41 protein-coding genes and 1 pseudogene (1 of these 42 running past the window's edge) are annotated in these 45,472 nt (G+C 73.3%); 12 read left to right on the forward strand and 30 right to left on the reverse strand.

The genetic code is table 11. The features are described 5' to 3' along the window. On the forward strand, positions 1–170 hold the 3' end of the coding sequence (locus AB0J21_RS20610) for a helix-turn-helix domain-containing protein (RefSeq protein WP_363147469.1). 322 nt of this gene lie to the left of the window's left edge; 170 of the gene's 492 nt are visible here — the last part of the coding sequence; its start codon lies beyond the left edge, outside the window; the stop codon is at positions 168–170. 92 nt (positions 171–262) lie between these two features. On the opposite strand, the gene AB0J21_RS20615 is transcribed toward AB0J21_RS20610, so the two are convergent. Further along, the gene (locus tag AB0J21_RS20615; RefSeq protein ID WP_363147470.1) at positions 263–1,117 is read right to left on the reverse strand and encodes a MerR family transcriptional regulator; all 855 of its coding nucleotides are present in this window, start codon (positions 1,115–1,117) and stop codon (positions 263–265) included. Between the two features lie 122 nt (positions 1,118–1,239). On the opposite strand from AB0J21_RS20615, the gene AB0J21_RS20620 reads away from it, so the two are divergent. Next, positions 1,240–1,848, forward strand: a complete 609-nt coding sequence (locus AB0J21_RS20620; RefSeq protein WP_363147471.1) for a TetR/AcrR family transcriptional regulator — start codon at positions 1,240–1,242, stop codon at positions 1,846–1,848. An 86-nt stretch (positions 1,849–1,934) separates the two neighbouring features. On the opposite strand, the gene AB0J21_RS20625 is transcribed toward AB0J21_RS20620, so the two are convergent. Further along, on the reverse strand, positions 1,935–3,137 hold the full coding sequence (locus tag AB0J21_RS20625; RefSeq protein WP_363147472.1) for an aromatic acid exporter family protein: 1,203 nt from the start codon (positions 3,135–3,137) through the stop codon (positions 1,935–1,937). A gap of 144 nt (positions 3,138–3,281) precedes the next feature. Between AB0J21_RS20625 and AB0J21_RS20630 the strand changes: the two genes are divergently transcribed. Then, on the forward strand, positions 3,282–4,328 hold the full coding sequence (locus tag AB0J21_RS20630; protein ID WP_363147473.1) for a glutathione S-transferase C-terminal domain-containing protein: 1,047 nt from the start codon (positions 3,282–3,284) through the stop codon (positions 4,326–4,328). Between the two features lie 25 nt (positions 4,329–4,353). On the opposite strand, the gene AB0J21_RS20635 is transcribed toward AB0J21_RS20630, so the two are convergent. From AB0J21_RS20635 to AB0J21_RS20650, 4 genes are all read right to left on the reverse strand, one after another. Next, positions 4,354–4,515, reverse strand: a complete 162-nt coding sequence (locus AB0J21_RS20635) for a hypothetical protein (protein WP_363147474.1) — start codon at positions 4,513–4,515, stop codon at positions 4,354–4,356. Positions 4,516–4,571: 56 nt separating this feature from the next. Further along, on the reverse strand, positions 4,572–5,774 hold the full coding sequence (locus AB0J21_RS20640; RefSeq protein ID WP_363147475.1) for an MFS transporter: 1,203 nt from the start codon (positions 5,772–5,774) through the stop codon (positions 4,572–4,574). 111 nt (positions 5,775–5,885) lie between these two features. Further along, positions 5,886–6,176, reverse strand: coding sequence for a hypothetical protein (locus tag AB0J21_RS20645; RefSeq protein ID WP_363147476.1), 291 nt, complete (start codon positions 6,174–6,176; stop codon positions 5,886–5,888). Between the two features lie 96 nt (positions 6,177–6,272). Beyond that, on the reverse strand, positions 6,273–7,262 hold the full coding sequence (locus tag AB0J21_RS20650; protein ID WP_363147477.1) for a cation diffusion facilitator family transporter: 990 nt from the start codon (positions 7,260–7,262) through the stop codon (positions 6,273–6,275). Between the two features lie 419 nt (positions 7,263–7,681). Here AB0J21_RS20650 and proP point away from each other — a divergent pair, with 419 nt between their 5' ends. Then, positions 7,682–9,187 (forward strand): glycine betaine/L-proline transporter ProP, encoded by a 1,506-nt coding sequence (gene proP / locus AB0J21_RS20655; protein WP_363147635.1) that lies wholly within the window; start codon positions 7,682–7,684, stop codon positions 9,185–9,187. A gap of 5 nt (positions 9,188–9,192) precedes the next feature. Here the strand turns inward: proP and AB0J21_RS20660 are convergent, their stop codons facing one another. Further along, complete coding sequence (locus AB0J21_RS20660) at positions 9,193–10,677, reverse strand: MFS transporter (RefSeq protein WP_363147478.1); 1,485 nt, start codon at positions 10,675–10,677, stop codon at positions 9,193–9,195. 91 nt (positions 10,678–10,768) lie between these two features. Between AB0J21_RS20660 and AB0J21_RS20665 the strand changes: the two genes are divergently transcribed. Continuing rightward, positions 10,769–11,725 carry a LysR family transcriptional regulator gene (locus AB0J21_RS20665; protein WP_363147479.1) on the forward strand — a complete coding sequence of 319 codons (957 nt, stop codon included), beginning with the start codon at positions 10,769–10,771 and terminating at the stop codon, positions 11,723–11,725. Here AB0J21_RS20665 and AB0J21_RS20670 read toward each other — a convergent pair. Both AB0J21_RS20670 and AB0J21_RS20675 read right to left on the reverse strand, forming a co-directional pair. After that, the gene (locus AB0J21_RS20670; protein WP_363147480.1) at positions 11,706–12,197 is read right to left on the reverse strand and encodes a GNAT family N-acetyltransferase; all 492 of its coding nucleotides are present in this window, start codon (positions 12,195–12,197) and stop codon (positions 11,706–11,708) included. The genes AB0J21_RS20665 and AB0J21_RS20670 overlap by 20 nt on opposite strands. 64 nt (positions 12,198–12,261) lie before the next feature. Then, positions 12,262–12,858 carry a helix-turn-helix domain-containing protein gene (locus AB0J21_RS20675; RefSeq protein WP_363147481.1) on the reverse strand — a complete coding sequence of 199 codons (597 nt, stop codon included), beginning with the start codon at positions 12,856–12,858 and terminating at the stop codon, positions 12,262–12,264. Positions 12,859–12,968: 110 nt separating this feature from the next. Here AB0J21_RS20675 and AB0J21_RS20680 point away from each other — a divergent pair, with 110 nt between their 5' ends. Further along, entirely contained in the window at positions 12,969–15,179 is a 2,211-nt protein-coding gene (locus tag AB0J21_RS20680) for an MMPL family transporter (protein WP_363147482.1), read from the forward strand. 57 nt (positions 15,180–15,236) lie between these two features. On the opposite strand, the gene AB0J21_RS20685 is transcribed toward AB0J21_RS20680, so the two are convergent. The 8 genes from AB0J21_RS20685 to AB0J21_RS20720 form a co-directional block, all read right to left on the reverse strand. Continuing rightward, positions 15,237–17,126 (reverse strand): DUF2264 domain-containing protein, encoded by a 1,890-nt coding sequence (locus tag AB0J21_RS20685; RefSeq protein ID WP_363147483.1) that lies wholly within the window; start codon positions 17,124–17,126, stop codon positions 15,237–15,239. Further along, complete coding sequence (locus AB0J21_RS20690; protein WP_363147484.1) at positions 17,123–18,142, reverse strand: hydroxyacid dehydrogenase; 1,020 nt, start codon at positions 18,140–18,142, stop codon at positions 17,123–17,125. The genes AB0J21_RS20685 and AB0J21_RS20690 overlap by 4 nt, the downstream gene beginning before the upstream one ends. Beyond that, positions 18,139–19,008, reverse strand: coding sequence for a carbohydrate ABC transporter permease (locus AB0J21_RS20695; RefSeq protein WP_363147485.1), 870 nt, complete (start codon positions 19,006–19,008; stop codon positions 18,139–18,141). The genes AB0J21_RS20690 and AB0J21_RS20695 overlap by 4 nt, the downstream gene beginning before the upstream one ends. Next, entirely contained in the window at positions 19,005–19,997 is a 993-nt protein-coding gene (locus AB0J21_RS20700) for a sugar ABC transporter permease (RefSeq protein ID WP_363147486.1), read from the reverse strand. Before AB0J21_RS20700 ends, AB0J21_RS20695 begins: the two co-directional genes overlap by 4 nt. Before the next feature lie 159 nt (positions 19,998–20,156). Continuing rightward, the gene (locus tag AB0J21_RS20705) at positions 20,157–21,485 is read right to left on the reverse strand and encodes an extracellular solute-binding protein (protein WP_363147487.1); all 1,329 of its coding nucleotides are present in this window, start codon (positions 21,483–21,485) and stop codon (positions 20,157–20,159) included. 126 nt (positions 21,486–21,611) lie between these two features. Continuing rightward, a complete protein-coding gene (locus AB0J21_RS20710) occupies positions 21,612–22,721 on the reverse strand; it encodes a substrate-binding domain-containing protein (protein ID WP_363147488.1) in 1,110 nt (369 codons plus the stop codon). 160 nt (positions 22,722–22,881) lie between these two features. Next, positions 22,882–23,835: an alpha/beta hydrolase gene (locus AB0J21_RS20715; RefSeq protein ID WP_363147489.1), complete on the reverse strand. Its 954-nt coding sequence runs from the start codon at positions 23,833–23,835 to the stop codon at positions 22,882–22,884. Beyond that, the gene (locus AB0J21_RS20720; RefSeq protein ID WP_363147490.1) at positions 23,832–24,449 is read right to left on the reverse strand and encodes a TetR/AcrR family transcriptional regulator; all 618 of its coding nucleotides are present in this window, start codon (positions 24,447–24,449) and stop codon (positions 23,832–23,834) included. Before AB0J21_RS20720 ends, AB0J21_RS20715 begins: the two co-directional genes overlap by 4 nt. 172 nt (positions 24,450–24,621) lie before the next feature. Between AB0J21_RS20720 and AB0J21_RS20725 the strand changes: the two genes are divergently transcribed. Further along, a complete protein-coding gene (locus AB0J21_RS20725) occupies positions 24,622–25,341 on the forward strand; it encodes an SDR family oxidoreductase (protein WP_363147491.1) in 720 nt (239 codons plus the stop codon). A gap of 263 nt (positions 25,342–25,604) precedes the next feature. Continuing rightward, the gene (locus AB0J21_RS20730; protein WP_363147492.1) at positions 25,605–26,114 is read left to right on the forward strand and encodes a DUF664 domain-containing protein; all 510 of its coding nucleotides are present in this window, start codon (positions 25,605–25,607) and stop codon (positions 26,112–26,114) included. Positions 26,115–26,138: 24 nt separating this feature from the next. Here the strand turns inward: AB0J21_RS20730 and AB0J21_RS20735 are convergent, their stop codons facing one another. Both AB0J21_RS20735 and AB0J21_RS20740 read right to left on the reverse strand, forming a co-directional pair. Further along, positions 26,139–28,271 carry a heavy metal translocating P-type ATPase gene (locus AB0J21_RS20735; RefSeq protein WP_363147493.1) on the reverse strand — a complete coding sequence of 711 codons (2,133 nt, stop codon included), beginning with the start codon at positions 28,269–28,271 and terminating at the stop codon, positions 26,139–26,141. A gap of 104 nt (positions 28,272–28,375) precedes the next feature. Then, positions 28,376–29,572: a macrolide family glycosyltransferase gene (locus AB0J21_RS20740; protein WP_363147494.1), complete on the reverse strand. Its 1,197-nt coding sequence runs from the start codon at positions 29,570–29,572 to the stop codon at positions 28,376–28,378. Between the two features lie 394 nt (positions 29,573–29,966). Between AB0J21_RS20740 and AB0J21_RS20745 the strand changes: the two genes are divergently transcribed. Continuing rightward, positions 29,967–30,458 (forward strand): DUF6083 domain-containing protein, encoded by a 492-nt coding sequence (locus AB0J21_RS20745; RefSeq protein WP_363147495.1) that lies wholly within the window; start codon positions 29,967–29,969, stop codon positions 30,456–30,458. 78 nt (positions 30,459–30,536) lie between these two features. On the opposite strand, the gene AB0J21_RS20750 is transcribed toward AB0J21_RS20745, so the two are convergent. From AB0J21_RS20750 to AB0J21_RS20760, 3 genes are all read right to left on the reverse strand, one after another. Next, positions 30,537–30,851 carry a DUF5133 domain-containing protein gene (locus AB0J21_RS20750; RefSeq protein ID WP_363147636.1) on the reverse strand — a complete coding sequence of 105 codons (315 nt, stop codon included), beginning with the start codon at positions 30,849–30,851 and terminating at the stop codon, positions 30,537–30,539. A 31-nt stretch (positions 30,852–30,882) separates the two neighbouring features. Beyond that, on the reverse strand, positions 30,883–31,458 hold the full coding sequence (locus AB0J21_RS20755; protein WP_363147496.1) for an ATP-binding protein: 576 nt from the start codon (positions 31,456–31,458) through the stop codon (positions 30,883–30,885). Between the two features lie 207 nt (positions 31,459–31,665). Continuing rightward, on the reverse strand, positions 31,666–32,994 hold the full coding sequence (locus AB0J21_RS20760; protein ID WP_363147497.1) for an MFS transporter: 1,329 nt from the start codon (positions 32,992–32,994) through the stop codon (positions 31,666–31,668). 211 nt (positions 32,995–33,205) lie between these two features. On the opposite strand from AB0J21_RS20760, the gene AB0J21_RS20765 reads away from it, so the two are divergent. Beyond that, a complete protein-coding gene (locus tag AB0J21_RS20765) occupies positions 33,206–34,540 on the forward strand; it encodes an aromatic acid exporter family protein (RefSeq protein ID WP_363147637.1) in 1,335 nt (444 codons plus the stop codon). 30 nt (positions 34,541–34,570) lie between these two features. Here the strand turns inward: AB0J21_RS20765 and AB0J21_RS20770 are convergent, their stop codons facing one another. Continuing rightward, positions 34,571–35,170, reverse strand: a complete 600-nt coding sequence (locus AB0J21_RS20770) for a DUF1349 domain-containing protein (protein ID WP_363147498.1) — start codon at positions 35,168–35,170, stop codon at positions 34,571–34,573. 211 nt (positions 35,171–35,381) lie between these two features. On the opposite strand from AB0J21_RS20770, the pseudogene AB0J21_RS20775 reads away from it, so the two are divergent. Beyond that, positions 35,382–35,702 (forward strand): annotated as a pseudogene (locus tag AB0J21_RS20775) (PRC-barrel domain-containing protein); the annotation flags it as partial. A gap of 247 nt (positions 35,703–35,949) precedes the next feature. On the opposite strand, the gene AB0J21_RS20780 reads toward AB0J21_RS20775, so the two are convergent. Then, positions 35,950–37,761 carry an adenylyl cyclase gene (locus AB0J21_RS20780; protein ID WP_363147499.1) on the reverse strand — a complete coding sequence of 604 codons (1,812 nt, stop codon included), beginning with the start codon at positions 37,759–37,761 and terminating at the stop codon, positions 35,950–35,952. A 318-nt stretch (positions 37,762–38,079) separates the two neighbouring features. Between AB0J21_RS20780 and AB0J21_RS20785 the strand changes: the two genes are divergently transcribed. Beyond that, positions 38,080–38,343, forward strand: a complete 264-nt coding sequence (locus AB0J21_RS20785; RefSeq protein ID WP_363147500.1) for a WhiB family transcriptional regulator — start codon at positions 38,080–38,082, stop codon at positions 38,341–38,343. A gap of 28 nt (positions 38,344–38,371) precedes the next feature. Here the strand turns inward: AB0J21_RS20785 and AB0J21_RS20790 are convergent, their stop codons facing one another. From AB0J21_RS20790 to AB0J21_RS20815, 6 genes are all read right to left on the reverse strand, one after another. Further along, positions 38,372–38,626 carry a DUF5133 domain-containing protein gene (locus tag AB0J21_RS20790; RefSeq protein ID WP_363147501.1) on the reverse strand — a complete coding sequence of 85 codons (255 nt, stop codon included), beginning with the start codon at positions 38,624–38,626 and terminating at the stop codon, positions 38,372–38,374. Positions 38,627–38,777: 151 nt separating this feature from the next. After that, on the reverse strand, positions 38,778–40,619 hold the full coding sequence (asnB, locus tag AB0J21_RS20795) for an asparagine synthase (glutamine-hydrolyzing) (protein WP_363147502.1): 1,842 nt from the start codon (positions 40,617–40,619) through the stop codon (positions 38,778–38,780). A gap of 154 nt (positions 40,620–40,773) precedes the next feature. After that, the gene (locus tag AB0J21_RS20800; RefSeq protein WP_363147503.1) at positions 40,774–41,220 is read right to left on the reverse strand and encodes a response regulator; all 447 of its coding nucleotides are present in this window, start codon (positions 41,218–41,220) and stop codon (positions 40,774–40,776) included. Continuing rightward, positions 41,217–42,878: an ATP-binding protein gene (locus AB0J21_RS20805; protein ID WP_363147504.1), complete on the reverse strand. Its 1,662-nt coding sequence runs from the start codon at positions 42,876–42,878 to the stop codon at positions 41,217–41,219. Before AB0J21_RS20805 ends, AB0J21_RS20800 begins: the two co-directional genes overlap by 4 nt. Further along, positions 42,875–44,119: a SpoIIE family protein phosphatase gene (locus AB0J21_RS20810; protein WP_363147505.1), complete on the reverse strand. Its 1,245-nt coding sequence runs from the start codon at positions 44,117–44,119 to the stop codon at positions 42,875–42,877. Before AB0J21_RS20810 ends, AB0J21_RS20805 begins: the two co-directional genes overlap by 4 nt. 559 nt (positions 44,120–44,678) lie before the next feature. Further along, positions 44,679–45,071: an ATP-binding protein gene (locus AB0J21_RS20815; RefSeq protein ID WP_363147638.1), complete on the reverse strand. Its 393-nt coding sequence runs from the start codon at positions 45,069–45,071 to the stop codon at positions 44,679–44,681. Between the last annotated feature and the right edge of the window lie 401 nt (positions 45,072–45,472).

The raw sequence follows: 45,472 nt of genomic DNA on the forward strand, positions 1-45,472 counted from the left end.
GGCTCAGTTCCGCCGGCGCGGCGGGGCTGACGCAGGAGGAACTCGCCGAGCGGGCCGGCTACCAGCCGGCGACCGTGGCGAAGCACCTGAGCGGGCTCGCGGAACGCGGGCTCGCCGAGCGTCGCGGGGAGCGCTGGTTCCCGGTGACGGAGGCCGGTGTGCCCGCCTGATCCGCTCGCCCCGCCACAAGCCGGGCGCGGCGCGGCGGGCCGGTCGTGCCGCCGCCGGTGGTGGCCGCTGTGCTCGTGGCGGGGCGAAACGTTCAGCCCGCGACGGCGTTCGCCCCGGAGGGCTTCCTGGCCCCGAGGGGCTGCTGGAGTTCGGTGATCCAGTCGGCGGGGTCCTCGGGGCAGTGGAGGTACAGCTCGCGGGTGTACCCGAGCGCCTCGGCCCCTTCGGTGTCGAGCCAGTGGCCGAGGAGCTGCTCCGAGACGAGGACGTGGTCCATGGAGCCCCGGTGGACGAGGGTCGCGGCCCGCTCCACGGCGGGCAGGTCCACGAGAGTCCAGCCCCCGGCGGCGGGCGCCGTCGGGGGCAGGGGGAAGGCGGCGTGCGCGGTGACGGTCTCGCCGTCCCCTCCGGCCGGCGTGTAGTAGGCCAGCCCGGGGCCGCTCGGGCGGACCCCCGCCTCCGCCAGGAGGGCGCACAGCCGGCCGAAGAGGGGACCGAGCACCTGTCCGACCTCCTCGGGGCTGAAGTCGGCCACCGTGCCGCTCAGTTCGGCGACCCGCACCGCGGGCAGGGCTTTGACGACGATGTCCTCGACGGGCATGTGTCCCTCACTCTCGATCGAACGGAGTCTCGCCTCGATCCGGGCCAGGCCCGCGCGCCCCGCCGCGACCGCCTCGGCCAGCTCCGCCTGCCGCAGCCGCAGCATGCCGCGCAACTGGGCGGTGTCCACCTCGTCGTCGAGGACGCGGCCCACCTGTCGGAGGCTGAAGCCGAGGTCCTTGAGGGCGACGACGCGGTTAAGCCGCGAGAGCTGGGCAGCCTCGTAGGAGCGGTAGCCGCTGACCGGGTCGGTCCGGGCAGGGCGCAGCAGGCCGAGGGCGTCGTAGTGTCGCAGCATGCGGACGGACACCCGGCCGTGCCGTGCGAACTCTCCGATGGTCAACATGATGGGCTCCACTGCACAGGCTGACACGGTGTGAGGGGCAAGCATCGCCGACCGGCACCACCTCCCGGGCGGGTCCTCCGCAGCAAATGTAGTCACCGCCTACAAGGGGGTAGGGTGGGCCCATGGAGACTACGGAGCGTCCGCGTACCGCCTACCACCACGGAAACCTGCGAGCGGCTCTCCTGGAACGGGCCGAGGAGATGCTCGACGTCGTCGGTCCGCACGAGCTGTCGCTGCGCGAACTGGCCCGTTCGGTGGGGGTGAGCCACGGAGCGCCGCGGCGGCACTTCCCCGACCGGCAGGCGCTGCTCGACGCGCTGTCCGAGGCCGGTTTCGAACGCCTGGGCGCCGAGCTGGACTCGGCGACGGCGGGCCTGCCGCGGGCGCCTGTCGCCGGGGGCGTCGTGGACGAGGAGGCGTTCGTGCGGCACCTCTCGGTGTTCGCCCACGCCTGGGTGCGGTTCGCGGTGCGGCACACGGCTCTGCTGGAGCTGATGTTCGCCCCGCGCGACCGGCCCGGGGCGGCGCGGCTGCGGGTGGCGGCCGAACGCTCCGTCGGCCCTTCCGCGCGCTTCCTCGCGGCGGCGCCCGAAGGAGCGCAGACGACGGTCCTCGCCGCCCTTCAGGGGCTGGCCGCGCTCATCGGCAGCGGGATGACCGGCGAGCGCCCGGCGCGGGAGCTGATCGACGACACCGTACGGACGCTGGCGCGTGGGCTGCTGCCGCGCTGAGCAGGCAGTCACCGATGGGCGGGGGCGGGCCCCCTCCGTCCGTATGTCCGGCACCCCGGCGGCCCGCCCCGGCGCGTGAGCAGGGGTCAGGAGCGGCGCGTCCGCAGGCGGTCCAGGACGGCCTGGAGGCGCGGCCGCCGTTCGTGGGTGCGGGCGGTGAGCCGGTCGAGTTCCTCGATGAGCCGGGCGGAGCGCTTCTCGACGTCGAGTTCGTCGAGCACCCGGTCCGCCTCGGCGAGCAGCGCGCCGTGCAGCTGCCACTGGCGGGGCTGTTCCCGCACGAGGTCGAGCAGGCGGTCGGCGAGGCGGTCGCGGTCGGCCCGGCTCGCGGTGAGGGCGGCTTCCAGGCTGTCCTCGGCCGCGTCGGCTCCGGAGGCCGCCGAGGTGGTGATGAGGGTCGCGAAGCTCTCGACGGCCTCGGCGGTGTGACGCAGCAGTTGCGCGTACGCCTGGGCGGCGTCGTCCGGCAGCATGGCCTCGTCGGGTCGCGCCTTGGCGAGGTCGGTCAGCGAGCGGAACTGCACGCGCTGGACGACGGCGCAGATCTCCAGGGTGTCGAGTCCGGTGCGCAGCGCGACCCGGCTCAGCAGCCCCTCCTTGACCCGGGGGTTGAGGCGGGTGCTGTCCTCGGCCTGGCGCAGTTCGGCGTCCACCTCCGAGATGTCGTCGTCCAGGCGGCGGGCCGCGTGCAGGCGCTGGGCCGCCTCGGCGACCGGGACGTGGCCGGTGACCTCCTCGGCCATGTCGCGGTAGAGCCGGCCCATGCTGCTGGCCATCCCGGTGATGGCGTCGCCCGCGCTCTGCACCCACACCGGTGGGGCGAGCGAGTTGAAGACGAGGCCCACCACGGCTCCGATGAGGGTTTCGAAGACGCGGTCCAGGGCGGTCGCGGTGACCTGGGCGACGCCGAGGACGAGCATCGCGCTGATCGCCACTTCGGGAACGAACTCGCCGACCCGGACGACGCGGCCGATGACGAGGGCGGTGAGGATCGTGAGACCCAGGGTCCACCAGGTGAGTCCGACCAGGGCGCTGAATCCGGTGGCGATGAGCACTCCGGCGAGCACCGCGTTGACGCGCCGGATGCCCGTCTTGAGGGTCGCGTAGAGGGTCACCTGCACGACCAGCAGGGCGGTGAGGGGCGCGGTGAGCGGCGCCGGCTGCGGAAGCAGGAGGGTGGCGATCACATAGGACACGACCGCGGCTGCCGTCGAGCGGATGGTCTGGGCGACGACGGGTTCCGTGGTCCTGCGCACCAGGGCGACGACGGGGGCGGGGACTTCGGGCACGCCCCCATCTTGACCAGGCACACCCGCGCCAGGTGTGGCGCCGCGCGGGGGCCGGAAGGTGATTTCGCGGGGGTGGTGGGACGTTCGCTCCGCTCCTGGGGAAGGAGTGGAGGGACAGCGGGACCGTACGACGGAGGGACAGCCATGGCCGAGGACAGCGACGCGACGCGGGGCGGCGCGGGGAGCGACGGCAACAGCTCCTACGGCAGCAAGCCGTTCAGGCGTTCGCGCAGTCACTTCGCGGACCGGGTGACGGCGGACGGCCGGGGCGGCTGGCCGGTGGAGGCCGGCCGCTACCGGCTCGTGGTGAGCCGGGCCTGTCCGTGGGCGAGCCGGGCGGTGATCTCACGGCGGCTGCTGGGCCTGGAGGACGCGCTCTCGCTCGCGGTCACCGACCCCATCCAGGACGACCGCAGCTGGCGCTTCACGCTCGACCCGGGCGGTCGCGACCCGGTGCTGGGCATCCGCTATCTGAGTGAGGCGTACGACGCGCGGGAGACGGGCTACCCGGGCGGGGTGAGCGTCCCGGCGCTCGTGGACGTCCCGAGCGGGAAGCTCGTGACCAACGACTACCAGCAGCTCACTCTCGACCTCGCGACCGAGTGGGGCGCGCTGCACCGGCCGGGCGCCCCCGATCTGTACCCCGAGGAGCTGCGGAGCGAGATCGACGAGGTGATGGACGGGATCTACCGGGACGTCAACAACGGCGTCTACCGCGCGGGCTTCGCGGACTCGCAGGAGAGGTACGAGGAGGCGTACGGCGACGTGTTCCGGCGTCTGGAACAGGTGTCGCGGCGGCTCGCCGACCGCCGCTATCTGGTCGGGGACACCCTCACGGAGGCCGACATCCGGCTGTTCACGACGCTCGTGCGTTTCGACGCGGTGTACCACGGCCACTTCAAGTGCAACCGGTTCAAGATCGCGGAGGACCGGGTGCTGTGGGGGTACGCACGGGACCTGTTCCAGACACCCGGCTTCGGGGACACCGTGGACTTCGACCACATCAAGCGGCACTACTACATGGTGCACACGGGGCTCAACCCCACCCGGATCGTGCCCCTCGGGCCGGATCTGAGCGGCTGGCTGTCCCCGCACCACCGCGAGGAGCTGGGAGGCCGGCCCTTCGGCGACGGGACGCCGCCGGGGCCGGTGCCCGCGGGTGAGGTGGTGCCGGAGGCCGGGCGGGCCTGAGCCCCGGTCCGGGCGGCACCCCGCCTCATTCGTCGCGTTCGAAGTCCGCCTCCTTCGCCTCCACGTCGAGGTCGTGGCGCGCCGCGTCGTACAGCTCCCGCACGAAGCCCCGTGCGGACTTCTCGTCCAGCGCGGGCGCGGTTTCGCGCAGGCGCCCGGTCCAGTGGTCTATGGCCTGATCGCTCATGGTTCCAGGGGACTACGGACCCACGTGCCGCGCCACTGGGGAGGAGGTTCCGCCGCTCACCGGGGCAGGGTGGCGCCGACGCGCGGGCGCAGCACGTAGCCGCCCACGACCGCGGCCAGGACGAGTACGCAGGCGGAGAACAGCAGGCCCGCGTCCTTCAGCCCGACGGCCTGGGCGAGGGCGCCGACCGCGACGACCGGTACGGAGATGCCGACGTAGGCCACCACGAAGTAGGCGGAGAGCGTCGCGCCCCGGTGTTCCTCGGGGGCCTTCGCGCCGATCGCGGTGGTCCCGGCGCGGAAGGAGAGCCCCTGGCCGACGCCGCCGATCACCCCGCCCACGACGAGGAGCGGCAGCAGTTCGAAGGCGAGGCCGGCGGCGACCATGAGGAGCCCCGCGACCAGCAGGAAGCAGCCGGCCGGCAGGGCGCGGCGCACCCCGAGCCGGCCGAGCGCGGACTGCCCGGCGATGGAGCCGAGGAAGACGAGGAAGACCACGAGCCCGACGACGGCGAGGTTGCGCTGGCCGAGGGTCTCGGTGAGGAAGCTCGGCGAGACGGCGGTGAACAGCCCCATGAGCGAGAAACCGGCGAAGGCCGCGCAGGCGGCGGGGACGAACACCGTGCGCACCTCGGGCGGCACGGCCATCCCCTCGGGGTGCGGAGCGGACCGGGGATTGGCGCCGGGGAGCGGTTCGGGCAGCAGCTGGACGGCGAGCCCCGCGAGCAGCAGCAGCCCGAGGTGGACGAGGTAGGGCAGGCGCAGCGGCCACGGGGCGTACTGGGCGAGCAGTCCGGCGAGCAGCGGACCGCAGCCGAGGCCGCCCATGTTGGCGGCGGTCGCGGCGAGCCCGGCGCGGGTCTTGTGCGGCGGGGCCAGATCGAGGACGTAGGCGGTGGCCGCCCCGGAGAACAGCCCCGCCGCGAAACCGGACAGGAGCCGGCCGGCGAACAGGGCGGGCAGTCCGGCCTCGAACACGAAGCACAGCGCGCTGGCCACGGACAGCACGAGCCCCCAGCGCACGGTGGCGCGGCGGCCCGCCAGATCGGAGTAGTTGCCGGCCAGCAGCAGGACGGCGATGACTCCGAGGGCGTACACGGCGAAGACGACCGTCACGAGCAGCTGGGAGAAGCCGATCTCCGCGCGGTACAGACCGTAGAGCGGCGTGGGCAGGGTGGTGCCGGCCATGCCGACGGCGAAGACGCCCGCGACGACGAGGTAGGCGCGCGGCGGGGGTTGGGCGGCGGGTGCGGTCGTCATGGCACCACGTTAGTTCGCACACAGGTCCGGGACCCGTCGGTGGGTGCGGACCTGACGGTCCCGCCCGCCCCCGGCCGGAGGGCCGCGAGCAGCGGGACGCCCCGGCACGGGTCAGCGTCGCGCCGGGTACCGCGCGCGGCGCCGGGAGGCCGTGACACGCAGCGCGACCACCACCGCGCTCAGCAGCCAGGCCACCGCGCAGTAGGCCCAGGCGGTGTCGCCCCGGACCACGCCCACAGCCGTCCAGACGCCCCACAGGAGGACGACGGTGCACAGGGCCGTCCAGGCGACGTCCATCGACCTGGCCCGCAGTTCGGCGCGCTGCCGGGTGCCGGGCTCCAGTGCGCCGAGCCCCTCCTCGTGTTCCGTGCCGTACCGCTCGCGGGCGGAGTCCTGTGTCATGACCACTCCTCAGGGGGTGTGCCGGGGCGGGGACGGGGGGTGTGGATGCGGGTGCCCGCGCGGCCGCCGCTCAAGCCCGGCGGCCGCGTGGCCGGCTCACAGGGTGAGTTCCGGGTCGACACGCGCCCCGGGCACCGGCGGCGCCTCGGTGATGTCGAGGAAGACCTGGTCGGCCTCGGGCCAGCGCTCGGCGATCGCGTCCTTGACGCGTTCCATCACCAGCTCCACCTGTTCGCTGTCCCGGCCGGGTGCGAGGTCGATCCGCGCGGCGACCAGCGTCGAGTCGAGCCCCAGGCGCATCGTCAGGAGGGTGGCGACCCGGTCGATCTCGGGCTGGCGGGCGAGGAACTCGGCGATGCCGTCGCGCAGTTCCGGGTCGACCGCCTCGCCGATGAGCTGGTCGCGGGCGTCCTTGCCGAGGCGGTAGGCGACGGCCACCAGGAGCAGGCCGATACCGATGGAGGCGGCCGCCTCGTAGGCGACCTGACCGGTCGCCATGTGCAGACCCATCCCGATCATCGCGAGGGTCACGCCGAGCACGGCCGTACCGTCCTCGGCGATGACGGTGCGCAGCGCCGGGTCGGAGCCCACCCCGCCCTCCTGGCCGCGTACCTGCCACAGGGCGCGGGCCAGGGAGCTGCCCTCGGCGAGGAAGGCGACCGCGAGGACGACGAGGCCGATGATGTAGCCACTGGTGGACTCGGCGGCTCCCGAGCGCAGCGCCTCGACGCCCTGGAAGACCGAGAAGCAGCCTCCGGTGACGAAGATGCCGACGGCGGCGAGCAGCGACCAGAAGTAGCGCTCCTTGCCGTAGCCGAAGGGGTGGCGGGGGTCGGCGGGTTTGCGGCTGCGGCGCAACGCTGCCAGCAGGAAGACCTCGTTCATGCTGTCGGCGACGGAGTGCGCCGCCTCGGACAGCAGGGCGGGGGAGCCCGCGAAGAGACCGCCGACGATCTTGGCCACGGCGATGACCAGGTTGGCGGCGAGAGCCACCCAGACGGTCAGCTTGGTGTGCTGGTCCTTGGACTTCTCCTCAGGGGCTCCTTCGGGAGCCTCGTTCCGGCGGTGGGCGCTCTCGTCGCTCATCGGGCCTCACAGTCGGTGCAGGGGACACTCACGAGGACCGGATACCCCTGCCGGCACCGTCCAGACCCGGCCTCTGCGTTACAGGGGGCCGCCGGCTTCGTGGGCGCACCCCGTCGTCATCGCGGCGCGCCCGGTGGTGCCCGGCCTGTCCGCCCGCGCGACACGCGGACACTCGACACGCGGACACCGCCGGCCTCGTCCGTACGGGTCCCCTCACCCACTCCTACGGCACAGTCACGCGGCATACGTGAGCGCGGGCGGGGAAGGTGGGCCTGCCGGAAAGAGACAGGAGGCCGGCGCCGCGCGGTACGGCGGAGAGGCCGGAGCTACAGCGGAGGGCAGGACTTTTCATGCCGGGACCGAATCGACAGCCGCGCGTCCCCCGGCGCCAGGGTGGCTCTCAGGCGACGACGGACCAGATGCTGCGGACGCTGCTGCGGCGTCGCAAGAAGGCCTTGGCCGCCGCCGACGTGACGGTCACCGATCCGCCGAAGGTGCGCCGCGCCGTGACGGCGGCGGCGCTCGGCAACACCATGGAGTGGTTCGACTTCGGTGTCTACGCCTATCTCGCGGGGACCCTCGGCAAGGTGTTCTTCCCGTCGAGTTCGCCGGGCGCGCAGGTGGTGTCGACCTTCGCGACCTTCGCGGCCGCCTTCCTGGTACGGCCGCTCGGTGGTCTGGTGTTCGGTCCGCTCGGTGACCGGGTGGGGCGTCAGAAGGTGCTCGCGGTCACCATGATCATGATGGCGGCCAGCACCTTCGCCGTCGGCTTCCTGCCCACGTACGCCTCGGCCGGCTTCGCCGCTCCGTTGCTGCTGCTGCTGTGCCGTCTGGTGCAGGGCTTCTCGACCGGTGGGGAGTACGCGGGCGCCACGACGTACATCGCCGAGTACGCGCCGGACAAGCGACGCGGCTTCCTCGGCAGCTGGCTGGACTTCGGTACCTTCGTCGGCTATTCGCTGGGCTCGGGCCTGGTGACCGTGCTGACCGCGACCCTCGGCACGGACGGGCTGACGGACTGGGGCTGGCGCATCCCGTTCTTCGTCGCGGGGCCCCTGGGCCTGATCGGTCTGTACATGCGGCTGAAGCTGGAGGAGACCCCCGCCTTCCAGCGCGAGGAGGAGGCCCAGGCCGAGGCGCTGTCCGAGGGCGACCCCGTCGAGGAGGCCCGGCAGTCCGGCAAGGGCCGGCTCAAGGAGATCTTCACCGGGCACTGGGAGGCGGTGCTCGTCTGCATGGGCCTGGTACTGCTCTACAACGTCACGAACTACATGGTGACCTCCTACCTGCCGACGTACATGTCCGAGACGCTCGGCGAGCCGGAGACGAGTTCCCAGCTCCTGGTCCTCGGCACGATGCTGCTCGTGGTCCTGCTGATCACCACGGTCGGCAGGTCGTCCGACCGCTGGGGGCGGCGCCCGGTGTTCCTGCTGGGGAGCGTGGCGCTCATCGTGTTCGCGATCCCCGCCTTCCTGCTCATCCGGCAGGGCGGCATCCTGCTCCCGGCGATCGGCTGCGGGGTGCTCGGTCTGCTGCTGGTGTGCTTCGCCGGCACCTCGGCCTCGACGCTCCCGGCGCTGTTCCCGACCCGGATGCGCTACGGGGCCCTGTCGATCGCCTTCAACATCTCGGTGTCCCTGTTCGGCGGCACCACACCGCTGGTCGCCTCCGCGCTCGTGGAGGCGACGGGCAGCGACATGATCCCGGCGTACTACCTGATGGTGGCGGGGGTCGTCGGCCTGATCGCGACCTTCTTCCTGCACGAGACGGCGGGCAAGCCGCTGCGCGGTTCCGGCCCCATGGTGGAGACCCACGAACAGGCGCGCACCCTCGTCGCGCGCAGCAGGACGCGGGCGAGCCGGCAGGCGCGCGACGTGTGGATCCGGATGCGGCACCCCTGGGGCGGTGGCCACGACGGCGACTGAGTCCGTCAGTCGCGCGGCCCCCGGTCGTATCGGCTGTATCCGTGGACGACGAGGACGGTGGCGATCAGCGCGAGGACGGCGACGATCCGCAGCCCGGTGCCCATCGCGTGGGTGAAGGCGCCGGTCCCGGCCGCCGAGTGTGCGGCGCCGGAGTGTCCGGACAGGGCCGTCCCCACGACGGCGACACCGAGCGCCGCGCCGATCTCCCGGGCGGCCGTGTTGAGTCCCGAGCCCAGCCCCGCCTGGTGGGCGGGCAGTTCGGAGACGAGGGTCGTGGTGAGGGAGGGCCCGCACAGCCCGGTCCCGGCCGAGAGGACCAGCAGGTAGCAGGCGTACAGCGGGTACGGGGTGCCGGCGTCGGCCGTGGAGACGAGCAGCAGTCCGGCGCCGATGAGGGCGAGGCCGAGGGCGACGAGCGGTCGCGGCCCGCTGCGGGCGGCCCAGCGCACACCGATCCGGGGCAGGAGCGCCATGCCCACGGTGACCGGCACGATCGCGAGGCCCGTGCGCAGCACCCCGTACCCCTTGGCGTACTGGAGGTACTGGGCGTTGACGTAGAAGAGTGCGAAGAGCGCGAAGAAACTGACGGCGATGCCGAGGGCGCCGGCCCGCAGCCGCGGGTTGCGGAAGATCCGCGGGTCGAACAGCGGGCGTTCGGCACGCAGGGCGTGGGTGACGAACACGGCGAGGAGAAGGGCGCCCGCGGCGAAGGAGCCGAGGACACGTGGTGCGCTCCAGCCGTGTTCGGGCCCCGCGATCAGTGCGTGCACGAGAGCGACGAGGGCGCCGGTGAGCAGGGCGGAGCCGAGCGGGTCGACGGCCGCGTCGTGCCGGGCGGTACGCGGTACGGCCAGGGCCACCGCCAGGGCGAGCAGTGCGGCGAGCGGCACCATGGCCCAGAACAGTGCGCGCCAGGAGAAGTACTGACCGGCCACTCCCCCGCCGAGGTTGCCGGCCAGCCCTCCGAGCCCCATCGCGAGGGTCCAGGCGGCGAGGGCCTGTGGCCGGCGCGCGGGCGCGGCGAGGTGGACGATCGCGGCCATGGTCGCCGGGATGGCGAGGGCGGCGCCGCAGCCGCACACCGCGCGGCCCGCGATCAGCAGCGCCGGGGTGGTGGCCAGACCGCTCGTCGCTGCTCCCGCCCCGAAGAGCCCGAGGCCGGTGAGCAGGACCCCTTTACGGCCCAGGCGGTCGCCCACCGCGCCGGCGGGGACGAGCAGGCACGCGAAGGCGATGACGTAGGCGTCGACGGCCCACAGGAGCTGTCCTGAGGACGGGTGCAGGCTGGAGGCGGCGAGTTGCGGGATGAGCAGGTTGATCGCGGCGACCATGCTCTGCGCGACGAGGACGCAGGCGCACAGGGCGAGGAGGGCGGCACGGCTGAGGCGGTCGGGGGCGGCGGGGGCTTGCTCCGGGGCGGGCCCGCCGGGGGAGGCCGGGGCGGCGGGGGGCGCGAGAGGGAGTTTCCGTTCATGGGCAGGGCTCGTCATGGCTCCTCCTGGAGCGAGGCGGTGACGGGGTGTGCCGTCACCGTAGGCTGGGTCCAGCCCTGCTTTCCAATGCATGTTTCGCAAGGAATGAATGCGCGTGACGCACTCGTCTTCTCTCGACCTGAATCTCCTGCTGGCGCTGGACGTCCTCCTTGAGGAGTCCAGCGTGACGGGCGCCGCCGAACGCCTGCACCTGTCGGAGCCCGCGATGAGCCGGACCCTGGGGCGGATCAGGAAGGCGCTCGGCGATCCCGTGCTGGTGCGCGCCGGACGGTCGATGGTGCCCACGCCCCGGGCGCTCGCGATGCGCGGTGAGGTGCGGGCGGTGGTGGAGCGGGCGCGGGGCATCTTCCTGGCACGCGAGGGTGTGGACCCGTCCTCTCTGGAGCGGACGTTCACGGTGATCGCGGCGGACGCGCTGACGGCCGTGCTGGGCGGCCCCCTGCTGCGCCGGCTGGCCGGTGAGGCGCCGGGGGTGCGGCTGCGTTTCCTGGCGGAGACGCACTCCGACGCGCCGGTGCTGCGGGAGGGCCGTGCGGACCTGGAGGTGGGGGTGATCGACTCCCGCTCACCCGAGGTGCGGGTGGAGCCGCTGTACCGGGACCGGATGGTGGGCGTGGTCCGGGAGGGCCATCCGCTGCTGGACGGGCGGGTCACCGCGCGGCGGTTCGCGGCGGCCGACCACCTCATCTCCTCGCGGCGCGGCCGGCTGCACGGCCCCGTGGACGCGGCGCTCGCCGAACTCGGCCTGTCGCGGCGGGTGGTGGGTTCGGTAGGGACTTTTCCGGCCTCGCTGCACCTGCTGGCGGACAGCGATCTGGTGGGGCTCGCGACGGCGGGCGCGGCGCGACTGCCGCACCGGCTCGGCCTGCGGATCTTCGAGGTGCCCCTGGACCTCCCGCCGCTCGACATGGCGCTGGCCTGGCATCCGCGCCACGAGGCCGACCCCGCGCACCGCTGGCTGCGGGAGCTGGTGCGTCAGGAGGCGCTTCTCCAGGCGGGCGAGGAGGCCGGCGGCCCGGCCGGGGTCACAGCGCCCGGTGCATGACGTGCAGGCCCACGTAGCCGTGCCGGGGGTGGCGGAAACCCTCGGGCAGGGTGCCGAGGATCTCGAAGCCGAGGGAGCGGTAGAGCCCGACGGCCCGGGTGTTGGTCTCCACGACCGCGTTGAACTGCATCCGCCGGAACCCCGCCGTACGCGCCCAGTCGAGGGTGTGCGCGCACAGCGCGCGGCCCACGCCTCGGCCTTCGTGGGCCGGGTCGACCAGGTAGCTGGCGCTCGCGACGTGCGCGCCGTTGCCGCGCTGGTTGGCGTTCGTCTTCGCGGTGCCGAGGATCGTGCCGGTGCTCTCGTCGACGGCGACGACCGTGCGGTCCGGCGCGTCGAGCAGCCACCAGGAGCGTGCCTGTTCTTCGGGGAGGTCGGTGGGGTAGGTGAAGGTCTCGCCGGCCGCGACGACGGTGTGGAAGAACGGCCAGATGGCGGGCCAGTCCTCGGCGGTCGCTTCCCTGATCTGCATGGGGCCATGATCGGGAACCGGGCACGGGTGGGGCAAGGGGTTTCGGGCGGGGACGCCGGCCGGCTCAGGGGGTACGCCGAAGCGCCCTGACGCCCGCTTCGAGGAAGGCCATGGCCGCGCCGATGGCCTCCTCGCGGTCGTCTCCCGTGGGGCGTTCCACGATCTCCGTCACGACGGCCGCCGCGGCGGCTGCGGCCAGCCGGGGGCCGATGCCGTCGGGCGGCTCGCCGGTGTCCTCGGCGATGATGCGGGCGCCCTCCTCGATGGCGTGGGCCATCCGCGCGGTGCGCACCGCGCGCAGCTCCGGGTTGGCCTCGAACATGCGCAGGCCCAGTTCGTCGAGCTCGTCGTGGCAGGCCGTCTCCTCGCGCAGCCAGCTCTCCAGGGCGCGCACCGCGCTGGTCCCGGGGGCCCGGCCGCGCAACGCCCGGGTGAGCTCCTCCACCGAGGCGTCGAAGGTCGCGAAGGCGATGTCCTGTTTGGAACGGAAATACAGGGTGACCGTACGAGGGGACACCTCGGCCCGAGCGGCGATCTCGGCGATCGTGGTGCTGCCGTAGCCCTGCTCGGCGAAGAGCTCGAACGCCGCCCGTGTGATCGCGGCACGGCGTCGCGCCTTTCCGCGTTCGCGCAGGCCGCCCTCGGCCGCACTGCTGTCCATGGCACGCAGCATAACGGCCCCGAGGATCTTTACCACCCAGGGTAAAAATGCATTACAGTGCAAAAACTCTGCTGGAGCTTTGTGGTCACCGGGGACGGGAGAGACCTGCCGTGGCGAAACGCTTGTACGCGCTGGGACGTTGGGCGGCACGCCGCCGGGGCCGGGTGGTCGCCGTGTGGGTGCTGCTGCTCGCCGTGGCGGTCGGGCTCGGGACGACGCTGAGCGGGAAGCTCACGACCGAGTTCACCGTGCCCGGCATCGAGTCGCAACAGGCCCAGGACCTGCTGAAGAAGGAGTTCCCCCAGGCGGCTGGCGGAACGGCACGCGTCGTGTTCGCCGCCCCGGACGGGAAGCGGCTGACGGGCAGGACAGAGCAGCGGGCCGTCAGCGCCACGCTCCGGGAGGTCGCCGAGGTGCCCGGCGTCATCGACGTCACGGACCCGGCGAAGACGGGCACCGTCTCGAAGGACCGCGCGATCGGCTACGCGGACGCCGTGTTCGCCACCCCCGCCGACAGCGTGCCGCAGTCCGCGAAGGACCGGCTGGAGCGTGCTCTCGCCCCGGCCCGGGACGCCGGTCTGACCGTCGAACTGGGCGGTACGGTGTCCACTCCCCCGGTCGAGGTCGGCGGCCCCGCCGAGATCGTGGGCGTGGTGGTCGCCTTCGTGGTCCTGGCGGTGGCGCTCGGCTCCCTGCTCGCGGCCGGGCTTCCCCTGGTCACCGCGCTGGTGGGGGTCGGCACCGGTGTGCTGACCGTGCAGTTCCTGTCCCGGTTCGTGGAGATGACCAACACCGCGACCGTGCTCGCCCTGATGATCGGCCTCGCGGTCGGCATCGACTACGCGCTGTTCATCGTGTCCCGGCACCGCGAGCAACTCGCCGACCCGGAACAGGATCTGGAGGACTCGATCGCCCGGGCCACCGCGACGGCCGGCAGTGCGGTGACCTTCGCGGGGGTCACGGTGATGGTCGCGCTCGCCGCGCTGTCCGCCGCCGGCATCCCCTTCCTCACCGTCATGGGGCTGGCCGCGGCCGGCACGGTGCTCATCGCGGTCCTGATCGCGCTCACCCTCGTACCGGCGCTGCTGGCCTTCCTCGGTGAACGGCTGCGCCCGAAGACCCGCGCGACCGGGGCGGGGCGGGAGCGCCGGGCGGGTGCGTGGGGGCTGGCCTGGGGCCGGCTGATGACGCGTTTCCCGATTCCCGTCCTGGTGGCGAGCGTGGTGGGGCTGCTGGCCCTCGCGGTGCCCGCGAAGGACCTGCGTCTCGGCCTGCCGAGCAACGAGACCCAGCCGGCCGCCAGCACCCAGCACAAGAGCTACGACCTGCTGGCGAAAGGCTTCGGGCCCGGGTTCAACGCGACACTCACCGTGGTCGTGGACAACGCGAAGGTGCCCCGGGAGCGGCGGGAGACCCTCGTCAAGGAGGTCGGCGGCGTCCTGGAGAAGGACCGGAACGTGGCCACCGTGATCCCGCCGCGCGCGACGAAGGACGGCCGGATCACGGTCCTCGGCGTCGTTCCGAAGACCGGTCCGGACGACCGGGCCACCACCGACATGGTGCACCGGCTGCGCGACGAGGCCGCCCGCCCCGTCGACCGGGCGGGCGGCACGGCGTACGTCGCGGGCCAGACGGCGGCCGGGATCGACGTGTCCGCGAAGCTGTCCGCCGCGCTCCCGCTGTTCATCGCGATCATCGTGGTCCTCGCGCTGCTCCTGCTGCTGACCGCCTTCCGGTCGCTCCTCGTCCCCCTCAAGGCCGTCCTGGGCTTCCTGCTGTCGATCGCGGCCAGCCTGGGCGCGGTGGTGTGGGTCTTCCAGGAGGGGCGTCTGTCGGGGCTGTTCCAGCTCGGCGCGGCGGCCCCGGTCGTGAGCTTCCTGCCGGTGCTGCTGATCGGGGTGCTGTTCGGCCTGGCGATGGACTACGAGGTGTTCGTCGTCAGCCGGATGCGGGAGCACTTCCACCACCACCGGGACGCGCGGGCCGCCGTCGAGCACGGTGTGGAGCGCAGCGGACGCGTCGTCACGGCCGCCGCGCTCATCATGGCGGCCGTGTTCGGCGGCTTCATCTTCAACCACGACCCGATCATCAAGTCGATCGGTTTCGCGCTCACCGTCGGCGTGCTCATCGACGCGTTCGTGGTGCGGCTGACGGTGGTGCCCGCCGTCCTGGCGCTCCTGGGCCGGTACGCCTGGGCGCTGCCGCGGTGGCTGGAGCGCGCCGTGCCGAACGTGGATGTCGAGGGGGACGCACTGCCGCCGCGCGCGAGCCGGGTGACGGCGCCCGCCGCCGCCTCCGACACCAGGGGCGAGGTGAGCTGAGGGGCGTCGGTACCTGCTTCGGGGCGGGCACTCCCACACGGAGCGCCCGCCCCTCACTCATGCCCGGTGCGCCACCCCGCACGGCCCGAAGGAGATCGCGGTCTCGGCGCCGTCCGCCCAGCGCACGCGTACGGTGCGGTCCCCCTCGGCGTGGGCCTGCGGCAGTTCGCGGTCCGGGGCCTGTTCGCCCAGGCGGGCCAGGGAGGCGAACAGGGCGGTGCCCGAGGCCGGTGCGGTGAGCCGGGGGACCTGGGCCCAGCGCGTCATGGCCGTTCCCTGCGGGGCCCGGGCGGTGTCGTGCGCGCTCCAGCCCAGCAGGGGGTGGAGCGTGGCGGCCGGGGACGCGTCGGGGGCGGTGGCCCAGCCCGTCTCGCGTACGGCCGCACCGGGCGGGGCGCCCAGTACGCGGTGCACGCGCAGTTCGTCGCGGCCGCGGGCCACGGTCACCGACTCGACGCGCAGGCCGGGGTGGGCCACGGGCCCTGCCGGGAAGACCGGGCCGTGCCAGGAACCGGCCCAGCCCCAGTCCCCGCCTCCACCGGCGCCGAGCGGGTGGACCCGGCGCCGTACGCTCGCCGCACCGTCCACGACCACGGCGAAGTGGTTGTCGGGGACGTTGTGCACGGCGGTCGGGCCGGTGCTGGTGGAGTACGCGAGGCGGCCGTACAGGGGATCGTCCGCCGCCGGGTCCTCGCCCTCGGGCGGACGCAGCTTGTGGCTGCCGTGGTTGTGCAGCCGTACGATCCCGTCGCCGCCGGTGGACTGGACGAGGAACCCGGGGGCGGGCACGGCGAGGACGCGGTCCGGCCCCTCGCTGGGCGCCGCCTCCTCGGTCGCCGTCCAGAGGGGGTGGCCGGCCGGGGCGAGCAGCGCCGCGAACGCCTTCGAGGCCCAGTACGGGGAGCCGGGGCCCGAGTAGGGCTGGAGGGTCGCGGGGTGCGGGCCGTGCCAGCCGAGGCTCAGCAGGCCGTCGTCCCCGGTGGCCCCGCGCTGAAGGAAGTGGCGCAGGGTGCCGCTCAGCAGACGGCGGGAGGTGCCGGGGCTCAGCGGGGTGTGCCCGGTGACCGCGCCGAGGGCCACGGCGGCCCCGGCGGCGAACCGGTAGGTGAGGGAGCGCCCGAAGTGGATCGGCGCGCCGTCGGCCCCGAACAGCAGGGAGAGGCTTTCGAGGTGTGCGCTCAGGCGGGGCCCGAGGTGTGCGGACAGCCCGGTGTCCTTCGCGAGGTGGGCGTGCAGCAGCGGGTAGAGGTGCAGCGCCCATCCGTTGTAGTGGTCAAAGGCCCGGCCGTCGCCGTCGGTGTACCAGCCGTCGCCGACGTACCAGCCCTCCAGCAGGTCGAGGGCGCGGGTGCGGGCGGCCGCGGTCCGCGCGTCGCCCCGGCCGACCTCCTCCAGGAAGCTCGCGACGGTGAACGGGAAGAGGTACCAGTTGTTGGGGGCGGGGACGGAGTGCAGCGCGCCGCGCAGCCACTGCTCGGCCCGGTCCTGGGTGCCCGCGTCGAGCCGGTCCCACAGCCAGGGCCGCGTCAGGCGCAGGCCGAGGGCGACGGAGGCGGACTCGACCATGGGCTGGCCGAACACCGTGTGGTCGCGGATGACGGGCCAGGACTCGGTGTCCTCGCGGCCGGGGGTGCGGGTGCCCGCGTCCAGGCCGAGCGCGTACCGCTCCAGCCAGCCGTGCGGGTCGGCGCCGCCCGCGCCCGCGACGCGGAAGGCGGCGGCGAGGAAGGTACGCGCATAGCCTTCGAGCCCGTCGGAGCGCACCCCCGAGCGGGAGGGCGGTCCCGGCAGGTCGAGGAGGGCCTGTCCGGGCGTGGCCCACTTCCAGGCGGCGGTCAGCAGTCCGTCGGCTGCGGCCTCCCAGTGGTCGCGGGTGTACCCGGTGTACGGACTGAGCTCGCGGTCCTCGGGCAGGTACGCGGGGCCGCTCGGGTGGGGGGCGTTCATGCGAGGAAGGCCAGCCTTTCGCGTCGTACGGGGTGGGCGAATCCGTGACCCGCGGCCCAGCGGGTCACCTCCTCGGCGGTGAGGTCGGCGAGGCGGCGCCACTCGTTGCCCTGGGAGCCGGCGAGGTGCGGGGTGATGACGGCGTCGGGGCAGTCCCACAACGGGTGCCCGGCCGGGAGTTCCTCGGGGACGGTGACGTCGAGGACGGCGCGGACCCGGCCGGCCAGGACCAGTCCGGTCAGGGCGTCCTGGTCGATCACGGCGCCGCGCGAGGTGTTGATCAGGGTCGCTCTTTCCCGCATGAGGCCGAGGAGTGCGCGGTCGACCAGCCCCCGGGTCTCGGGCAGCAGCGGGGTGTGCACGCTCACCACGTCGCTGCGGCCGAAGAGTTCGGGCAGCTCCACCCGCCGCGCGCCGAGCGCGGCGGCCTCCTCGTCGGTGACGTACGGGTCGTGGAGAAGGACCGTGAAGTCGTGCGGGCGCAGGAGTTCGGCGACCCGCCGGCCGACCAGGGAGGCGGACAACAGCCCTACGGTGCGGCGGTAGTTGCCGACTCGCTGCGGGGTGCTCAGCCAGTTCCCGCGGCGGCGGGTGTCGTGGTAGGCGCGGGCCCGTTCCCGTATCTCCTTGTTGGCCAGCAGGATCATCGCGAGGGTGTACTCGGCGACGGGCACGGCGTTGGCCGCGGCGGCGGAGGACACCTCGACGCCGCGCTCCCAGCAGGCTTCGGTGACGTGTCCGCGCACGGAGCCCGCGGTGTGCGCGACGGCCCGCAGCCGGGGGGCGGCGGCCAGGACGGCGGCGTCCAGCGGCGGGCAGCCCCAGCCGGTCACGAGGAGTTCGGCGTTGGCGAGCACCCCGCGGGCGTACGGGGTGGTGAGATCGTCGAGGACGGGGCCCTCGGCGAGGTCCACGACGGCGCGCAGCCGGGTCAGGGTGTCCTGGTCGAGTACGGCGGTCGCGGCGTCACGGCTCATGGCGAGCGCGGCGCGGGGGCGCCGGGGGGCGGGGCTCATTTGACGGCTCCGGCGGTCAGGCCCGACTTCCAGAAGCGCTGGAGCAGGGAGAAGGCGAGGATCAGCGGGAGGATGGCGAGCAGCGATCCCATGATCACGACGGGATAGTAGTCGGGCGCGACGTTGGCGGAGCTGTTCCAGGTGTAGAGCCCGAGGCTCACGGGATACAGCTTCTGGTCGGAGAGCATGACCATCGGCAGGAAGAAGTTGTTCCAGATCGCGGTGAGCTGGAACAGGAAGACGGTGACCAGTCCGGGGCCGAGCATGCGCAGGGCGACGCGGAACCAGGTCGCCAGTTCTCCCGCTCCGTCGACGCGCGCCGCCTCCAGCACCTCGTCGGGGACGTAGCCCTGGCTGAAGATGCGGCCGAGGTAGACGCCGAAGGGGTTGAACAGGAGAGGGATGAACACGGCCCAGAAGGTGTTGACGACGCCGGTCTTGGAGGCGATCAGGTAGAGCGGCAGGGCGAGGACGGTCTGCGGGACCATGACGGCGGCGAGGACCAGAGCGAACAGCTTCTCCTTGTGCCGGAAGCGGTACTTGTCGAAGGCGTAGCCGCAGGCAACGCTCAGCAGGGCTCCGAGAGCGGCGCCGAGCACGGCGTACAGCAGGCTGTTGCCGTACCAGCGGGCGTAGATCCCGTCGTCCATGGAGAACAGGTCGCGGAGGTTGGCGAGGAACGAGAAGTCGCTCAGCGACAGGATGTCGCTGCTGAAGAGGGCGTCGCGGTTCTTGGTCGAGGCGAGCAGCAGCCACAGCACGGGCAGCAGCGTGTAGAGGACCGAGACCCCGACGACGAGGTTGACGGTGGCCCGGCCGACCGCGCGCGGGCGCGTTCCGGCGGGACCGTGGGTGGCGACGCTCATCGGGTGGCCTCCTCGCGGCCGGCGCGGTTGGTCCAGCGGGTGACCGCGAAGGACAGGGCGATGGTGACGACGAGGAGCACGACGGAGGCGGCGGCCGCGAGGCCGTAGTTGTTGCGGGCGAAGGCCGCGTCGTAGATGTACATGCTCGGCGAGAACCGGTCGCTGATCGTCGGGGTGGACTGGCCGAGCAGCATCGGTTCGGTGAACAGCTGGAGCGCGCCGATCATGGTGAACATCGCGACCATGACGACGGAGGAGCGCACCATCGGTGTCTTGACGCGCAGGGCGGTGCGCACCGGCCCCGCCCCGTCGACCACGGCGGCCTCGACGACCTCGCGGGGCACGGCCTGGAGCGCGGCGTAGAAGACGATCATGTTGTAGCCGAGGTTGCTCCACACCGCGATGTTGACCATCGACGGGATGACGGCGTGCACACCCAGGAAGTTGACGTGCCAGTCGGCCTGGCCGAGGGCCTCGATGACCGGGCTGAGGCCGGGGGTGTAGAGGTACAGCCAGATGACGGCGGCGATGATGCCGGGCACCGCGTGCGGCAGGAACAGGGCGAGTTGGGCGAAGGACCTGAGGCGGGCGACGCCGGAGTCGAGCAGCAGCGCGAGGGCGAGCGAGGCGATGACCAGCAGCGGCAGGTAGAAGACGGCGTAGAGGGCCACCCTGCCGAGTCCGGCGAGGAAGGTGGGGTCGGTCAGGACGGCCGTGTAGCCGCGCAGCCCGGTGAACACGGTGCGTTCGGGCCCGAAGCCGAGTCCCGGCTGGTCGGCGCCGAAGAAGCTGAAGTAGACGGCGGTGCCCAGGGGCACGAGGAACACGGCGACGAGCAGGAGGAAGAAGGGCGCCATCAGGAAACTCGCGGCGCCGAGTTCTCTGCGGCGCGCGGACTTGCGGCCGGGGCGCCGTGGCGGGGCGGGGTGCCGGTCGCTCGCCGCGGTGGGCGGCGGGGGCGTGCTCGCGGTGGCGGTCGTGGTCGTCATGGCGGTTCACCTGCCTCTCTGAAGGTGAGGGGTGCCGGCTGCCGGGGCGCGGCGGGAGGAACGGGAAGGAGGGTGGTGCCGAGCGGCTGTTCAGGGGCGGTTTCGTGCGCGTCGCGGGGGTCGAGGTGCGGGCGACGCGGAAACCGGCGGCGCGCGACGTCAGTTGTCGTGGGCGACGGCGGACAGGCCCATCGCGCGCAGGTCCGGCATGGTGCCGTCCTGGGCGTCGCGCAGCGCGTCGATCAGGGTGCCGCCCGCGCCGTCCACCCGGGCGAAGCCGTCCTGGAGGAGGTTGGTGGTGGAGGTCATGCGGGGCCCCCAAGCCCAGCCGTCGTCGATCTTCTCGGCCTCCTGGCGGAAGAGGGAGTAGATGTCCTGGCCGCCGTAGTAGGAGCGGTCGAAGGCCTTCCGGGCGACGGGCACCAGCGCGGGCACGGCCGGGTACTGGCTGCTGGCTCCGCTGGAGAGCCGGGCGCGCAGCGACGCGGGATTGCTGACCTGCCACTCGACGAACTCCATGGCGGCCTCACGGTTGCGGCAGTCCTTGGTGAGGGCGAAGGTCGAGCCGCCGTTGGTGCTGACGCGGGGCCGGTTCTCGTCCCACTGCGGCATCGGCGCGATGCGCCAGCGGCCCTTCTGGCCGGGCCGCGCGCTCATCTGCGCGCCGGCGTCCCAGGCCCCGTTGAGACGGGTGAGGACCCGGCCGGCGGCGATCTGGGCGTCGCCCTCCTTGCTCTGGCCCGGGTTGACGAAGACGAGGTCCTCGTCGATGAGGTGCTGCCAGAGGGCGGCGACCCGCCGGGTGGGCGCGTCGGTCATCGATATGTGCCAGGTGTCGCCCTCGATCCTGAACCAGCGTGCTCCTCCGGCCCAGTTGTAGGCGGCGAACTCGTTGGCGCCGTCCGACCAGAAGGGGCCCAGGCGCCGGTCGCGGTCGGCCTTGCGCACGGCCCGGGCGGCGTGCTCGTAGGCGTCCCAGGTGCGCGGCACCTCGATGCCGTACTGGTCGAAGAGGTCCTTGCGGTAGTGCAGCACCATGGGTTCGACGTCCAGCGGCACCGCGAAGACCTTGCGGTCGAAGGTCGTCAGTCCGAGGGACTGCGGGAGCAGTTTGCGGCGCAGCCGGTCGCTGAGGAGGTCCGTGATGTCGGTGGCCACCCCGTCGATCGCGAACCCCGGCAGCTGCGGGTACTCGATGGTCGCGATGTCGGGGGCGTTCCCGGCGCGGGCGGCGTTGCTGAGTTTGAGATAGCCGCCCTGCTGCCCTCCCGGGATGAGCTGGAAGTCGACGTGGATGGTGCGGCTGGTCCTGTTGAACGCGTCCACCACCTCCTGGCTGCCCCTGAGGGCCGACCAGAACGTGACGGTCGTCTTTCCCGCGCTGCGCGCTCTGCCCGACTGCTGTCCGCCGCAGGCGCTCAGAGCGCCCGCGAGCGGCAGTGCGGCCATCGCGGCGAGCACGGACCGACGGCTCTGTCGATCCGGCATGTACGCCTCCTGCGGCTCCTGCGGCTCGTCTCCCGGCGCTCGGCGCGTCCGGGACATCGGCATCCTGCTCGATCGAACAAGAGCGGTCAATAGAACGATCAGAAGAAACCGCAAGCGGTCATTCGCTCATTCCGCCGGGGGCAGTTCGCCCACCGATCCGCGTACCTTCAGTTCGGGCAGGAGTTCCGTCCTGCGCACCGGGGCGAGCGTTCCCGCGGCGGCTTCTTCCAGCCGGTCCAGGAGGAGTTGGGCCGCGGCGGCGCCGATCCGCGCCTTGGGCGGGGCGACCGCGGTCAGCGGGGTGCTGCCGAGCCCGGCGACGACGTCGTCGTAGGCGATCACCGAGCAGTCCTCGGGCACCCGCACGCCCGCCTCCGCGAGTCGCTGGACGTGGATCAGCGCGTCCTCGTCCCCGTGCAGGACGGCGGCGGTGGCCCGGTGCGCGCGCAGGAGCGCGGCGAGGTCCAGTTCGCCGGCGTCCGGCTCGTCCGCCGGATCGGGCACCGCCAGCGGGGAGCTGAGCGCCACCACCGCGTGCTCGACCTCCGGACGGGCGGTGGTGATCTCGGCGAAGGCGGCCCGTACGGCGCGCGCGGTGGGGCTGTCGTCGCGCGCGGCGAGCACGATACGGCGGTGCCCGCGGGAGACGAGGTGCTCGACCGCGAGGTGCACCCCGTACCAGTGGTCGGAGCAGACCGAGTCGCGCGCGTGCAGGGGGCTGCCGGGTGCCGGGCGGCGCTCCATCAGGACGGTGGGCACGGGGAGTTCGGCGAGCCACGCGTAGTCGGCGCGCTCGGCGGCCAGACTGCGCCAGCGCGGGGCGATGAGCACTCCACGGGCGCCGCCGGCGAGCGCGGACTCGGTCATCGCCCGTTCGGTGTCCGGGCCCTGCGGCGCGATGTGCAGGGCGATCCGGGTACCGGACGCCTCCAGGACCTGGCGGGCCCCGTTCAGCGTCTCGAACAGGTAGGAGTGCCGCTGGGGGACGACGACGGCGACCGCGCGCCCCTCGTCCGGCGCTTCCCCCGCGCCCCGCGCCTCGGCCACCGGGGCCAGGGACCGCGCGACGCCGTGGCCCCGGGCGAGCCGGCCCGCCCGGGCCAGCTCCTCGACGTCCCTGCGTACGGTCACGACGGACACGTCGAGTTCGGCGGCGAGGTCGGCGACCCTGGCCCGGCCGCGCGCCTCGACGGCCGCGAGGATTCGCTGGCGTCTGACCTCTACCGGCTCACGCATGGTGCCCCTCCCGCCCGGACCGGCCGGCCTCGCGGCGCGCACCCGGGGACGTGATGTTCGTTTGAACGCTTTTCCCGGAAGCATAACGATCAAGTTGAGGGCGCGGAGATCTCGGGGGCGGGGCCGAGGGCCGGTTCCCGGGCCGGAGGCCGCGCGGCGGTCACCCGGCCCCGGGAGGCAGGGCGCGCAGGAACGGGGCGAGCGCCGCGTGCAGGGCCTCCGGTTGTTCGAGGTGGACGTCGTGCCCGGCGCCCGGCACGCCCGCGGACCAGGTCGAGGGACGGGCGTCGAACATGTTCCGCACCGAAGGTGCCGTACCGCCTTCGAGGAAGCCGTGCTGGGCCGTCACCAGCAGCGCGGGGCGGTCGAGCCGCGTCCACGCCTCCCACGCGGGGGCCGTGTCGGCGGCCGCGAGAACCGCCGCCATGACGTCGAGGTCGAAACGCGGCCACCAGCCGTCCGCCCGCCGCTCCAGTCCGTCGGCCCAGCCCTCGCCGAGCCGTCCGCCCCCGAGACGGGTCACCGCCTCGGTGCGGGAGGCGAACGGGACGGGCCAGGACCGCAGCCACGCGAGGGCGGGAGGCTCGGCGGCGGGAGCGCTCGCGGGCGCATCGCGGGCTTCCGCATCGTCCTCCCGGTCCGGCCCGGCATCGGCATCCCGGCCCGGCTGCGCACCGGCCCCGGTCCCGGTCTCCTCGCGCGGCCGCTCACCTGCGTCGCACTCCACCAGGACGACGGCGCGGACGAGTTCGGGGTGGGCGGCGCCGGTCAGCAGCGCCGTCCTGCCACCCAGCGACTGCCCCACGAGCACGACCGGCGCCAGCCGCAGCGCACGGATCACGGCGACCGTGTCGGCCACCTGGGCGGCGTGTCCCACCTCTGCGGGACGCCGTTCGCTGCCGCCGTGGCCCCGCTGGTCGAAGGCGGCCGCCCGCCAGCCCTCCGCGCGCGACGACCGCGCCGTCGCCTCCCACTCCCCCACGTGCCCGGCGAGCCCGTGCAGGAAGAGGACGCCGGGTCCCGTACCGCCCCAGTCACGGCACCGCAGCCGGACGTCGCCGTGTCCGCGCACCGCGAGATCGGCCGCCGGGGCCGCCCGCCCGGCCGGTGTCACCGCCCCGCCCCGGGCACGAGGGTGCGCAGCAGGTCCTCCGTCAGTCCGGGCGGCGGCACCGGGTCCTCAGCGGCCAGGACGCGGTACCAGATGACGCCGAACACGAGGTCGGGAACGAGCGCGGGCGCGGGCTGCGGGGGCAGGTCACCGCGCCGGGCGGCGCGTTCGAGGAGCAGGCCGAGGGCCGCGCGGCGGCGCTGGAGGAACTCCTCCCGGAACACCGGGGCGAAGTCCGGGTCGATCTGCGCCTGCGCCATCAACGCCCGCAGGATGAGGACGACTTCGGGTCGGGAGCCCAGCCTGAAGGAGGCGTCGAGGAAGGCCCGCAGATCCTTCTCCCAGCTCCCGAGGTCCTCGGTGGGGATCTGCAGGTCCGCCTTGTGGCCGAGCCCGTCCAGCAGGACGTGCGCCCGGGAGGGCCACCACCGGTAGATCGTCTGCTTGCCGACGCCCGCCCGCCGCGCGATGCCCTCCACCGTGAGCGCGGCGAAGCCGCCTTCCGCGGCGAGGTGGTACGCGGAGAGGAGGATCGCCTCCCTGCTGGAGGCGCTGCGTTTGCGGCCACGCCGCTCGAACGCGGCTTCCCCGGAGGGGGGTTGAGTGCTCGACGTCATGGGACTACCTTAATACGAGACGCCACGGTTCGGAAAAGCGGGCAGCGTGCGCACCCCTCGTGCGGCGCTGCCCGCCACGCGCGGACGGGCGACGGACGGGGAGGACGTCACGGCTTCGCGGCGCTCCGGTTCCCCTCGGTTCCAGGTAGTACACCTAAGGAGAAGTGTCGGCATGACTCGACCCATCGCCCTCGTCGTCGGGGGCACTTCGGGCATCGGACTGGCCACCGCGCGACTGCTGCTGGCCCACGGCGAGGCGGTGCACGCCACCGGCCGGCGTGCGGAGGTGATCGAGGATCTGGCGGCGCGGGAGCCGGACATCACCTGGCACCGTGCGGACGCCGGTGAGACCGGGGCGATGCGCTCGCTCGGGGAGCGGCTGGGCACCGTCGACCACCTGGTGCTGGCCGCGAGCGGCGGCGCGGGCGCGGGGCGCATCGCCGAGTTGTCCCTCGACGATCTGCGCACCGCCTTCGAGGGGAAGTTCTGGCCGCATCTGGTGACGCTCCAGGCGCTCCTCCCGCACCTCGCCCGGGACGGTTCCGTGACCTTCCTGAGCGCGGTCTCGGCGCGGGCGGCGCTGCCGGGCACCGCCGGGCTCGCCGCGGTCAACGGCGCGCTGGAGGCGATGGTCCGCCCCCTCGCGAACGAACTGGCCCCGGTGCGGGTCAACGCCGTCTCGCCGGGCGTCGTGGACACGCCGTGGTGGTCCGGCATGGAGACCGGGGCACGCGAGTCCTACTTCGCGCAGCTCGGCAAGACGCTGCCCGTCCAGCACGTGGCGCGCCCCGAGGAGATCGCCGAACTCGTCGTCCTCGCGGCCCGCAACGGCAATGTCACGGGCAGCGTGTTCGAGTCGGACGGCGGTGCGCGGCTGGTCACTCTCGGCTGACCGGCGTGGACGTGTCCTGCGTACGGCACGCGCTGCCGGGCACAGGCACGTCCTGCGTACGGCAGGCACTGCCGGCCACGGACACGTTCTGCGTACGGGCACGTCCGCGCACCGGCGCGTCCGGGCGGCACGCGTGGGGGTCCGTGTGCTCCCGGGCGATCCGGCCCGTGTCGGTTCCCGCTCCAGGGGCAGGTGAGCGGTCAAGGTGGGGGGTCCGGCCGTCCTGGCCGGACGAGGAACGGTGGACGGAGACGAGGAACCCCATGAAGAGCGTGGAACTGCTGACGGACGCCTTCGAGCGGATCAACGAGGAGGTGCACGGGACGGTCGAGGACCTCTCGGCGCAGGACCTCAACGCGCGGCTCGACCCCAGGGCCAACTCGGTCACCTGGCTGGTCTGGCATCTGACGCGGGTGCAGGACGACCACCTCGCGGATGCGGCGGGCCAGGAGCAGGTGTGGATCTCGGAGGGCTGGGCGGATCGTTTCTCCCTGCCGCTGCCCCCGGAGGCCACCGGTTTCGGTCAGAGCGCCCACGAGGCCGGCCAGGTGGAGGTGGACTCGGGGGAGCTGCTGCTCGGCTACTTCGACGCGGTCCACGCCCGCACCCAGGCGTACGTGGCGGGCCTGGACGATGCGGCGCTCGACCGGATCGTGGACGAGAACTGGTCCCCTCCGGTGACGCTCGGGGTGCGGCTGGTGAGCGTCGTCTCCGACTGTCTCCAGCACATCGGCCAGGCCGCGTTCGTCCGGGGGGTGCTGGAACGACGCTGACCGGGCGCGCGGGGCCGGTCCCCCTCAGGCCCGCCGCCAGGGCGTGAGGTCGAGCCGGCGCAGGAGCTGGGCGTTGAGCGCCACCACGACCGTCGACGCGGACATCAGCAGGGCGCCCGCCTCCATCGGCAGGGTGAAGCCGACGGGGGCGAGCACCCCTGCGGCGAGCGGCACCGCGAGGATGTTGTAGCCCGCGGCCCAGGCCAGGTTCTGGCGCATCGTGCGGTACGTGGCCACCGACAGGTCGATGACGGACAGCACGGTGCGCGGATCGTCCCCGGCCAGCACGATGCCGGCCGAGGCGATGGCCACGTCGGTGCCCGCGCCGATCGCCAGGCCCACGTCGGCGCGGGCCAGGGCGGGGGCGTCGTTCACCCCGTCCCCCACCATGGCCACGGTGCGGCCCCGCTCCTGGAGCCGCGCGACCTGGGCGCCCTTGCCGTCCGGGCGTACCCCGGCGACGACCTCGTCGACGTCCAGCGCGGTCCCGACGGCGCGGGCCACCGGTTCGGCGTCGCCGGTGAGCATGCCGACACTCAGTCCGCGCCGGTGCAGGGCCCCGACGGCCTCCCGCGACTCGGGGCGCACCTCGTCGGCGAGGGCGAGCGCGCCGCGTACCGTGCCGTCCGCCACGAGGTGCAGGACGGTCGCGCCCCGCTCCTCCCAGCCGCGTGCCTCCGCGAGGGGGCGCAGATGGCGGCGGGCCAGGAGGGCGGGGCCGCCGACCTCGACGGTGCGGCCGTCGACGCGGCCGCTCACCCCCGTGCCGCCGGCGGAGTCGAGGCCGGTGGCGGTCGGCGGGCGCAGTCCGCGTGCCCGGGCCGCCGCGACCACGGCCCTGGCCAGCGGGTGCTGGCTCTCGCTCTCGACGGCCGCCGCCAGGGCGAGCAGGTGCTCCTCCCCCGCCGTTCTCCCGGCTGCCGCGCCGGCCCCCGCGGTCGCGATGCCGGTGACGGCGGGCTCGCCCTTGGTGAGGGTGCCGGTCTTGTCGAAGAGGACGGTGTCGACGAGCCGCATCGCCTCCAGCGCGCGGCGGTCGGTGACGAGCACTCCGCCCCGGGCCGCCTTCTCCGTGGCGAGGGCCACCACCAGCGGGATCGCGAGGCCGAGGGCGTGCGGGCACGCGATGACGAGCACCGTGATGGTGCGGGTGAGCGCGTCCTCGGGCCTGCCGAGAGCGAGCCACACGGTCACGGTGACCGCCGCGGCGGCGAGCGCGTACCAGAACAGCCAGCCCGCCGCCCGGTCGGCGAGGACCTGGCTGCGCGAGGTCGAGTTCTGGGCCTCGGCCACGAGCCGCTGGATTCCGGCGAGCGCGGTGTCCTCGCCCACGGCGGTGACCCGTACCCGCAGCACGTCGTCGGTCGCGACGGTCCCGGCCACGACGCGTTCGCCCTCGCCCCGGTGGACCGGCACCGACTCGCCCGTGATCATCGACTCGTCCACGGCGGCCGCTCCCCCGGTGACCTCGCCGTCCGCCGGGACCCGGGCGCCCGGCCGGACCAGCACCGTGTCGCCGACGCGCAGTTCGGCCGGCGGAACGGGGCGGGGCCGGCCGTCCGCGCCGAGGCGTTCCGCCGTGTCGGGCAGGAGCGCGGCGAGGGACTGGAGGGCGCCGCGCGAGGCCGCGAGGGACTTCATCTCCAGCCAGTGGCCGAGCAGCATGATGACGACGAGCAGGGCCAGCTCCCACCAGAAGTCGAGGTCGTCACCGACGAGACCGAGGCTCGCGCACAGCGAGGACACGAAGGCCACCGTGATCGCCAGGGCGATGAGCGTCATCATGCCGGGACTGCGTCCGCGCAGCTCACTCACGGCCCCGGTCAGAAAGGGACGGCCGCCCCACAGGAACAGCACGGTGCCGAGCACCGGGGAGACCCACCCGACCCAGGCCCCGGACGGCAGGTGGTAGCCGAGCAGGTCGGCGAACATCGGGCTGAAGAGGGTGACCGGGACGGCGAGGACGAGCATCGTCCAGAACAGGCGGCGGAACATCGCGACGTGGTCGCCGTGACCCCTGTGCCCACGATGGCCGCCCTGGCCGCTGCGGTCGCCGTCTGTGCCCTGGCCCCTGCGGCCGCCGGCTCCGCCGTGCTGCGCGTGGTCGCCGTGGGCGTCGCCGTGCGGTCGCGGCCCTCGCGCGTGCTGCTCGTCCATGCCCCCATCATGCGAGCGCCGGACCGCCACCGCGTCCGGGCGGTGACGATCCGGCGCACACCCGCCTCACACAGGTGGAGGCGAGTGGGGGTCAGCCGTGCCTGTCACGGGAGGAGTTCCTCGATCAGGTCGGCGGCCCGCGGGGCTCCGCCCTCTGCCCGGGCCTGGGTGCGCAGCGCGGCGCAGCGCCGGGCCACCTCGGGGTCGCCGGTCAGGTGGTTCAGAGCCGCGCGGAGGTTCGCCGCGTCCGCCTCGTCGGTGTCGAGGCGGCGCGCCACGCCGAGTTCGACGAGCCGGTCGGCGTTGACGAACTGTTCGGCCGCCTGCGGGACGGCGATCATCGGTGTGCCGGTGAGCAGCCCCTCTCCGCAGCCGCCCATGCCCGCGTGGGTGACGAAGAGATCCGCCTGTTCCAGTACGGCGAGCTGCGGCACCCAGGAGTGCACCTCCACGTGCGGCGGCAGCGGCCCCAGTTCGGCCGGGTCGACGTCCGCGCCGATCTGGAGCACGAGGTGCAGACCGGGCAGGCCGCCGAACGCGGCGAGACACTGCCGGTAGAACTCCGGCTGCCGGGTGTAGGCGGAGCCCAGGGACACGAGGACGACGGTCTCGGCGTCCTCGGGGCGCCGCCACGTCTCCCGCCGGGCCCGCTCGCCCGAGCAGGGACCCACGAACGTGACGACGTCCGTGTTCACCCTTTCCGCGTGCGGCTGCATCGCGCGCGGCACGAGGGCCAGGGAACGGGCCGGGGGGCCGACGAAGACGTCCATGTCCAGGGTCCTCGCCCCGCTCTCGCGCAGCCACGCGGTGAAGGCCGCACGGTAGGCGTCGGCGCCGGGCAGTCGCCACACGGCGGCGGCGACCTCCTCCTCGTAGCCCTCCCATCCCACGAAGGTCGGCGAGAGCTGGAGGAGCGGCCGTCCCTGGGCCTCGGCGAGGGCGCGCGCGGCGTAGGCGCCGATGTCGTACAGGTACAGGTCCGCCGGGTCGTCCTCGTACGCGGCGCGCAGCTGGGGCAGTACCCGGCGGGCGTCGTCGAGGAACTCGGTCATACCGGCGATCGGCTCCTCGGGCCAGGCGGCTTTCCGCACGGGCGGGAGCTGCGAGGAGAAGGGCACGAACTCGGCGCCGGTGGCGGTCAGGAGGTCGGCGAGCAGCGGGTCGTTGGCGGCGGTGACCCGGTGTCCTCGGCGTACGAGTTCGCGGACGATCTCCAGGCTGGGCAGCACGTGGCTGATCGCCGGGACACCGATCACCGCGACATGGGCGCGCGGGCGTGCGGGCGTGGTGGGACGAGGCATGGGTGAGCACTCTCGATTCTCTGATCGTGACGGCGGATGGCAGCGTGATCCGGCGGCGGTGCCCCGCTGCGGGGGCGCCGCCGCTCGGTGCGTCGGGCCGTCAGCCGTAGATCTGCAAGAAGCTCATGGGGGCAGCGTAGGGGTGGTGGCGCGCGAGTCTCAACAGGTTTACGGGGGTGGTGCCCGCACGCGGGCCCGCACGTCCGGCGTCCCGGCGTGGCGCGGTGTTCACGCAGGTGGGGCCGCGTTGTCAGACCCGGGTGGAACGATGTGCGGGACGGCTTCAACAGGACGAGGTTCATCAGGACGGGGTGGGGTGGAGGTCATGGGGTTCGTCCGCTATCGGTGCGACAGCTGCGGTGGTCCTTACGGCAGGTGGCGCGGGAGCACACGCATGACGGTGTGTGACAGGTGCGAGCGGGTCGGCGGTGTCTCGCCGGGGCCCGAGCCGGTGCCCTTGGCCGAGGTACTGCCCGAGGTGCTGAGCGCTCTGCGGCCGGCGGCTTCGGTGGCGGGTCCCCCGGTCGCGCGCGGCGGCGGTGCGGTCCGGTCGCCGGTCGCCTCCGGGCAGTCCCCGTCCCGCGCCGCGCGGCGGCTCGCGGCGATACCTGATCAGGGCGGCCCGGACGCCCCGGTGTTCGGGCGGTGCGGGCTGTGCGGGGCGCCCGCGGAGTGGCGGCGGACGGCCCGGGGCCGCTGGGTGCTGCTGGAGCCCGGGGAGCGGCCCTGCGCACTGGTGCCGCCCGGCAGCCGCTGGCGGATCGCCGCCGACGGTACGGCGGTGGGGGTGACGGGCGGCCCGTCCTGGCGCCCGTGCCGCGCCGCCCACCACGAGTTGTGCCCGGCGGGCGCCGCCTCGTTGGCCGCCGGACGCAGATCGGCCTGAGGGCGCGTCGGGGCACGGGCACCTCGTCCCCGCCGCCTCACCCGGGGCGACGGGGACGGAGCGAGCCGTGCCGTGGGCCTAGCCGACCGGCACCGCGCCGTACGCCTCGGGTCGCAGGGGCCGGGCGGGCGGGGTGGGCTGCGGTGGGCGGTCCGGTTCGGGCGGGGCGACGCCGATGGCCCGGCGGCGGCGCAGGGCGACACCGAGGTAGCGCTCGGCGGCGAGGGCGGCCTCCCGGCTGGTGCGCTGCGCCATCAGGACGCACAGGGTGTACGCGGTCGCCTCGAAGCGGCGGCGCACCGTGCCGTTGGACGGGTGGTCGAGCACCAGCCGCTCCCAGGCGCGGTAGCGGTCGAGTACCCGGGCCACGGCACGGCGTTCGGGGTGCAGCATGGCCGGCACCCGGCTCTTCTCCACGGCGCGCTCACCTGCCCTGGGCGGCGGACAGCGTGGGCGTGTCCTCGGTGGCGTCCGCCGCGACGGCGGTCCGCTCCGCGGTGAGCGGTTCGCGGGCCCGCTCGGGCGGGGCGGGCACCTCGTGGGGCAGTGGGAGGGGCGGGACCGGCTGCGCGGCGGGGGCCGTGTGGGTGGGGAGGCTGCCGGGCGCGGGGATGCGCTGGGCGTCCTTGACGAGGCGGGTGAACCAGATGACCTTGCCCTCGGCCGTGGCGCAGGTGCCCCAGCTGTCGCTGAGCGCGGCGACTTTGCCGAGGCCGCCTTTGAGGGAGGTCAGCAGTCGTGGCAGCCGGTGGTCGCGGTCGGCGACCGAGACGGTGAGTTGCCGGCCGCTCCAGCGGATCTCGACGACGCTGCTCTTGTCGCCCCGGGCGTGGGCTGCGACATTGCGCAGAAGTTCGTCGACCGCGCAGCAGACGGGGGCGACCTGGAGATCGAGTCCCCAGTGGCGCAGGTGGGCCGCGGCGATGCGCCGGACCTGTGAGAGCCGCTCCTCGGTCGCTTCGACCTCGAGCGTGCAGCGGCGATTGACCACACCAGCCATGTCCTGGCTCCTTACGCGAAGCCCACTACTCCCTGCCCCGAGTACGAAGAGTGAGCGGTGTCGTTCTGAGGGTCATCGCCACCCTGGCCCGAAAGGGTGACTTCCGCAACACGCAGCCTGTCGCTGTGTCATCGCCGCAGCTCAGGGCCGTGTCCCGGAACACCCGAACGGCAGGTGTCGCCCGCGCCGGCCCTCCGGCTCCCGGGCTCAGCCGCCTGTCGTGGAGGCCCCGGCCCCGGCGGCCCCGGGCGGCGCTTCGGCGGCCGGCCCGGCGGGGGACGTGGCCGCCGTCCCGCCTGCCGTCGTGGCGCTGACGACGCGGCCTCGCGAGGGGCCGCCCAGACGCCACAGGCTCAGCGCGCTCAACAGTCCGATCGCGACCAGGACGCAGGTGTAGACGGTGAGCCCGCCCCAGTGTCCGTGGCTGTAGACGGAGCCGCCCGCCGAGCCACCGATCGCGCTGCCCGCGTAGTAGAAGAACAGGTAGACGGCGGCGCCCTGCACGCCGAGGGCCGAGGAGCGGGCCCCGACCCAGCCGCTGGCCACGGCGTGCGCCGCGAAGAACCCCACCGTGAAGATTACGAGCCCGGGGATGACCCCGCCCAGGTGCGGGATCAGCATGAGCAGGAGCCCCACGAGGGCGACGGCGAGCGCGGGGCCGAGGACGAGCCGCCTGCCGCAGCGGTCCACGAGCCGGCCGGCGAGGGCGGAGGAGAAGGACCCCGAGAGGTAGGTGATGAACAGCAGGCCCGCCGTGCCCTCCGACAGGTTGAAGGGGGCGTCGATGAGCCGGAAGCCGAGGTAGTTGTAGACGGTGACGAAGGCGGCCATGGCCATGAACCCGATGAGGTACAGCCGCAGCAGTCCACTGTCCGGCAGGGCCCGGCCCACTCCGCGCAGGAGCGCCCGCGGCGTGGCCTCCTTGGGCACGAAGCGGACGGAGGGCGGGATCGCGAGGCGGAAGACGAGGGCGCACACGGCGGCGATGACGCCGACGGCCCCGATCGACCAGCGCCAGCTGTGCGTCCACTGCAGGACGCCGTCCGCGGCGAGCCGACCGAGCATCCCGCCGATCCCGTTGCCCGCGACGTACAGGCCCATCGCCTGCCCCAGCGAGCCGGGGTGCACCTCCTCGGCGAGGTAGGACATCGCGGTGGCCTGGAGGCCGGCGAGCGAGAGCCCCTGCAGGAGGCGGAGCAGCAGCAGGACGGGGAAGTTCGGCGCGAAGGCAGAGGCGATACCGAAGACGGCCGCCGCGCCGAGCGCGAGCGACATCATCGAGGTGCGGTTCCAGGCGTCGGAGACAGCGGTCAGCGGGATGACCCCGACCGCCATGGCCAGGGTCGCGACCGAGACGCTGAGCGAGGCCCCGGCGGGCGACAGGTCGAGGTCGGAGGCCAGGGACGGCAGGAGTGCCTGGACGCAGTACAGCGTCATGAAGGTGCCGAGCCCCGCCGCGAAGAGGGCGGCACAGGCACGCCGGAAGGCGGGGGTACCGCTGACATGGGGCGGGGGTATGGACAGGCTCTCGGTCACGCGAACAAATGTATGTACGGACCATTCAATGCGTCCAATGCATGAGGGGGCTCGCGATCATCCAGAAATGGAACAATAGCCCGCGAGGCAGCCGTCGGCGGCCCTCCCTCCGACGCGAACCCCGGCCCCACACACTCGAACTGAAGGACGATCGGGATGCCTGGCCGGGCCGACGTGGGGGAAGGATCGGAGCGTGCGTGATCCACAAGACGTGAAAGCCGCCGTCCGTGCTCTCTGGGGACGCGCCAGGAACGAGCCCGGGTTCGTCCGGACGGTGCGCTCGGCCGCCGCCGCGACCCTCGCCTATGTGGTCGCCCTGCGGCTGAGTGACGAGCCCGCGCCGCTGACGGCCCCTCTGACGGCCCTGCTCGTGGTCCAGGTGACTCTCTACTCGACCCTCACCACGGGGATCCGCCGGGTGACCGCGGTCGTCGTCGGGGTGCTCATCGCGGTCGGCTTCAGCGTCCTGGTGGGGCTCACGTGGTGGAGCCTCGGCCTGATCATCCTGGCCTCGCTGGTGATCGGGCACGCGGTCAGGGTGAGCGAGTTCGTCCCGGAGGTGGCGATCAGCGCGATGCTCGTGCTCGGGGTCGGCCGGGTCACGGACACGGCCTGGGACCGGGTGCTGGAGACCGTCATCGGGGCGCTGGTCGGCCTGCTGTTCAACTTCGTCTTCGCGCCGCCCGTGTGGACGCGGACGGCGGGGGACGCGCTGGAGGACCTGGCACGGCGTATGCGCAGGCTGCTGCTGCGGATCGGTGAGGAGCTGAGCAGCGCGACCCCGGTGGAGGACGCCCGGGCCCGCCTCCAGGAGGCGAGGGACCTCGACCACGACATCGCGGACGTGGACGCGGCGCTGCGGCAGGCGGAGGAGAGCCTGCGGTTCAACCCGCGTGTGAGGGAGGGTCTGCTGAACCGGGTCGTGCTGCGCACCGGGCTGGACACCCTGGAGATCTGCACCGTCGTCCTGCGGGTCCTCGCCCGTACCTTCACCGACCTCGCCCACGGACGGGCGGCGGACGGGGCACGGGAGGGCAAGGACCTGTTCCCGCCCGAGGCCGGGCGGGCGGTGGAGAGCATGCTCGGGCACGTCGCGGACGCGCTGGTGAGTTTCGCGGTGCTCGTGACCACGCCGGTCAGTGACAGCGCCCAGGCCGCGGAGGAGCGGCTCACCGCCGAACTCCTCGCGGCGGCCCGGGGCCGCGAGACCGTGGGCCGACTGCTGCGCGAGAGCACCCGGCACGACGCGGAGCACTGGTTCCTCTACGGAGCACTGCTCACCGAGGTGGACCGCATCCTGGCCGAACTCGACCTGGAGCACCGCTCCCAGCGGCTGCTGGAGGAACTCGACCGCAACGCCAGGGAACAGCGCGAACGCAGCCCCCGTCTGACCCGGCTGCGGACGCGGGCGGCGAGTCTGCGCCGGCGTCGGCGACGCCCCTCCCCCGCCGTGCCGGCTCCCCGAACGGGGCCGGCCGGGGAGCCGGGCGCCACGGCGCGGCCGGCGCCGGGCGAGCGGGCCAGAACCCGCCGGGGTGAGAGCTGACGCCCCTGTCCGGCCCGGGCCGCGGGCCGGTCACGGCCCCTCGTGCAGCCCCCGGTCGGCGGGGCCGAGGACGAATCGGGTGAAGCGCACGGTCAGCGCGTCCCGCTGCGGGGAGCAGCAGAAGGGCCCGGCGCTCACCTCGGCGTCGGCGGGGAGGTGAGCGAGGCGGACCATGCGCCACTCCCCCTCGTCCTTGCGGGCCCGCACCGTGAGGGCGTCGCCGAAGCGGCTGACCCGGACCGTCACCGAGGCTCCCGCCCAGTCGGGTACCGGGCTCAGGGACCAGTCGGACGTGCCGTGCGTGACGACCGCTCCCAGGTGCGGGCTGCCGTCAGTGGACTCGACTCCGGCCTTGACCCAGGTCCCCTCGTCCACCCGGACCATGACGCCCGCCTGGTCGTACAGCTCGGGGAGCGTGGCCTCGAAGGTCACCTCGACGGCGCTGTCCTGCGGGAAGGGGGCGAGCAGCGCGTGTCCGCTGTCGCGGACGAACCCGTACGAGGTGGTGCGCCAGAAGTCGCTGCCCTCGGCGGTGGTGACCCGTAGGCCGCCCGCCGGGTCGGACACCGCCTCGGGGGGTTCGTTGAGCCAGCGCGCCTCGTCCCAGCGCGAGGACTGCCGTGTCCGCATCGGTCTCCTCGGTCTTCCGTCCCGCCGGTGTGCGGCGGGCACCTGCTTCACCCGTTCGGCCCTACCGGTGAAGCCTCGCACAGGGTGCCGGGCCGTGCGCGCGACGGTGTCCGGTGACACGGGCGGGACGGTGCTGCGGTTGCCGCGGGCGCGCGGACGCGGCGCCATGGAGGCAGGACCGGGTCGCGCCCGAGGCAGGGAGGTGGCGGCGATGGCGGTGGACCACGCCCTCGACAACCCCGACGAACTGGACGGCCTCGACGTGTACGACGTCGACGGCGAGAAGATCGGCGGGGTCGACGAGGTCTACCTCGACGACCGCACGGGCCGCCCGGAGTGGGTCACCGTGAAGACGGGCCTGCTCGGCATCCGGGAGCACTTCGTCCCGCTCGCCGGAGCCGAGCGGGAGGGGCGGATGCTGCACGTCCCGTACACCAAGGACCTCGTGCGCGACGCGCCCCGGCCGGACGACGCGGACGAGCACCTGGACGCCGCGCAGGAGAGCGCGCTCTACACGTACTACGGGCTCACGGTCGTACCGGAGGAGGCGGAGGGCTGGGGGGAGACGGAGCGTGAGGTGGCGCGCGAGAACGCCGCGGACGACGACTTCGGCGGGACCGGCGGCACACCTCCCTGAAGTTGACGGCGCCCGGCACCTGCTGGGCAGAGGCGGATCCCGGCGCTCGCGGCCCGCCCGCCGCCGCGCCTTCGCGAGGGCCCCGCGCGGTGCGCCACCCGTCCCGCACCGGGCCGAGTGGCGCACCGCCTCCGCCCGAGGGTCACACGCTGCCGGTGCCGTTCGCGTAGGACTTCATGCTGTACGTGCCGAAGCCGTTCTGCACGGGGTCACCGGTGTCGTTGACGCAGTGCAGGATGCCGCCGCCGCCCGCGTCGTTGAGGCAGACCGACATCAGGTCGGTGAGGACGACGCCCGGGGTGTCGGGGACCTCGTAGGCGCGGTCGGTGTAGATGTTCGCGCCGAGGTTGAAGAAGCAGTAGCTGCCCAGGCCCCACGCGTGGTGGGTGCGCACGTCGTCGGCGACCTTGTAGGCCGCGTAGCCGAGGGTCGAGCCGTGTCTCCAGGCCGACTGGGTCGGCACGTCGTAGGGGTGCTCGTTCTGGAAGAAGTAGGTGCTGCCGTGCTCGCCCTTCCACAGCACCTCGTGCTTCTGGTAGTGCTCGACGGCGAGCGCGTACGCGGTGACGTGGTCCCCGTTGACGATGACGCCGGTGTCGGCGGGGTTGACCGACCAGCCGACGGTGCCGTCGAGCCCGTGGTCGGCGCGCCAGAGCCAGAGGTTGTCGCAGATCACGTCGTTGCTGTCGATCCGGACGCTGACCTCGGCGCCGCCGGCCAGCGCGCCGCCGATCCGGGCGTAGACGTCGAACAGCGCGGTGGGGTCGGCGAGGTGCCGCCGACGGCCGCGGCCGTCGCCGACGCGCAGCAGCAGGGGGGTGTGCCGGGAGGCGGCCTCGAAGAGCACACCGGCGACGGTGACGCCGGAGACGTCGGCGACGTCCAGCACGGTGTTGCCGTGCGTGGAGCGCAGGGTGGCGAGGCCGATCCCCAGGACGACCGTGCCGGGGCGGTGCACGCGCAGCGGCGCCGAGATGTCGTAGACGCCCGGCGTGATCAGCAGGTGCTTGCCCTGGGCGAGCGCGCGGTTCAGAGCGGCGGCGGAGTCGCCGGGCCGGGCCACGTGGAACTGCGAGAGCGGGACGGCGCGGCCGCGGGCCGGGCCGTGCGCCCAGGTGGTACCCGTGCTGTTCCTGCGCAGCGAGGGCACGAACACCTGGTAGGAACCGTGGCGGTCCACCGTGAGGAACGGCTTCTCCCGGATCACCGGGGTGCGGTCGATCGTGGTGTACGGAGGGGTCGGGTAGGACTGTGCGGGCGCGCCCTGCACGCCGACGAAGACCATGTTCCAGTTGGAGCCGCTCCAGCTGCCGAACGTGTCGTTGCGCGACAGCCACTGCTGCTGCGTACCCGACTCGACCTGCCCGTCGACCACGCTGTCGGCCAGGAAGCCGCCGCTGGACCACTGGTTGCCCGGCGGGCTCGGGAACAGCGTCATGTCGCCCTTGATGTGCACGCGGCGCATCGGTCCGGCCTGGGCGACGGCCCAGCGTTCCAGGCCGTCGGGCGGCGCGATGGTCAGGTTCTCCGCGGTGCGCCAGAAGTTCTGGGTGCCGTTTCCCTCCAGCCACTGCGCGTCGACCGTGACGTGCCCGTTGATCACCACGTCCTCGGGGCTCGTGCCGAGGCCCAGGACGTGCGTGTAGAAGCCGACGTTGATGTCGACGTGGTAGGTGCCCGGCAGGAAGGCCAGGGCATAGCGCTCGTCGCCGAACTGGTTGGACTCCTGGGTGGCGAAGACGGCGTCGACCTGGGCCTGGATCGCCGCGTCGCCCATGGACGGATCGAAGACCAGGACGTTCGGTCCGAGGCCGGCGGTGGTGCCGCCCTTTCCGTGGGAGTCGGAGGTGGCGGCCGACGCGAACGCCGGGCCTGCGCCGATGCCGCCGATCAGCGGCACGGCGGCGACGGCCGCTCCGCGCAGCACGCTGCGGCGAGAGGGAATGGTGGACACGGCTCTCCCTGCGAAGTGGTGGAAATAACTGAACCGCCGGCCGGTCCCTGTCGCTGAGAGCGCTCTCTCAGCCACGAAGTGAATCACCACCGATGTGCAGCGTCAATGAGATGGCGTGATCTCGGAGTTGGGGCTGCCGACGGCACTCGTGCGCCTGTCGGGAGCCTGTGCGGGCGCACGTGCTTCGCTGTGGCCGCGGCCCCTTCGGCCGCCCGTACCACGCGCCGCCGCCCCGGCGATGTTTGGGCGTACGTCACACGGTCACCCGGGTCGGAACAGGACCGTCCGAATTCCCGAGTACCCGAGGAGTGACACGTCGTGGAATGGATTCACCACGCGGCCTGCATCGGCACCGACCCGGAGCTGTTCTTCCCGGTGAGCAGCGAGGGCCCGGGAGCCCGGCAGCGGGAGGAGGCCAAGCAGGTGTGCGCCGGCTGCCCGGTGCGGCAGCAGTGCCTCGAATGGGCCCTGGAGAGCCGTCAGCGCGCCGGGATCTGGGGCGGGCTGGACGAGCGGGAGCGGGCCACGCTGAGCCGCCGCCGGGCGAACCGGCTCCGGTCCGCGGGCGGCGTCGGGCGCTGAGCCCGAGCCGGCCGGCGACGGCGACGTGTCAGCCGCGCAGCCCGCTCACGTCCCGCCCCTCGCTGAGCAGGGAGTCGTCGGCGACCCGCGCCCCGGGCAGACCGTGCACGGCCGCGATGAGCGCGGCGTCCACATCGCTCGTTCCGGTCGCCACACACAACAGCGAGGAGACTTCGGCCAGTTCACGCCGGGCCTCGGGGCCTCCGCGCTCGGCCTCCAGCACCCTCAGGGCGTGGTGACGCTCGACGAGGTTGCGCAGGATCACGGGGTGGGCGAGCAGCACGAGGGGCCTCCGGTGTCGTGACGGTCCGCCGGTCGGGCGGAGACTTCGATCTTCGGCTGCCCTCCGTCTGCCCCTGCGCACTCCTCGCACACCCGCGCGAAGGAAGAAGATCGCCGCGGGACGACGTCCCGGCGCGGATGCCGGTGCCGTCTCAGTCGAGGATCACGTCCGGCTGGTAGAGCTCGTACCACAGGGCGAGGTCGAGGGTGCGTTCAAGTCCGCGCCGGGCGGCCTGAGTCGAGGGCAGGTCCTCGCGGCCGGCCAGGGCGCGCACCCGGTCGGCGTCGACCAGGGTGAACACCGGATGCCCTGGGCGGCTCAGCAGTTCCCTGGCCTGGTCCTGGAGGGCCGCCGCGTACTTGGGGTCCCGGGTCGAGGGGTACGGGCTCTTGACGCGGCCGTGGACGGAGCGCGGGAGCACGTCGCGGACGGCCGCGCGCAGCAGGCTCTTCTCCCGCCCGTCGAAGGACTTGAGCGCCCACGGGGTGTTGTAGACGTACTCGACCAGGTGGTGGTCGCAGAACGGGACCCGCACCTCCAGCCCGACCGCCATGCTCGCGCGGTCCTTGCGGTCGAGCAGGATGCGGACGAACCGGGTCAGGTGCAGGTGGCTGATCCGGCGCATCCGGTACTCGAAGTCGCTCTCCCCTTCGAGGCGTTCCACCTGGGCGACGGCCTCGGCGTAGCTCTGCCGCAGGAAGGCCGGGAGGTCGAGGGCGCGGACGGCCTCGGGACGCAGGACGGTGGAGTCCTCGCCGAAGTGCTCGGCGATCCGCACGAGCCAGGGGAACATCTCGGCCTCGCGCGCCTCTTGGTGGAAGAAGTGCAGGTAGCCGCCGAACACCTCGTCGGCCGACTCCCCGGACAGCGCGACGGTCGCCTGTTCGCGGACGGCGCGGAAGAGCAGCAGGAGCGAGGTGTCGAGGTCGCCCAGGCCCAGGGGCAGGTCGCGGGCGCGGACCATCGCGGCGCGCGCGTCGAGACCGGCAAGAGTGTGGGCGTCCAGGACGAGGTCGTGGTGGTCGGTGCGGTGGGTGTGCGCGACGTCGCGGACGTACGGGGAGTCGGTCGTGGCGCGCACCTGGTCGGCGACGAAGTTCTCGGCCTGTCCGGCGAAGTCTACGGAGAAGGTGCGCAGGGTCTCTTCACTCCCGGCGAGTTGGCGGGCCGCGAGACCGGTGAGCGCGGAGGAGTCGAGTCCGCCGGACAGCAGGACTCCGTGCGGGACGTCGGCGACGAGCTGACGGCGCACGGCGTCCTCCAGGGTCGCGCGGACGGTGGCGATCGTGGTGTCCCGGTCGTCGGTGTGCGGGCGGGTCCGCAGGCTCCAGTAGACGCGTCGGCGGGTGCCGCGCTCGTCGACGGTGAGGACCGTGCCGGGCTCGACCTCGTGCATCCCGTCCCAGACGCCGTGCCCGGGGGTCTTGACGAAGGCGAAGAGTTCCCGCAGCCCGCTCGTGCGGATGCGGGGGCGCACTCCCGGGTGGGCGAGGATCGCCTTGGGCTCGGAGCCGAACAGCACCCCGTCGGGGGTGGGGTGGTAGAAGAGGGGCTTGACGCCGAGGCGGTCGCGGATCAGGACCAGCCGGCGGCTGCGGCCGTCGTACACGGCGAAGGCGTACATGCCGTTGAGGCGCTCGGCGACCTGCTCGCCCCATTCCAGGTAGCCGCGCAGGACGACCTCGGTGTCGGAGGCGGTGGTGAAGCGGTGGCCGCGCGAGCGCAGTTCGGCGCGCAGCTCGGGGTGGTTGTACGTCTCCCCGGAGTACACGAGCGCGATCGGGCCGCCGGGGGTGTCGAGGGTCATCGGCTGCCGGCCGCCGGGCAGGTCGATGACGGCGAGCCTGCGGTGGCCGAGGGCCGCGGGCCCCTCGGTCCAGGTGCCCCGTTCGTCGGGGCCCCGGCAGGCCATCGTGGCCGTCATGGCGTCCAGGGTGTCCCGGGCGGTTCGCGGATCGTGGTCGAAGCCGATCCAGCCGGTGATGCCGCACATCTCTTTACCTCCGCTGACGTCTGCACCCGGCGCTGTCGGAAGGGTGCGCCGGTGCCGGTGTGGCGGGCGCGCTGTGTGCGCCCGCTCCGGGGTCAACGGGGCAGGGGTGCGGCAGGTGGCGGCCGGGGGCGGATGTCCTCGGCCGCCGCGCGCCCTACTGCGCCGTGCGCGGGAGGCGTACGACGGTCACGAAGAAGTCGTCGATCTGCCGTACGGCCGCGATGAACTGGTCGAGGTCCACGGGCTTGGTGACGTACGCGTTGGCGTGCAGCCGGTAGCTGCGCAGGATGTCCTCCTCGGCGGAGGAGGTGGTGAGCACCACGACGGGGATGTGGGCGAGGTTGTCGTCGGACTTGATCCGCTCCAGGACCTGCCGGCCGTCGTACTTCGGCAGGTTGAGGTCGAGCAGGATCAGGTCGGGGCGCGGCGCGTCGGCGTGCTCGCCCTGGTGGTAGAGGAAGTCGAGCGCCTCCTGCCCGTCGCGTACGACGTGCAGGGTGTTGCGGATCTTGTTGTCCTCGAATGCCTCGCGGGTCATCAGCTCGTCGCCGGGGTCGTCCTCGACGAGGAGGACCTCGATGGGCTCCACGGGGGTGTTCACTGGGCTGCTCCAAGCGGTGCGGAGGTGGTGTCGTGCTGGGCCGGGACCGACGGGTCGTCCTCCCCCGGCCCGGCCGGGGACTCGCTGCGCACCGGGAGAGTGAAGCACACCCGGGCGCCTTCTTCGACGGAGTGGTCGAGACCGATGTCCCCGCCGTGGTGCTCGACGATCTTCCGGCACAGGGCGAGGCCGATTCCGGTGCCGCCGTACTCCTCACGGCTGTGCAGGCGCTGGAAGATCACGAAGACCTTCTCGCCGAACTCCTCGGGGACGCCGATGCCGTTGTCGGTGACGGCGAACCGCCACAGGTCGCCGTCCCGGACGCAGGAGACGGTGATGCGGGGGGCGCGGTCGGGGTGGCGGAACTTGACGGCGTTGCCGAGGAGGTTCTGCCACAGCATGGTCAGGGTGGTGCGGTCGCCGTTGACGACGGGCAGCTCCCCCTCGCGTTCGATGACGGCCCCGGACTCCTCGATGGGCACCTGGAGGTCGCTCAGCGCGCGCTCCAGGGTCTTCTCCAGCGGCAGTTCCACGAGTTCGCCGCCGAGCCGCCCGACGCGGGAGAACGCGAGCAGGTCGTTGATGAGGACCTGCATGCGCTTGGCGCCGTCCACCGCGAAGTCGATGTACTGCTTTCCGCGGGCGTCGAGCTGGTCCCCGTAACGCTTCTCCAGGAGCTGGCAGAAGGAGGCGATCTTGCGCAGCGGTTCCTGGAGGTCGTGCGAGGCGACGTAGGCGAACTGCTCCAGCTCGGCGTTGGACCGCTGGAGTTCGGCGGTCTGCGCGTCGAGGTCGGCGGTGCGCTGCGCGAGCAGTTGCTCGCGGGCCCGGGACTCGGAGAGTTCGGAGACGATGCGCCGGCGCATCTCCTCGACTGCGAGCCCGAGGGCCTGTACGTCGGAGGGGCCCTCGATGGCGATGCCCTGCTCGAAGTCGCCCCTGCTGACCTTCTGGGCGCGGGTCTCCAGACCGCGCAGCGGCCGGCCGACGATGCGGTGCAGGAGGACGGCGAGCACACCCCCGCAGGCGAGGAAGGCGATCAGGATGGCGACGAAGGTCCAGTCGCGCAGCCCCTCGGCGTCGTCGAGTTCGCGGCCGGCCTGGTCGCGGACCGCGTCGAGGTCCGCGATCTGCCGGTTGAACAGGGCGCGGATGCCGTCGAAGCTGCGCTTGCTGGCCTCCAGGGTGCCGGTGGGCACGGAGCCCTTCTCGTCGACCCTCGCGATCAGCGGGCGGGCCGTCTCGCGGCGCCACTCCTCGGCCTCCCTGCGGATGGCGGCGAGGTCGGCCAGCGGCTTGGGGTAGTCCCCGAGGCGGCGGGCGGCGCCGTCCCCGAAGGTCTTCTCGTCCTTCTGGCCCTCGGCGTAGGGCGCGAGGAAGCTCTTGTCGCCGGTCAGGGCGTAGCCGCGCACCGCGGTCTCCTGGTCGAGCAGTGCCTTCTGCAACCGGAAGGACGCGGACCTCGCGGGCTGGATGCGGTCGACGAGGTCGGAGGTGCGGTCGCCGCTGCGGGACAGCAGGCCCGCGCCGGTGGCGGCGCCGGCGACGACGAGGAGGGCCATGAGGACGAGGACGAGGTGTATCCAGCCCTGGACGGACAGCCTGCTGGTGAGCGGCTTCCTGGGCTGCTCCCGCTCGGCCGGGGTGGGGGATGTCATTCGGGGCGCTCCCAGGCGAGGTGCAGTACGGCGAGGTCGTCGGAGAGGCCGCCCGCCGGAGCGGCGAGCGCGGTGACCTCCTCGACGACGGTGTCCACGAAGTCCTGGCCGCCGCGGCCGTTGTGCCGGCGGGCCAGGTCGAGCAGTCCGCTCTCGCCCAGACGAGTGCGGGGTCCGGTGCGGCCTTCGAAGAGGCCGTCGGTGCAGGCGACGACGGCGGTACGGGGGTCGGTCGACAGGGCCGCCTCGGGCCAGGCGTCGGCGTCGACGTCCCCGCCGAGCAGTCCGAGCGCCATGCCGCCCTCGGGCTCGTACCAGTCGACGCTGTCCTCGGTGCGCACGAGCAGGCCGTGGTGGCCGGCGCGCACGGTCCGAAGCGTGCGGCGGTCGGGGGAGAAACGCATGGCGACGTAGGTCGCGAAGACGTGGTCCCCGGCCCGTTCCGCGCACAGGATCTCGTTGAGCAGGCGGGCCTGCGCGGAGCCGACGCAGCCGGTGAGCACGGCGGCCCGCCACGCGACCCGCAGACACACGCCGAGGGCGGCCTCGGCCGCGCCGTGCCCGGAGACGTCGCCGACCACGGCGTGCACGGTGCCGTCGGCGGTCTGGACGACGTCGTAGAAGTCCCCGCCCAGCAGGGCGTGGTCGCGACCGGGTTCGTACCGGGCGACGACGGAGAAGTCGGCGGGCTCGCGCAGCAGCGGGGTGGGCAGCAGTCCGCGTTCGAGGCGGGCGTTCTCCTCGGCCCGCAGCCGGCCGGCCTGGAGGGCGGCGGAGGCACGCTCCACCTGCTTGCGCTGGAGGGCGTAGCGGACGGCGCGGCCCAGGGTCTCGGGTTCGACGCGGTTCTTCAGCAGGTAGTCCTGGGCGCCCTGGGCGACGGCGTCAAGGCCGATCTCGCTCTCGGACAGGCCGGTCAGGACGATGATCGCGGCGTCCGGCGCGGCCGAGCGGACCCGGCGTACGGCGTCGAGGCCGTGCACGTCGGGCAGGTGCAGGTCGAGCAGGACGCACACGGGTCCGCGGATGGTGGCGAGCGTGGACTGGGCCTCGGCGAGCGTCTTGCACCATGTCGCCTCCAGGCTCAGGGCGCTGTCGGCGAGGTATTCGGTGACCAGGAGCGCGTCTCCCGCGTCGTCCTCCACCAGGACCAGGGTCGCGTCGAGATCCCAGCCGGGATCATGACTCGTGGACCGCGGTCGTGGCAGCGCGGAATCGAGCCCCGTGGGCCGATCGGCCACTTCACACCCCCACCGGAGAGCAGGCGTCCATGTGCCGGACCTCTGCGAGACAAGTACGAAGCATACTTGCATTCGAACTCGTCCAACGCCGGTGTTCCGTCTTGCTTTCCCCGGGGAGGGGGCGCCGCGGGGAGGCCCTTCGCCAAAGCCGCGAACCGGGAGTCCGGCGGGGCGGCGAGTGCGCCGGGTACGCGGCGCCGGTCCGGGCCGCGGGACGGACGACGCGAATTGCCGGGCCCGCGGGGGGCTAATGTCCGCCGCCCGCTTTCCGGCCCACGCCGGTGACGGGCGGAGAGACCCGGGAGCAGTCGACGCGGTGCGGCGGCCGGCCCGTGCGGGCCGGCCCGGTTCCGCCCTTGTCCGCGCCTTGTCCGTGCATCGGACCCACGAGATTCATGCGCCCCGCACGGGCATCCGCGGAGTTCCGCTCCTCCTGCCCGGGGCGACCCCGGCGCCGCATTGCGGGCTTTCCTCCCGGTCGCACCGGAAGGCGGTGACTGCGCGGTTTTCGCCGTACTTCAGGGCGGTCGCCGACGCTTCGGCCTTCAGGCCGTCACCGTCACCTGGCCAGGGTCGCGACCACCGTCTTCCCGCCCGCGGGGGTGGGCCGGACCGTGACCCCGTCCGCCATGCGCAGCACCATGGGCCAGCCGAAGCCGCCGGCGCTGCCGCTCAGGTCGGGGACGCGCTCGCGGGGCGGCACGGGGCTCGGGTCCTCCACGGTCACCGTCAGCCGGTGCCGGTCGGCGCGCAGCCGCAGGGCGGTCACCGCCCCGGCGTGCCGCAGGGCGTTCGTCACCAGTTCGGAGACGAGCAGCAGCAAATGCTGGGCGGTCTGCGCGGCCACGGCGGGGCTGAGCCCGGCGAGGAACACGCGGACGGCCTCCCTGGCGTCCGCCGCGAGGGCGGGGCGACTGTGGTGCTCGGCGACCGGCTGGTCAAGTCCGGTCATCAGGTCCTGCGCGGTCAGGTACGGGTGGTGCATCGTTTTCACCCCGTCACGAGGAGCTTCGGCAACTCCACTTCGGTATCGAAGGAATACCTACCCCGTGACGACTTCCTGAAAAGGGAAAGGACCGCACCGGAACGGAAAAGCCTTCGCCGCAATAGGCCGATCGCCCACGGCGGCCTTTCGTCTTTCCCGGGTTCGTCGCGGTGAAACGTGCGGAAACGTATCGGCCCTGATGCGGCACGGTCGGTACCGGCTCAGTAAGGCGCAGGAGAGGGGGGCCGGGAATCCCGGAGGGCGGCCGTTTCCCATGACGACGGGCGGTCGCGACGGAATTACGGGGCCGCCGCCCCAAACAGAACGACGCGGCGGCGAAGATGGGCGTACGGGCGTCACAGGCGGCA

The sequence above is a fragment of the Streptomyces sp. NPDC049954 genome (assembly GCF_040656295.1).
Taxonomy (GTDB): Bacteria; Actinomycetota; Actinomycetes; order Streptomycetales; family Streptomycetaceae; genus Streptomyces.

Excerpts from the sequence above, each read along its gene's own strand:
- AB0J21_RS20730 (WP_363147492.1), top strand. The coding sequence starts at position 25,605 with ATGAAGAGCGTGGAACTGCTGACGGACGCCTTCGAGCGGATCAACGAG.
- AB0J21_RS20630 (WP_363147473.1), top strand. The coding sequence starts at position 3,282 with ATGGCCGAGGACAGCGACGCGACGCGGGGCGGCGCGGGGAGCGACGGC.
- AB0J21_RS20750 (WP_363147636.1), bottom strand. The coding sequence starts at position 30,851 with ATGCTGCACCCCGAACGCCGTGCCGTGGCCCGGGTACTCGACCGCTAC.
- AB0J21_RS20665 (WP_363147479.1), top strand. The coding sequence starts at position 10,769 with ATGCGCGTGACGCACTCGTCTTCTCTCGACCTGAATCTCCTGCTGGCG.
- AB0J21_RS20640 (WP_363147475.1), bottom strand. The coding sequence starts at position 5,774 with ATGACGACCGCACCCGCCGCCCAACCCCCGCCGCGCGCCTACCTCGTC.
- AB0J21_RS20615 (WP_363147470.1), bottom strand. The coding sequence starts at position 1,117 with ATGTTGACCATCGGAGAGTTCGCACGGCACGGCCGGGTGTCCGTCCGC.
- AB0J21_RS20670 (WP_363147480.1), bottom strand. The coding sequence starts at position 12,197 with ATGCAGATCAGGGAAGCGACCGCCGAGGACTGGCCCGCCATCTGGCCG.
- AB0J21_RS20725 (WP_363147491.1), top strand. The coding sequence starts at position 24,622 with ATGACTCGACCCATCGCCCTCGTCGTCGGGGGCACTTCGGGCATCGGA.
- AB0J21_RS20690 (WP_363147484.1), bottom strand. The coding sequence starts at position 18,142 with ATGAGCCCCGCCCCCCGGCGCCCCCGCGCCGCGCTCGCCATGAGCCGT.
- AB0J21_RS20695 (WP_363147485.1), bottom strand. The coding sequence starts at position 19,008 with ATGAGCGTCGCCACCCACGGTCCCGCCGGAACGCGCCCGCGCGCGGTC.
- AB0J21_RS20740 (WP_363147494.1), bottom strand. The coding sequence starts at position 29,572 with ATGCCTCGTCCCACCACGCCCGCACGCCCGCGCGCCCATGTCGCGGTG.
- AB0J21_RS20720 (WP_363147490.1), bottom strand. The coding sequence starts at position 24,449 with ATGACGTCGAGCACTCAACCCCCCTCCGGGGAAGCCGCGTTCGAGCGG.
- proP (WP_363147635.1), top strand. The coding sequence starts at position 7,682 with ATGCTGCGGACGCTGCTGCGGCGTCGCAAGAAGGCCTTGGCCGCCGCC.
- AB0J21_RS20770 (WP_363147498.1), bottom strand. The coding sequence starts at position 35,170 with ATGCGGACACGGCAGTCCTCGCGCTGGGACGAGGCGCGCTGGCTCAAC.
- AB0J21_RS20815 (WP_363147638.1), bottom strand. The coding sequence starts at position 45,071 with ATGACCGGACTTGACCAGCCGGTCGCCGAGCACCACAGTCGCCCCGCC.
- AB0J21_RS20805 (WP_363147504.1), bottom strand. The coding sequence starts at position 42,878 with ATGACATCCCCCACCCCGGCCGAGCGGGAGCAGCCCAGGAAGCCGCTC.
- AB0J21_RS20735 (WP_363147493.1), bottom strand. The coding sequence starts at position 28,271 with ATGGACGAGCAGCACGCGCGAGGGCCGCGACCGCACGGCGACGCCCAC.
- AB0J21_RS20635 (WP_363147474.1), bottom strand. The coding sequence starts at position 4,515 with ATGAGCGATCAGGCCATAGACCACTGGACCGGGCGCCTGCGCGAAACC.
- AB0J21_RS20620 (WP_363147471.1), top strand. The coding sequence starts at position 1,240 with ATGGAGACTACGGAGCGTCCGCGTACCGCCTACCACCACGGAAACCTG.
- AB0J21_RS20755 (WP_363147496.1), bottom strand. The coding sequence starts at position 31,458 with ATGGCTGGTGTGGTCAATCGCCGCTGCACGCTCGAGGTCGAAGCGACC.
- AB0J21_RS20710 (WP_363147488.1), bottom strand. The coding sequence starts at position 22,721 with ATGCGTGAGCCGGTAGAGGTCAGACGCCAGCGAATCCTCGCGGCCGTC.
- AB0J21_RS20745 (WP_363147495.1), top strand. The coding sequence starts at position 29,967 with ATGACGGTGTGTGACAGGTGCGAGCGGGTCGGCGGTGTCTCGCCGGGG.
- AB0J21_RS20650 (WP_363147477.1), bottom strand. The coding sequence starts at position 7,262 with ATGAGCGACGAGAGCGCCCACCGCCGGAACGAGGCTCCCGAAGGAGCC.
- AB0J21_RS20645 (WP_363147476.1), bottom strand. The coding sequence starts at position 6,176 with ATGACACAGGACTCCGCCCGCGAGCGGTACGGCACGGAACACGAGGAG.
- AB0J21_RS20705 (WP_363147487.1), bottom strand. The coding sequence starts at position 21,485 with ATGCCGGATCGACAGAGCCGTCGGTCCGTGCTCGCCGCGATGGCCGCA.
- asnB (WP_363147502.1), bottom strand. The coding sequence starts at position 40,619 with ATGTGCGGCATCACCGGCTGGATCGGCTTCGACCACGATCCGCGAACC.
- AB0J21_RS20675 (WP_363147481.1), bottom strand. The coding sequence starts at position 12,858 with ATGGACAGCAGTGCGGCCGAGGGCGGCCTGCGCGAACGCGGAAAGGCG.
- AB0J21_RS20700 (WP_363147486.1), bottom strand. The coding sequence starts at position 19,997 with ATGACGACCACGACCGCCACCGCGAGCACGCCCCCGCCGCCCACCGCG.
- AB0J21_RS20685 (WP_363147483.1), bottom strand. The coding sequence starts at position 17,126 with ATGAACGCCCCCCACCCGAGCGGCCCCGCGTACCTGCCCGAGGACCGC.
- AB0J21_RS20660 (WP_363147478.1), bottom strand. The coding sequence starts at position 10,677 with ATGACGAGCCCTGCCCATGAACGGAAACTCCCTCTCGCGCCCCCCGCC.